Raw genomic sequence first — 54,999 nt, 5'->3', positions numbered from 1 at the left:
AACACGACTTACTCAAGCGGTACTTGGAAGCGTGGGCGCCGATTCTGCTGTCGCGGAACGACGTGATCACCTATGCGGAGGGGTTCGCGGGGGCCGGCGTCTACAAGCAGGGCGAGCCCGGATCTCCCGTCGTCGCCTACGAGGTCTTCGCCCGCGCTCTGCGCCGTTTCCCGAAGCGCATGCGTCTGATCCTCATGGAGGAAGACCACCGACGGGTAGAAGAATTGCAACACCAGATGACCCTCGCTGAATCCAGGCATGCGGACGACATCACTGCACGTCTGTCGGTCGACATCGGGCATGGAGACTTCCACCCGACCCTCCTGAGGCAACTGCAGAGCACCGGCAGGCTGGGCAAGCCCCTCTTCGTCCTCCTGGACAGCTTCGGTGGACCGGACATTCCGTTCTCGCTCCTGTATGAACTCGGTCGCTACCGAAGCACCGAAGTCATGGTGACTTTCGAACCCTCCTTCCTCACCCGGTTCGCCGAGAGACACGACGGCCACCGGCAACTCGGCGACGAAGCCTTCGGCAGCCAGGAGTGGCAAGACGTATTCCGACAGCCCTCCTCGCACAAGTTCACGTTCCTGCGCGAGCAATACCGGGCCACGCTGCGCCAGGCCGGTTTCACGCACACGCTGTACTTCGAGATGGTCGACGAGGGCGGCAGGAAGCTCTACCTGATCTTCGGCACCCAGCACGAGCGAGGACTGGAGAAGATGAAGGACGCCATGTGGAAGGTGGACCCTTCCTACGGCGTCCGCTACCGCGACCCCAGGGACACCGAACAGCAGATGCTGGATCTCGTATTCGAACCGGATACGGCTCCGCTACGACGGATCCTGCACGACTTCATATCCGAGGCGCCCAAGGGGCGAACCGTCCCGGAGCTCCAGCGCTACACCCTCTTGGAGACCGTCTACCGGCCCGCCCAAGTGATCACGGCCGTCCGACAGCTACGTGAGTCGGGTGCCGTGACTACGGAACCTCGTGCCATCAACGCCAAGACCCGAGTGAACGCGGCGGCGAAGCCGCCCAGTACCGGTCCGTCGGGCGAGCAGGCTGCCCTCTGGTGAGCGGCCACCAGGGCACATGTGGGTGGTGGGGGCGGGGCTTGCGCCGGCGACCGGCGAGTGATGACGTCAGGGCTGGTCGTACCAAGCGAATGCGGTGATCCGCCAGCCGTCCGAGGTGCGGACGAACTGGATGGTCTTGGTCCCGCCGCCCTCGTACAACTCACCATCCAGGATCCCGGACTTGCGATACCCGCTGAACCGCGATGCGATGTCGCCCGCGATCTCGGTCCGCTCGGAGACCTCCCACTCGGAGAACTCGGCAAGCCGACCGTCGGTCAGCAGCCGCCGGCGGGGCTCGATGAACTCGTCCACGGTATAGACCGTGAACTCCGGACCGGACTTGACGATCACGCCGTTCGGAAGAACCAGCCGGCGGATCCGGGCCACATCGGCGGCCTTGCCGCCCCGGTTGTCGAAGGCACCGAAGAACTCGGCGGTCACCGCGTCGATCTCGGTCTTGGACACGGCGCGACAGTAACACCCAAAGGGCGCCCCGGGCCGCAGTCTCGTCCCGACGGCGACCGGGCAGCCACGGCCGCTCTTCTGCCGCGGCCGCCCGGTTCGAAGGTTTCCGAGAAGAGCGAAGGCCGCCGCACCCGGCCCGCTGCTGCCCGCGCCGTGCCCGGCCGGCGCGAGGCGCTTTTCAGAAGCCGATGGTCTCAGCGGTGAGGATGACGGTGGAGCGGTCGGGGAGCCCCTCGCGCTCGATGATCAGGATCTTGCCGATGAAGCTGCCCAGGCCCCTCAGTTCCTGCTGGCGGTTGTTCTCCAGCGGCAGGGAGTGGGTCCGGACCCGGCGGAGTGCGGTTTCCAGGTCCGGGACGACCTTCTGGGCGCCGACGACCCAGATGGCTTTGCGGGCGCCGCTGACGTAGGGGGCGAGCTGGCTGCCGCTGGCCGACGCGATGACGAGCCGGCCGTCCTCGGTGACCGCGTGGACGCTGCCGACGACGACGTCGGGCAGCGCGCCGAGCCGGATCTGCGCCTCCACGTCCCGGGGGGCGTCGCCGGCCTCGGCTCTCACCGACCGGTACTGGCCGGAATCGTTGATGTCCGCGGCGATGCCCGACAGGCGCAGTGTCTCGCTGGTCGCCGTGAAGATCGTCCGGTCGGGCGGCAGCAGCTCGGCCACCAGTTTGCGCGCCTCGTCGACGGTGTCGGCGATCAGCACCTGGAATCCGGCCTCGAGCAGTGCCCGGGCTGTCCGCTCCAGCTGCTGCGGCGAGGCGGCGACGGAGAAGGACTCGTCGGCGTGCATCTCTGACCTCCATGGTTATCAGTAGTAATCGACCTCATCATCAGGAACCATGGCGGTGGGGAGAAGAACGCACTTTTGTGTGCCGCAGTGAGGGCGAGGTAACCATGCAGGTCAGGCGGACGTGTGCGGAGGCGCGGCTGGAGGTCGGCCCCGAGATGGCCTCCCGGGTGCGGGACGTGCTGGCCCGGGTGGGCGACAAGTGGTCGATCGCCGTCGTGAACGAGCTGGGTCCGGGCCCACGGCGCTTCAGCGAGCTGCAGCGGTCCATTGCGGGCATCAGCCAGCGCATGCTCACCGTCACCCTCCGCGGTCTGGAGCGGGACGGCCTGCTCACCAGGACCGTCCATCCCGTCGTGCCCCCGCGGGTCGACTACGAGCTCACGCCTCTCGGCCTGACGCTCCTGGACAAGGTCTGGGGTCTGATGTCCTGGGCCCTCGAACACGCCGAGGACATCACCGCGGCCCAGCTCTCCTACGATCAGACCTGACCCCGGCCCCGGCGCCCCTCGGCCGGTTCCTCGTGGGTGCCGCCCGGACGGTGCCGGGACTGCTCCCTTCCTGTCGCCTCCTAACCTAAGCTGGAAGGGGGCCACGGCGTCAGCGGGTGAAGAGGAGTGGAGCGCCATGGCGGACGGCGAGCAGCAGCTGGCGGACGCGCAGCGGCGGCAGTGGCAGAGCACCTACACCACGCACCCCGGCATGTACGGCGAGGAACCGTCCGAGCCGGCCGTCCACGCCGCCTCGGTTTTCCGTGCGGCCGGGGCCGGGGACGTGCTGGAACTGGGCGCCGGTCACGGACGCGACTGCCTGTACTTCGCCCGCGAGGGCTTCACCGTCCGGGCCCTCGACTTCTCCGCCGCCGCCCTGGAGCAGCTGCACGAGGCCGCCCGCGCGAGCGGCGTCGACGAGCGGATCACGTCCGCCGTGCACGACGTCCGCGATCCGCTGCCCCTGCCGGACGACTCCGTGGACGCCGTCTTCGCGCACATGCTGCTGTGCATGGCCCTGTCCACCGACGAGCTCCACGCCCTGGTCCGCGAGGTCCGCCGTGTCCTGCGGCCGGGCGGAACGTTCGTCTACACCGTCCGGCACACCGGCGACGCCCACTACGGCACCGGCACCGCGCACGGCGACGGCATCTTCGAGCACGCCGGCTTCGCCGTGCACTTCTTCGACCGCGCTCTGGTCGACGCCCTCGCCGACGGCTGGGTACTGAACGAGGTCCACGCCTTCGAGGAGGGCGGCCTGCCCCGTCGCCTGTGGCGTGTCACCCAGACCCGGCCCCGCTGACCGGGCCGCCCCACGGCGACTGACCATACGGGGTGGGGGTATACAGGTCGTATGACAGCGAAGGACATCGCCCGGCTGGCGGCCAGGACGTCGTGCGGGCCGTGGTGCGGACTCGGCACGGCACAGGTGACGTTGGTCCGGCAGGTGCTGGGGATGTGTCTGCGTGTGCAGGTCACGCTGGGCAGGCATCCCGGAGCCGGCGCGGGGTGACTGCCGGGGGCCGGAGGCGGGAGAACGCGAGAGGGTGAGGGCGGGCCGCCGGGCCCGTCCTCACCCTCTGCCGAGGCGTTCTCAGTCCGCTGCCGTGAAGCCGCGCAGGCGCAGGGAGTTGCCGACGACGAAGACCGAGGAGAAGGCCATGGCCGCTCCGGCGATCATGGGGTTCAGCAGTCCCGCCGCGGCGAGCGGCAGGGCGGCGATGTTGTAGGCGAAGGCCCAGAACAGGTTCGACTTGATGGTGCCCAGCGTCTTGCGGGCCAGGCGGATGGCGTCGGCGGCGGCGCGCAGGTCGCCGCGTACGAGGGTGAGGTCACCGGCCTCGATGGCGGCATCGGTGCCGGTGCCCATCGCCAGCCCCAGGTCGGCCTGGGCGAGCGCGGCGGCGTCGTTGATCCCGTCGCCGACCATCGCCACCGCGCGGCCCTCGCCCTGGAGGCGCTTGACGACGTCGACCTTGTCCTCCGGCATGACCTCGGCGATGACGTGCTCGGGGAGAATGCCGACCTCCGCGGCCACCGCCTCGGCGACGGCCCGGTTGTCGCCGGTGAGCAGGATCGGGGTCAGGCCCAGCGCACGCAGCCGGCTGATCGCCTCGGCGCTGCTGTCCTTGACGGCGTCGGCGACTTCGAGGACCGCCCGGGCCTCACCGTCCCAGGCGACGCTGATCGCGGTGCGGCCCGCGGCCTCGGCCGCGGCCTTGGCGCGCGCCAGCCCGACGGGCAGTTCCATGGCCCATTCCCGCAGCAGCTTCTCACGGCCGACCAGGACGGCGTGGCCCTCGACGATGCCCTGCACGCCGAGCCCTGGGACGTTGGCGAAGTCCTCGGGGGCGGGCAGGGTGCCGACGCGTTCGGCCGCCCCTGCCGCCACCGCCCGGGCGATCGGGTGCTCGGAGGAGTGCTCGAGCGCGCCCGCGAGGCGCAGCACCTCGGCCTCGTCGGTGCCGTCGGCGGTGTGGACGGCGAGCAGGGTCATGCGGCCGGTGGTGACGGTGCCGGTCTTGTCGAGGACGATGGTGTCGACCTTGCGGGTGGACTCCAGCACCTCGGGGCCCTTGATGAGGATGCCGAGCTGGGCGCCGCGCCCGGTGCCGACCATCAGCGCGGTCGGCGTGGCCAGGCCCAGGGCGCAGGGGCAGGCGATGATCAGTACGGCGACGGCGGCGGTGAACGCGGCGGCCGGTCCGGCTCCGTTGCCGATCCAGAAGCCCAGGGTGGCCAGCGCCAGGGCGATCACGACGGGGACGAAGACCCCGGAGACGCGGTCGGCGAGCCGCTGGGCGGCGGCCTTGCCGTTCTGCGCGTCCTCGACCAGCTTCGCCATCCGGGCCAGCTGGGTGTCGGCGCCGACCCGGGTCGCCTCGACGACCAGACGGCCGCCCGCGTTCAGGGTGGCGCCGGTGACCGGGTCGCCCACACCGACCTCGACGGGCACCGACTCGCCGGTGAGCATGGAGGCGTCGACCGCGGAGGCGCCCTCGACGACCGTGCCGTCGGTGGCGATCTTCTCGCCGGGGCGGACCAGGAAGCGGTCGCCCACCGCCAGTTCCGCCGTGGGGATCGTGCGTTCGCTGCCGTCCGGGCCCAGCACGGTGACGTCCTTGGCGCCCAGTTCCAGCAGGGCCTTGAGCGCGGCGCCGGCCTTGCGCTTCGAGCGGGCCTCGAAGTAGCGCCCGGCGAGGATGAAGGCGGTCACCCCGGCGGCGGCCTCCAGGTAGATGTTCCCGGCGCCGTCGGTGCGGGCGATGGTCAGCTCGAAGGGGTGGGTCATGCCGGGGGTGCCGGCGGTGCCGAAGAACAGCGCCCACAGCGACCACAGGAACGCGGCCGACGTGCCGACCGAGATCAGGGTGTCCATGGTGGCCGCGCCGTGCCGTGCGTTGGTGAAGGCGGCCTTGTGGAAGGGCCAGGCCGCGTAGGTGACGACGGGGGCCGCCAGGGTCAGCGACAGCCACTGCCAGTACTCGAACTGCAGGGCGGGCACCATCGCCATCGCGATGACCGGGACGGCCAGCAGCACGGCCGTGACCAGCCGCTCCCGCAGGGGCCGCAGTCCGTCGGCGGGCTCCGCGTGCTCCGCGCCGGGCGTGCCGGGCGTGCCGGACGCGGCACGTACCGGCTCGGGTTCGCGGGCGGTGTACCCGGTCGCCTCGACCGTGGCGATCAGGTCCGGGACGGACACGTCGGCGGAGTAGTGGACCTTGGCCTTCTCCGTGGCGTAGTTGACGGTGGCGGTGACCCCGTCCATCCGATTGAGCTTCTTCTCGATCCGGGCGGCGCACGAGGCGCAGGTCATGCCGCCGATGGCGAGTTCCACCTCGGCTGTGTCGGGGACCGTGGTAGCCATCACTACTCCTCGGGCTGATCAGGGCAACGGGACAGTAACGGGACAGTGCGGAGAACGGGGGCCGGGCCCGGACAGGCCCGGCCGGTATGCGGGCGTCTCAGGACGCGCGGCCGGTCAGCTCGTAGCCGGCGTCGTCGACGACCTTGGCCAGCAGCTCGTCGTCGGGTTCGTCCGCCGTGGTGACGGTGACCTGGCCGGCTTCGAGGTCGACGTCGACCGCCAGCACGCCGTCCACGGCGCCGATCTCCCGGGTGAGCGTGGACTTGCAGTGCCCGCAGGTCATCCCGGAGACGTCGTAGACCGTGGCGATCCCCTCGGCGGCCGCGGCGGTACCGGTGGAGCAGCTGCCGTCAGTGGTGCAGCAGGACATGGGTTCCTCCCAGACAAGACGATCACATATACCCCTTGGGGGTATTGCCGACGTCAACCAGATATACCCCCTGGGGGTATGTTTGGCAAGCGCTGCCGACCCATTTGCATATACCCCCCAGGGGTATATAGTCGGGGCCAGTTCCAGCAGAAGCGGCGACGCCGAGGAGAGAGGGAACCTCATGAACACCGGCGTGAAGATCACTGTTTTCGCTGCCGCGCTCGCGGCCACCTTCGGCACTGCCTACGGCGCCGGCGCGGCGATCGACCCCGCGGCCCCGGACCGGGCCCCGACAGCCCACGCGGCACACGACCGCCCGACACCCGCCGGCCACGCCGGTCATGCCGGTCATGCCGGCCACAGCGGACACGCGGACACGACCCCGGCGGGTCTGCAGATCTCCGAGGCGGGATACACCCTGGAGCTCGCAACCCCTCGCGTGACCGCGGGCGCGAAGAGCGAACTCCGCTTCGTCATCCGCGACCAGGACGGACGGCAGCTGACCTCGTACCGACGCGAGCACGGCAAGGAACTCCACCTCATCGTGGCCTCACGCGACCTGGTCACCTACCGTCACCTGCACCCCACGCGGGCAGCCGACGGCACCTGGAGCACCCCCGTCGACCTGCCCGCCGCAGGCGCCTACCGCGTCTTCGCCGACTTCACCCCGGGCGTCGAAGGCGCCACCGGCCTCACCCTGGGCGCGGACCTCGCGGCCTCCGGCGCCTACAGGGCGGCAGCCCTGCCCCGGCCCGCCGCCACCACCACGATCGACGGCTACACCGTCACCCTGAACGGCGACCTGCGCCCCGGCGAAGCCGGTGAGCTGACCCTCGCCGTCAGCCGGAACGGCCGCCCGGTCACCGATCTGGAGCCCTACCTGGGCGCATACGGCCACCTGGTCGCGCTGCGCTCCGGCGACCTCGCCTACCTCCACGTCCACCCGAACGGCGAACCCGGTGACGGCACCACCAGGCCGGGCCCGGAGATCTCCTTCACCGCCACCGCGCCCAGCGCCGGGACGTACCGCCTCTTCCTCGACTTCAAGCACCACGGCACCGTCCGCACCGCGGCCTTCACCGTCCACGCCGGCGAGGACGCTGCCGCCGGACGGACCGCTGCCGCCGGCACGCCGAAGCCCGCGGCCGGCGAGGAGCACACCGGCGGCGGCCACCAGCACTGACCCCGCACGAAGGAGGGAAACGGCCGATGGCCGGGTACAGCATGCGAAAAGAAGACGTACTCAAACGACTCCGGAGGGTCGAGGGCCAGGTGCGGGGTCTGCAGAGAATGGTGGAGGAGGAGACCTACTGCATCGACGTCCTCACCCAGATCTCCGCCACCACGCGCGCCCTGCAGTCCTTCGCCCTGCAGATGCTCGACGAGCACATGGACACCTGCGTACGCACCGCCGTCGCGGACGGCAGTGACAGCGGCGACATCAAGCTGAAGGAGGCGAGCGACGCCATCGCCCGCCTCGTGCGCTCCTGACGAACGGCCGAACGGGCGGACGAACGGACGAACGGACGAACCGGACCGCAGCGCCGCCATCACGGGGCCGGTGCCGGCGTCCTGCGCCCGCACCGGCCCTTCCCCGGCTCAGGCCGCCTGCAGGGCGGGGTCGTCCTGGTCCTCCAGCAGGTCCATCAGGGCCGCCCGGGCGCGGGCCACGCGGGAGCGGACCGTGCCGACCGGGCAGTGGCTGACCTCGGCCGCCTCCGCGTACGGCAGGCCGACCAGCTGCGTGAGGACGAACGCCTCCCGGCGCTCGTCGGGCAGCGACGCCAGCAGGTCGAGCAGGGCGACGCCGTCGTCGAAGCCGGGCAGGTCCTGCGGTTGGACGTTCTCGACGGCCAGCTGCCAGTCCGGCACGTCGCACAGCCGGGGTCTCGCGGAGGCGTACCGGTAGCTGTCGATCACCGCCCGCCGGGCGATGGACAGCAGCCACGCCCGGGCCGACGAACGGCCCTCGAAACGGTGCAGGCTGCCCAGCGCGCGCAGGAACGTGTCCTGCGCGAGGTCGTCGACGGCCTGCGGGTCGCCGCACAGGTGGGCGACGTAGCGCCGCACGTCCCGGTGCAGCGCGCGCACGAAGCGCTCGACGGCGTCCGCGTCTCCGCCGCGGGCGGCCAGCGCCCAGGCGGTGATCGAGTCGTCGCGCGACGCCGTCGCGTCACCCGCTCCGCCGCCGTCGTCGCTCGCGCCGCGTTCGCCGCTGTTGTCTCTCGTGCCGCGCGGGGCGGGCAGGACAGGAGTGATCACGTGGTGTCCTTCTCGTCGTCCGTGATCCGGACCGGGGCGCGCGGGCAGCGCGGGGCGGTCCGGTGAAGTGGGGAGACGGCCGTACGGCGCCCGCAGCGGCGGGCGTACGGCCGGTGCCCGGGGCACGGCACAGGAGCCGCCCCGGGAAGCCGGCTGTCGTCAGGCGACAGCGGTCCCCACGGGCGGACCCCGGTGGGTGATCGCGTGGACGAGGAGAAGGCGCGGCGCCCGGTCGGGGGCGTGACGGCGCACGCGGGGGCGCGGGCGGTCGGGGACCGCGGGCAGTACGACCAGCAGCAGCCGCAGCGGCGCCGCGAGCCATCCGGCCACGGCGCGCAGGATGCGGAAGGCGGCCTTCTCACCGTACGCCAGCCACAGTCCGCACAGCAGCGCGGCCAGCAGGTGGGCGGCGAGCATGCCGAACGACGACGAGTCGCCGGCGGAGGGAGCCAGGTGAGCCCCGTGATCCATATGGCTCATATGGCCCATGTGGCTCATGCTCATGGAGCCCATGTCCATGGACCCCATGTCCGTGGACCCCATGTCCGTCGAGCCCATGTCCGTCGAGCCCATGTCCATGGCGGCAGCGCCGTCGGCGCCCGCGGAGGACGTGCGCCCGCTCGCCGGCTGGGTGAGCGAGAACGCGGTGTGCAGGCCCGCCTGAGCGGCGACCACGACCGCCACGATCAGCGGCAGCCCGCGCTCACGGCCCGCCAGGGCCCAGCCCGCGGCGCCGGTCACGGCCGTACCGGCGACGAGCGTCCAGACGGGCACGTGGTGGCCGGACATCATGACGTGGCCCAGGGAGGCGAGCAGCACGCACACGGCCGCGAACACCGCGGCCCGTATCGAGCGAGACCACCACCCTGCTGTCATGGCGTCTCTCATCCTCGCATCCGCACATCACCCATCATCAGTGGGTACGGGCGGGGTGCGGGTGACGCACTCAGCACGCCGGGTGTGATCCTGCCCACGAGCGCGTTCTGCCCGCTCACGCCTCGCCGCGGACGACGGCGACCTGGCAGGCCGCGTGGTGCAGCAGCGCCTGGCTGACGGAGCCCAGCAGCAGGCCCGTGAAGCCGCCGTGCCCGCGGGCGCCGACGACCACCAGTTGCGCCTCCTGGCTGGCCTCGATCAGGGTCGAGCGGACGCGGGCGCGCACCAGGCGCCGGTCGACGGCGACGTGGGGCCAGCGCTTCTCCCACGGCTCCAGCGTCTCGTCCAGCAGCCGCTGCTCCGCCTCACGGAGGTGTTCGAGGTCGACCATCACGTTGAGCGGGTCGCCGGGGCCCTGGTAGGCGCCGTCGGTCCAGGTGTTCCAGACGTGCACGGCCAGCAGGCCCACCCCGCGCAGCGACGCCTCGGCGAAGGCGAACTCGACGGCCCTCTCGCCCGCCGGCGAGCCGTCGACCGCGAGCAGCACGGGAGCGGCCGGGTCGGGCCTGCCGCGGACCACGAGCACCGGGCAGCGTGCGTGGGCCGCCAGGTGCACGGCCGTGGAGCCGAGCAGCAGCGTGCCGAACGCCCCCAGTCCACGGCTGCCGACGACGACCAGCGAGGCGGTGCGCGACTCGATCTCCAGCACCATCAGCGGCTCGCCGACGGTGACCTCGCGGGCGATCTCCAGGTGCGGCGCGACCTCGCGCGCCCGCTCTTCGGCGCGGGTCAGCGTGCCGTCGACCATCTCACGCACTCCCGCCGCGGCCGGGTTCCACGGCGGCACGCCGGGCGGCACCCGGCCCGAGGGCCAGCCGAAGGCGTGCACCAGCCGCAGCCCGGTCCCGCACCGCTCCGCCTCCCGCGCCGCCGCCTCGACCGCCTCCATGCTGGACGGCGAGCCGTCCACGCCCACCACGACCGGTTTCGTCATGTCGCACCTCCGGCGATCGGGTCCGTCGCCGGCGTCGTCGCCCGCGTCCGCTGCTCCCTCCCACCTTCCGCCAACGCGTCGCGCACCGCATGGGCCGGACGGCCCCTGCGGGCGGGCCGGCTCACTCGGCCGGGACGGTCACGTCGTCGTCCCCCAGGCATTCGGAGCGCTGCCGGATGGGCTCGACCGTGCGGCTCAGCTCGACCAGCACCGCGTCGATCCCGGTGACCCGTTCGGCGACGGAGATCTCCACCGCGGGGTCGCGCCCGTAGGCCCTGTCGTTTGGATCAGGTCGGCTGTGAGGTGCGGTGCCTCGCGGCCGACCCGAGCGGGGTCTGGTGCGTGTAGCCGCAAGGCGGAGGAGGGAGCCGACGCGATGGGGGTCCCCCCGCGCGAGCGCAGCCGAGCGTGGGGGAGTCGGGGACCGACGACAACGCGGCAGATGCGCGTGCCAGGGCCCGCGACGCCGGGATGATCCAAACGAGAGGGCCTAAGTGACCAGGACCTTGCGGCCGTCGCGGGAGGCGGACTGGTCCCACACCCAGTCCACTCCGTCGACGTCGACGCAGGGGTCGACGGTCGCCGCCGGCGGCCGTAGTCCGCAGCGCAGGGTCACCGCGCCGTCGCCCCAGACGGCGACCCCGGGCCGGCCCGTGCCGGACAGCCGCCGGCCGTCCAGGACCGCCGGGTAGTCCCCGGCGATGCGCGCGCACTCCGGCGCGTCGCCCCGCGCCGGAACACCGGGCCCAGACGGGTGCCCCGCGGACACGGCGAGCACGGTGAGAACGGTGCCGACGGCCAGACCGGCGCCGGCCAGGGCGACCGCCCTGGGCCTCCCCCGTAGTAGCAGCATGATCACGCCACTGCTCCTTCCCCCGCCGGGCAGTCTGCCACCGGCCACGCCCGCCTCGGCCGCTGGCCCCTCGACCGCTGGCCCCTTGGCGGCTGGCCCCTTGGCGGCTGGCCCCTGGCCCCCTCGCCCCGCACGAGATGACCCGGATGCACACGGACGCACGACCACCACGACGCGGTGCTGCACGCCGTCCGCGAGGGCGTGCTGATCGTCGGCGGCGAGGGCCGGCCGCTGCCGGCCGACGACGAGGCGCACCGGCTGCTCGCCCTCCACCAGGCGCTACGCCGGACCGCGCGCCGGACCGCGCGCCGGACACGCCGGGGCTCCACGCGCCGTCCGGCGCGGCGGGCGACCGGTCGGGCACGGCACGCACTGGGCCCCTCGAGATCCCCGCCGGACCCCACGCCCGGCCGCCCCGCGTCAGCCCGGCCGCCCCACGCCCAGCCGCCCCGCGTCAGCCCGGCCGCCCCACGCCCATCCGCCCCGCGTCAGCCCGCTCCCCCGGCCCACACGCCCGTCGTCGGTGCGCCGCCGACCGTGAAGCCGATCACCGAGCCGCCCCCGGCCCGCCGGTAGGCGAACGGGGCGCCGCCGTGGGCCAGGGCCACCTCCCGCACGATGGACAGGCCGAGGCCGGAGCCGGGCAGGGCGCGGGCGTCGGCGGCGCGGTAGAAGCGGTCGAAGATGCGCATCAGGTCGGCGTCGGCGACACCGGGGCCGCGGTCCAGGACCTCGATGCGGACGGGACCGGCGGGGGCCTCCCCGCCGAAGCGGGGCCCGGTGCGCGGGAGGGCCGGGCCGGTGACGTCGATCTCGATGGGCCCGGTGCACTCGGGGTCGAACTTGGCCGCGTTCTCGACGAGGTTGGAGATCGCCCGGGTCAGCATGCCCGGCCGCCCGTCCGTGCCGGTGCCGCCGGCCGCCCGTACGACGATCTCCCGTCCGGTGCGCCGCCGGGCGAGCCCCGCGACGTCCTCGGCGAGGTCGGCGAGGTCGACGCGCTGCGGCGGCTCGGTGTCGGACTGGCCGGCCGCGAGGTCGACCAGCTCGTTGACCAGGTCGGTCAGCTCGCGGGCCTCCTGGGACAGATCGGCCACCAGTTCCTCGCGGGTGGCGGGCGGGAGTTCGTCGATGCGGCGGAGCAGCGAGATGTTCGTCCGCAGCGACGTCAGCGGCGTCCGCAGCTCGTGCCCGGCGTCCTGGACCAGGCGCCGCTGGTCCTCCTCGGACTGGGCGAGCCGCCCCAGCATCCGGTCGAAGGCCCGGCCGAGGCGCCCGACCTCGTCGTACCCGGTGACGGGCACCTGGACGTCGAGCTGCCGGGTCCGCGCGACGTCCTCCGCGGCGGAGGTGAGCACGACGAGCCGGCGGGTGATGCGCCGGGCCAGCCACCAGCCGACCAGGCCCGCGGCCGTCACGATCGCGGCCATCAGGGTGAGCGTGCGCTGCTGCAGCGCCCGCAGCAGGTCCTCGGTGTCGCTGAACTCCTGCGCCACCTGCACCGCGCCCCGCCCCTGGCCGAGCGCGACGGTGGCGACGCGGTAGACATCCGCGCCGACGTCGACGTCCTGGTGCTCGGCCGTGGCCCCGGCGTCCGCCGCCGCGGCCACGGCGCGGTCCGCGGCGGTCACCGGCAGCCCCGGCCGGCCCGGGTCGACGACCGAGCCGTCCGGCCCGAGCACCTGCACGTCCGTGCGGGCGGGCCGCACCACGTCGTGGCCCGGCGCCGAGGAGGAGAAGTCCTCGGGCGTCATCCGGTGCTGCCGCACCTCGTCCCGCACGTCCTGCACGACCTGGTCGAACACGGACTCCTGGTCGACGCGCACCAGCCGGGCGGCGGCGCTGTACGACAGGACGCCGACGAGGACGGTGACGGCGGCGGTGACGGCCGCGAACGACACCGCGAACGTGGTCCGCAGCGACACCAGCCCGGGCCGCCTGATCGCGGGCAGCCGCCCGAGGCGGCCCACTCAGTCCTCCCGCAGCACGTAACCCACGCCGCGCACCGTGTGGATCAGCGCGGGCGCGCCCGGCTCGTCGAGCTTGCGGCGCAGGTAGCCGACGTACACGGCGAGGTTCTTGGAGCCGGGCCCGAAGTCGTAGCCCCAGATGCGGTCGTAGATGGTGGAGTGGTCGAGGACGATACCGGCGTTGCGCACCAGCAGTTCCAGCAGCTCGAACTCGGTGCGGGTGAGCTCCAGCTCGCGCTCGCCGCGCCAGGCGCGCCGCGCCTGCACGTCCATGCGCAGTCCGGCCGCCTCGATCTGCCGGTCGGGGACCGCCGGCTCCCTCGGCACGCCGGCCACCGGGCCGGCCGCCGCGGAGCCGGCCGCCACGGGCCCCGGATCAGGGCTGGTGCGGCGCAGCAGCGCCCGCAGTCGGGCGAAGACCTCCTCCACGTCGAACGGCTTGACGACGTAGTCGTCGGCGCCCGCGTCCAGGCCCGCGATGCGGTCGGCGGTCTCGACCAGGGCGGTCAGCATCAGGATCGGGGTGCGGTCGCCCTCGGCGCGCAGCACCCGGCACACCTGGAGCCCGTCGATGCCGGGCATCATCACGTCCAGGACGAGCACGTCCGGCGGGGCCTTGTGGGCCTGGGCCAGTGCCTCGACGCCGTCGGCGACCGCGGTGACCCGGTAGCCCTCCAGGGTCAGGGCGCGCTCCAGGGCATGGCGGATGGCGCGGTCGTCTTCGGCGAGCAGCACGGTGTGGGACACGGCTTCAGTGTGCCAAGGCCCGCGGCACCTCAGCGGGGGCGGGCCTGCCCGCGACCACCCTTTTTACCGGGCTCTCACCGTCGCGCCCGTGTCGTTCCCGCGCCGGGCGCGACGGGCGCGACAGGCGCGTCGGCCGCGCCGGTGGGCAACAGCGCCGCGAGCTGCTCCGCGAACGGCACCACCGCAAGGCCACCCCCGGCAGAGCGGGCGACCCGAGGACCGTCGCCGACCGGACCCGCGACCCGAGGACCGTCGCCGACCGGGCGGGCGGCCGGAAGACCGTCGTCGGCCGGGCGGGCGGCCGGCAGCCCGCGGGTCAGGGCCGTCAGCTCCCCCGCCGCCCGCTCGATCCGCCCGTCCAGGCCCTCCGCGCCCCAGTCCTCGGAGGCGGCGTACACGCCGGTCGGGACGACCACGGCGCGCAGGTGGGCGAAGAGGGGGCGCAGGGCGTGTTCGAGGACCAGGGAGTGGCGGGCGGAGCCGCCGGTCGCCGCGATCAGCACCCGCGTGCCCGCGAGCGCGTCCCGGTCGAGGACGTCGAAGAAGGACTTGAACAGCCCGCTGTACGACGCCGAGAACACCGGCGTGACGGCGATCAGCGCGTCGGCGTCCGTCACCGCCTCCAGCGCGGCGGCCAGGTTCCGGCCGGGAAACCCGTTGGTGAGGTGGTGCGCGATCTCCACGGCGAGCTCGCGCAGTTCGACGACCTGCACGTCGGCCGGGGCCTGCCGGTCCACCGCGGCGGCCAGCCGGTCGGCCAGCAGCCGGGTGGACGAGGGCACGCTCAGCCCCGCCGAGACGACGACGAGCCTCATGCGACGGACTCCTCCTTCTCCTGGACCTCGACCTGGGCCTGGGCCTTCCGGGCGGCGGCGAGCAGGGACGCGTGGGTCGGCGCCTCGGGCACGCCGGCCGGGCGCCCCTTGGCGAACTCCTCGCGCAGCACCGGCACGACGTCCTCACCGAGCATGTCGAGCTGCTCCAGCACGGTCTTCAGCGGCAGCCCGGCGTGGTCCATCAGGAACAGCTGGCGCTGGTAGTCGCCGGCGTAGTCGCGGAAGGCGAGCGTCTTCTCGATCACCTGCTGCGGGGAGCCGACGGTCAGCGGGGTCTGCTCGGCGAAGTCCTCCAGCGACGGCCCGTGCCCGTACACCGGCGCGTTGTCGAAGTACGGCCGGAACTCGCGGACCGCGTCCTGGGAGTTGCGGCGCATGAACACCTGTCCGCCGAGTCCGACGATCGCCTGCTCGGGCGTGCCGTGCCCGTAGTGGGCGTAGCGCTCCCGGTACAGCTCGATCATCTGCCTGGTGTGGTCGGCGGGCCAGAAGATGTTGTTGTGGAAGAAGCCGTCGCCGTAGAAGGCGGCCTGCTCGGCGATCTCCGGGGAGCGGATGGAGCCGTGCCAGACGAACGGCGGTACGCCGTCCAGTGGGCGGGGCGTGGAGGTGAAGCCCTGCAGCGGCGTGCGGAACTTCCCCTCCCAGTTCACGACGTCCTCGCGCCACAGCCGGCGCAGCAGGGCGTAGTTCTCGATGGCGAGGTTGATGCCCTGGCGGATGTCCTGCCCGAACCAGGGGTAGACGGGGCCGGTGTTGCCGCGGCCCATCATCAGGTCCACCCGCCCGTCGGCCAGGTGCTGGAGCATCGCGTAGTCCTCGGCGATCTTCACCGGGTCGTTGGTGGTGATCAGCGTGGTGGACGTGGACAGGATCAGACGTTCCGTCTTCGCCGCGATGTAGCCGAGCATGGTGGTCGGGGAGGACGGCACGAACGGCGGGTTGTGGTGCTCACCGGTCGCGAAGACGTCCAGGCCGACCTCCTCGGCCTTCAGGGCGATGGCGACCATGGCCTTGACGCGCTCACGCTCGGTCGGCGTACGGCCCGTGGTCGGGTCCGGGGTGACGTCGCCGACGCTGAAGATGCCGAACTGCATGGCCGCTCAACCTCCAAGTTGTTGACCATTCAACTATAGCGGCAAACGAAGGCCCCCGGCCCCGTATTCCCGTCCCCGCTCCCTGGGAGCACCGCCCCGCGCAGCCACCCGGCTGTCGGTGCGCCGTCCTACGATCCCGGTATGGCCGCACCACGCCGTGACACCCGAGGCATCGTCGACGCCGCGGAACTCTTCGCGCGCGTGCACTTCCGCCGCCGCGAGCCCGCCGAACCCCTGCGCCCCTACCTCGAGCACTACTGGCTGATCGACTACGACCTCACCCAGCCGTACGCCTCGCACGTGGTCCCGCACCCGTCGGTCAACATCGTCTTCCAGCGCCTGTCCGGCCAGGAGCCGTTCGCCGAGGTGTCCGGCATCGGGCTGGAGCTGTTCACGCAGAAGCTGGAGGGCAGCGGGCGGGTGTGCGGGATCCAGTTCCGGCCGGGCGGCTTCCGGCCGTTCTTCCCCGATCGCCCGGTGAGCGCGTGGACGGGCCGGCGCGTCCCGCTCCCGCAGGCCGACACCGCGGCCGTCCTGGACCCGGACGTCGAGGACGCCCGGGTCGCCGCCCTCGACGCCTTCCTGCTCGGCCTCGGCCCCCGCCCCGACCCCCAGGCCGACCTCGCGATGGCCCTGGCCGACCGCATCCGCACCGACCGCACCATCCGCCGCGTCGGCGACTTCGCCCACGCCGAGGGCATGTCCGTACGGCTCCTGCAGCGCCTGTTCGCCACGTACGTCGGCGTCGGCCCCAAGTGGGTCGTCCTGCGCTACCGCATCCACGAGGCCCTGGAACGCGCCGAGACCGACCGGGACGTGGACTGGGCCCGCCTGGCCGCCGACCTCGGCTACGCCGACCAGGCCCACCTGGTCCGGGACTTCACGGCGACGGTGGGCGTACCGCCGACGGCGTACGCGACGCAGCGCGTGCGCTGAGGGCCCCGCCCGCCCCGGCGCCCTGTACGCCCAGGACCCCGTACACCCGGCGCGCCCAGGACCCCGTACGCCCAGTGCGCCCGGGACCCTCGGGGCCCCCGGGACCCGGGCGTCAGGGGACCCGGCCCCCCGCGTCAGGGGATCAGCACCAGCCGCCCGCGCACCCCGCCCTCCGCGAGGCGGGCGTGGGCCTCGGCGGCGTCCTCCAGGGCGTACGTCTCGGCCACCCGCAGCTTCAGCACGCCCCGGTCCACCAGACCGGCCAGCTGCGCCAGAAGGGCTCCGTCGGCGCTCACCTCCACCGCGGCGGTCCGCACCCCGCGCACCGGAGCGGGGTGCGCCTGCGGGATGACGCCGACGTACGCGCCCCCGTCCCGCACCCACTCCAGAGCCGTCTCGCCCAGCACCGCCGCGTCCAGCACGGCGTCGAAGCCGCCCGGGTCCACCGCGCCGCTCACCACGTGCGCCGCCCCCAGGGACCGCATCAGTTCCGCGTCGGACTCCCTGGCCAGCGCGGTCACCGCCACCCCGCGGTGGGCGGCGAGCTGGACCGCGAACCCGCCGACCGCGCCCGCCGCGCCCGTCACCAGCAGCGACTGCCCGGGGGCCGGCCGCAGCAGGTCGAGAGCCTGCGCGGCGGTCAGCGCGTTCAGCGGGAGGGTCGCCGCGTGCACCGCGTCCACCGTGGCCGGCGCCTTCGCCACCGCGGCCGTGTCCACGACGACGTACTCGGCGTGCGCGGCCAGCGGCCTCACCATCCCGTAGTCCAGCGCCACGACCTCGTCGCCCGCCTCCCACGCGGTGGCCACCCCCGTCGCGTCCACCGTCCCGGCGACGTCCCAGCCGAGCCCGATCTGCTTGCCCGCGCCGCCGAAGGCGCCGGCCCGCACCCCCGCGTCCACCGGGTTCAGCGCGGCCGCGGCCACCTTGATCCGCACCTGCCGCGCGGCCGGCTCGGGCACCTCGGCGTCCACGATCCGCACGGCCTCGGGCCCGCCGAACTCGGTCACCACTGCAGCTCGCATGTCAACTCTCCCCTGATCGCCGCCACTTGGACGTGCTTCTCGCCCGCTGACAACAACCCTAGGAAGAGTTACTATCCATCAGGAAGTAGTTACCCGAAGGTGCCTACCTACCCGGGAGGGAAGCATGGCGACCACGACCGCGGCCCAGCGGCGCGAGCAGGCGCGTGTCGAGTACGACGCGTTCATCCGGGCCTGCCCCACCAACCAGCTCCTCGGCCGCCTCAGCGACAAGTGGGTCAGCCTCGTCGTCGCCGCCCTGTCCGCCGGCCCCATGCGCTACAGCGACCTCAGCCGCAAGATCGCGGGCGTCAGCCCCAAGATGCTGACGCAGACGCTGCGCACCCTGGAACGCGACGGCATCGTCTCGCGCGCCGTCACCCCGTCCGTCCCGGTCCGCGTCGACTACGCCCTCACCCCGCTCGGCGGCAGCCTGGCGCTGCTGCTGACCGCGGTGAAGGACTGGGCGGAAACCCACATCGAGGAGGTCCACGAGGCCCGCGAGCGCTACGACGCCGCGAACGGCCCCGACCACGGCCCCGGCAGCCGACCCGACCACGGCCCCGGCAGCCGACCCGACCACGGCCCCGGCGACCGGCCGGACCACTGACCCCGGCCGCAACCACGCGTGGCAGGCTTCGGGGCATGCCGGTCCTCCGCTCCGCCGCCCTGTTCGCCGTCGCCGCCGTCCTCGAGATCGGCGGCGCCTGGCTGGTCTGGCAGGGCCTGCGCGAACACCGCGGCTGGCCGTGGATCACCGGCGGCGTCCTCGCCCTCGGCGCGTACGGCTTCGTCGCCACCTTCCAGACCGACACCCACTTCGGCCGCGTCCTCGCCGCGTACGGCGGCATCTTCGTCGCCGGCTCGATCCTGTGGGGCGTGATCGCCGACGGCTACCGCCCCGACCGCTGGGACGTCACCGGCGCGCTGGTCTGCCTGGCCGGCATGGCGGTGATCATGTGGGCGCCGCGGAACCGATAGCCGGGCTCTATACCCTGTAGTCGGCAGCAATCGTTCGAAATGACGCGTCCCGAGGAGCAGCCCATGGCCACCGCCGCACCGTCCGCCGCGTCCCGCATCGCCGTCGTCACCGGCGCGAGCAGCGGGATCGGCGCCGCCACGGCCCGGCGGCTCGCCGCGGCCGGCTACCGGGTCGTGCTGACCGCCCGCCGCAAGGACCGCATCGAGGCACTCGCCGAGGAGATCGAGGCGGCCGGGCACTCGGCGACGGCGTATCCGCTGGACGTGACGGACCGTGCGGCGGTGGACGAGTTCGCCACCGCCTTCCGCACGATCGGCGTGCTGGTCAACAACGCGGGCGGCGCGCTCGGCGCCGACCCGGTAGCCACCGGCGACCCGGCCGACTGGCGCACGATGTTCGAGACGAACGTCCTCGGCACACTGAACCTCACCCAGGCGCTGCTGCCGAAGCTGATCGCCGGCGGCGACGGCACGGTCGTGGTCGTCTCCTCCACCGCGGGCCACGGCACGTACGAGGGCGGCGCGGGCTACGTCGCCGCCAAGCACGGCGAGCACGTCCTCGCCGAGACCCTGCGCCTGGAGATCGTCGGGCAGCCGGTCCGGGTCATCGAGATCGCGCCCGGCATGGTCAAGACGGACGAGTTCGCGCTGACCCGCTTCGGCGGCGACGAGGCGAAGGCCGCCAAGGTCTACGAGGGCGTCGCCGAACCCCTGACGGCGGACGACGTCGCCGACACCATCACGTGGGCGGTCACCCGCCCCAGCCACGTCAACGTGGATCTCCTGGTCCTGCGCCCGCGCGCCCAGGCGTCGAACACCAAAGTGCACCGGGAGCTGTGATGCCGACCGCGGACGACGCCGAGCAACGACGCCTCGCCCTGGAGAAGAAGCGCGAGCGCTACGTCTGGTACTACCTCGGCTACTTCCTCTTCGGCATCCACGTCGTCGCCTTCGTCATGATCTTCGCGGTGATGCACGCGAAGTAGGCACACGAAGCGGGCACGCCCGGCAGGCACGCCCAGCACGCGCGCCCGGCAGGCGCGCGAAGCAGGCCGGCAGGCCGGGGCCGGCGGAGGGACGCGGTCCCGCCGCCGACGGACCTCAGCCCTTGACGCAGACGACCTGCTTCAGCTTCGCCACGACCTCCACCAGGTCCCGCTGCTGCTCGATGACCTGCTCGATCGGCTTGTACGCGGCCGGGATCTCGTCCACGACGCCGGAGTCCTTGCGGCACTCCACGCCCCGCGTCTGCTCCTCCAGGTCCTTCGCCGAGAAGCGGCGCTTGGCCGCGTTGCGGCTCATGCGCCGGCCGGCGCCGTGGGACGCCGAGTTGAACGCCTTCTCGTTGCCGAGGCCCTTCACGATGTAGGACCCCGTGCCCATCGAGCCGGGGATGATCCCGTACTCGCCGGAGCCCGCGCGGATCGCGCCCTTGCGGGTCACCAGCAGGTCCATGCCGTCGTAGCGCTCCTCGGCCACGTAGTTGTGGTGGGCGCTGATCTCGGGCTCGAAGACCGGCTTCGCCTTCCGGAACTCCTTGCGGATCACGTCCTTCAGGAGCGCCATCATGATCGAGCGGTTGTACTTCGCGTACTCCTGCGCCCAGAACAGATCGTTGCGGTACGCCGCCATCTGCGGGGTGTCCGCGATGAAGACGGCGAGGTCGCGGTCGACCAGACCCTGGTTGTGCGGGAGCTGCTGGGCCACGCCGATGTGGTGATCGGCCAGTTCCTTGCCGATGTTGCGGGAGCCGGAGTGCAGCATCAGCCAGACAGAACCGGTGGTGTCCGTGCAGACCTCGACGAAGTGGTTGCCGCTGCCGAGCGTTCCCATCTGCTTTCCGGCACGTTCGTGACGGAACTTGACCGCCTCCGCCACCCCGCCGAACCGCTGCCAGAAGTCGTCCCAGCCGGCCGTGGCGAACCCGTGCAGGCGGCCCGGGTCGACCGGTTCGTCGTGCATGCCCCGCCCCACCGGGATGGCGGCCTCGATCTTCGAGCGCAGCCGCGACAGGTCGCCGGGCAGGTCGTTCGCCGTCAGGGACGTCTTGACCGCCGACATGCCGCACCCGATGTCGACGCCCACCGCCGCGGGGCAGACGGCGCCCCGCATGGCGATCACGGAGCCGACCGTCGCGCCCTTGCCGTAGTGCACGTCCGGCATGACCGCCAGGCCCTTGATCCACGGCAGGGTCGCGACGTTGCGCAGCTGCTGCAGCGCTCCGTCCTCGACCGTCGCCGGGTCGGTCCACATGCGGATGGGAACCTTGGCCCCGGGTATCTCCACATATGACATGACGTCCCCATTCCCCCGAAAATGAACAGAAGCCCGAAATCGCAAAACCGGCGCCAAGGTCGACGAAAGGGATGACGGACCGGCGTCCACGGCCATGCGTGCGATAGACATTGTGTTCTGGGAGCGCCCCCGTGCGGCAAGCGAATAACCAGCGGGGACACTGTGATCACCGGACACCACCCACCGTCGAGAGGGGCCTGACCGTGCTGCGGAAGGCGTACGTACCCGGCGTCGCCGCGCTCCTCGCGGCGCTGCTGACCGGCTGCACCGGCGGCTCGGGCGGCGGCACCCCGACGGACGACGCCAACCCCGGCGACGCGGGCACCGCGACGGCCGCGGCCCAGCCGGGCCGGTACCGCACGCTCCCGGAGCCGTGCGGCGCGGTCGGCCAGGGCACCCTCGACTCGCTGCTGCCCGGGATCAAGGAGATCACCGACGAGGACCAGCGGGAGAAGGCGTACGCGGGCGAGGCGACGCTGACGTACGACACCGACCGCAAGGTCGGCTGCCGCTGGAAGGTGCAGTCGGCGGCCGCGACCGACCATCTCCTCGTCGACCTCGAGCGGGTGGTGTCGTACGACAACTCCGTGAGCGACGACAGCCAGGCGCAGGACCTGTTCGCGGCCCTGCGGACGGCGGCCGACCTCCCCAAGCCGACGGGTTCCGCCACCGCCGACACGGCCGAGAGCACCTCCAAGGCCACGTCCGAAGCCACCTCCAAGGCCACGTCCAAGGGCGAGTCCACGGGCGCCTCCAAGGGCACGTCCGCCGGGAGCACCGGTCCCAGCGCCTCCCCCGGCACGAGCGCCTCCTCCTCCGTCACCCCGTCCGACCTCCAGCCCCGTGTGCTGGACGGCCTGGGCGACGAGGCGTTCCTGGACGACGAGCTCGACAGCTCCGGTTCGACGGCCCAGCGGCGCACGGTGACTGTGGCGTTCCGCACGTCGAACGTCATCGTCACCATCGAGTACGAGGAGCAGCCGGCGGCCGTCGGAGTCGTCCCGGACAGCAAGGAAATGCAGGACAAGGCCCGGAAACTGGCCGCCCAACTGGCCGACGCGCTGGCCGGTTAGCACCCTTCACCCACCCCCGCCCGCCCGCCCGCAAAGCGCGCGAAGCGGAAACGCACACCTGTCCCACCGCGTACCGTGGCCCCTCGGACCCGATCCGACCGCAGGAACCACGAGTGTCATGAGTGAAGGAACCATGCAGCGACCAGCACAGCGAGACCGGCGGAACGAGCGAGACCAGCGAGCGAGGGGCAGGGGCCGCACCCTGGTCTGCGCGACGGCGGTGCCGGTGATGCTGATCGTCGCCGGCTGCTCCTCGGACTCCGGCTCCGACGACGGCGGCGGCAAGAACCCGGGCGGCGCGACGGCGTCGGCGTCCGCGAGCGCGTCGCCGACGGTACGGGCGGCGGCGTACTCCAAGTTGCCGAAGTCGTGTGACGTGCTGTCGAAGAAGACGCTGACCTCGCTCGTGCCCAGGGGCGTGAAGTCGGGCAAGGAGGGCACGTCCGACGACACGGCGACGCGGGCGAGTTGCTCCTGGAACAGCCTGGACAACAACGGCGTGAAGGGTTCCCAGTTCCGCTGGCTCAACGTCTCGCTGCTGCGCTTCGACTCGGACGTCTCGCGCGGCGAGGGCGACAAGCAGGCGCACGCGTACTACGAGAAGCAGATCGAGGACGCCCAGTCGGTGGCGGGCGCGAAGAACACGAAGTCGCAGCCGGTCTCCGGGACGGGCGACGAGGCGACGTCGGTGCGCTACGACCTGAAGAAGAAGGAGGGGTCCTTCAAGCAGCAGACGGTCGTGACGCGGGTGGAGAACGTCGTCGTCACCGTCGACTACAACGGCGCGGGACTGGCCGGCGACAAGACCCCGAGCGCCGACACGCTGGCGAAGCTCGCGGAGAAGGCGGCCAAGGAGGCGGTGGCCGCGGTGGCGGCGGCCAACGGCGACGGCGGCACGGCCTCGGGCGGCGGCACGGATGCGGGCACGACGAGTCCCTCGCCCACGAAGTCGGCGTCGAAGCCGTCCGCGTCGCCGTCCAAGTCGGCCTCCGCGTCGGCGTCGAAGGCCGTGAAGGCGTCCTCGTCCGCTACAGCGTCGAAGAAGAGCTGACTGTCACACCCAGGTGCCCAGGCGCAGCTCAGCCCCGCTTTCCGACGGAGCCCGGTCCCCCTCGTGGGCCGGGCTCCCGGCGCACCGGCACCATGTCCGCCGTACACATGTGCCACTCTGTTGCGCGCAACAACACGCAAGGGGAGGGGAGTACGGGTGGCCGCGCCACTGCAGCTGACTCGGATGCACCGCGTTCTCATCGGTGTGGTCGTGACCGGCGCCGTGATCATCGCCGGCATCGGCTTCGCCGGTTCCTACGCCGCCGTCCGCGAGCTTGCGATCAAAAAGGGCTTCGGGAACTTCTCCTACGTGTTCCCGATCGGCATCGACGCGGGCATCTGCGTCCTGCTGTCCCTGGATCTCCTCCTGACCTGGATCCGCATCCCGTTCCCGCTGCTGCGCCAGACCGCGTGGCTGCTGACGGCGGCGACGATCGCCTTCAACGGCGCGGCCGCCTGGCCGGACCCGCTCGGCGTCGGCATGCACGCGGTGATCCCGGTGCTGTTCGTGGTCTCGGTGGAGGCGGCCCGGCACGCGATCGGCCGGATGGCCGACATCACCGCCGACAAGCACATGGAGGGCGTCCGCCTCACCCGCTGGCTGCTCTCGCCGGTCCCGACGTTCCTGCTGTGGCGCCGGATGAAGCTGTGGGAGCTGCGCTCCTACGAGCAGGTCATCAAGCTGGAGCAGGAGCGGCTGGTGTACCAGGCGCGGCTGCGGTCGCGGTTCGGCCGGGCGTGGCGCAGGAAGGCCCCGGTGGAGTCGCTGATGCCGCTGAGGCTGGCCCGGTACGGGGTGCCGCTGGCCGAGACGGCCCCGGCGGGGCTGGCGGCGGCGGGCATCGAACCGGCGTTGCTGCCGCCTGCTCCCGCGCCGGAGCCGGCATCGGTGCCGGCGCAGGCGCCGCAGGCCGTCGCGGCCGTCGGTGTCCGCTCGGTGGAGGCGGCGCCCGCGCCGCAGCCGGTGCCCGGCCCGGACGAGAGCCCCTGGCTGCACGCCCGGCACCCGCAGGAGATCGAGTACCACGGCGACTACGACCCCACGTACGACCCCGAGCAGTACGCCCAGTGGATCGCGGAGCAGCAGCAGGCCGAGCAGTACCAGGAGCAGTACGTCGAGGAGCCGTTCGCCGAGGAGCCGTCCCCGGAGGAGACCGGCAGCTTCCCCATCCCGGTGAGCCCGGGCCGCACCCGGGAGCTGGGCGAGGGCGGCGGCCCGCCGGAGCCCAGCGAGGACGCGTACTACCAGGTCTTCCGCGAGTCGATAAAGAGCGGCAACGGAGCGCCCACTCCCCGTGGGTTCATCGCGGACGTGGAGGCGACGTACGGCATCGCGCTGCCCGAGGCGGACGCCAAGCGCATGGTGAACCGCTTCTCCAACCGCCTCAACGCGGAACTGACGGACGAGCACATCGCCTGACCCATGGACGGGTGAGCGCACGGGACGGGTGAGCGCACGAGCGCACGGGAAAGGGGCCCTCGAAGCGAGGGCCCCTTTCCTGTCGCCATCCGGTGCCGTCCGGCCGCCGCCTACTCGCCGAGCAGGCGCCGCACCCGCTCCTGGCCGACCGCCAGCAGCAGCGTGGGCAGCCGCGGGCCGGTGTCCCGGCCCACCAGCAGGTGGTACAGCAGCGCGAAGAAGGACCGCTGGGCGGTCTTGATCTCTGGCGGCAGTTCCTTGGGCGTGGCGTCGGCGGCGAAGCCGGCCTGCACCTTGGGCACGCCGTAGACGAGGTGCGTCAGGCCGTCCAGCGACCAGTGCGACTCCAGGCCGTCGAGCAGCAGGCGCACGGACTGCTGGGAGGCCTCGTCGAGGGACTTCAGCAGTTCGGCGTCGGGCTCGTCGCGCACGATGGTCCGCTGGTCGGCGGGCACGTGCGTGTTGATCCAGGCCTCGGCCTTGTCGTAGCGCGGCCGTGCCTCGTCCAGGGAGGCGAGCGGGTTGTCCGGGTCGAGTTCGGACAGGATCCGCAGCGCCTGGTCCTGGTGGCCGGCGGTGATGTCGGCGACCGACGCCAGCGTCCGGTACGGCAGCGGCCTCGGCGTCCTCGGCAGGTCACCGCTCGCCGTGCCGACCGCGCGGGCGTGCGCGGCGAGGTCCCCCGGCAGCGCGGAGCCGTCGGCGACCTTCGCGTCGAGCTTGTCCCACTCGTCGTAGAGGCGCTGGATCTCCTGGTCGAAGGCGATCTTGAAGGACTGGTTGGGCCGGCGCCGGGCGTACAGCCAGCGCAGCAGCTGCGGCTCCATGATCTTCAGGGCGTCGGCCGGGGTCGGCACCCCGCCGCGCGACGACGACATCTTGGCCATGCCGCTGATGCCGACGAAGGCGTACATGGGCCCGATGGGCTGCTTGCCGCCGAAGATGCCGACGATCTGGCCGCCCACCTGGAAGCTGGAGCCCGGGGAGGAGTGGTCGACGCCGCTCGGCTCGAAGATGACGCCCTCGTACGCCCACCGCATGGGCCAGTCGACCTTCCAGACCAGCTTGCCGCGGTTGAACTCGTTGAGCCGGACGGTCTCGGAGAAGGCGCAGGCGGTGCAGCTGTACGTCAGCTCGGTGGTGTCGTCGTCGTAGGACGTGACCGTCGTCAGGTCCTTCTCGCAGTTGCCGCAGAACGGCTTGTACGGGAAGTACCCGGCGGAGCCGGAGGAGCCGTCGTCCTCGGACGCGGCGCCCGAGCCCTCCTCGGCCTGCAGCTCGGCCTCGTCGACGGGCTTCTGCGTCTTCTTCGCGGGGGCCTTCTTGGTCCGGTACTGGTCCAGGACGGCGTCGATCTCCTGCCGGTGCCGCATGGCGTGCAGGATCTGCTCGCGGTAGGCACCGGAGGTGTACTGCTCGGTCTGGCTGATGGCGTCGAACTCCACGCCCAGCTCGGCGAGCGAGTCGACCATGGCGGCCTTGAAGTGCTCGGCCCAGTTGGGGTGCGGCGAGCCCTTCGGCGCGGGCACGGACGTCAGCGGCTTGCCGATGTGCTCCGCCCAGGTCTCGTCGACGCCCGCGATACCGGCCGGCACCTTGCGGAACCGGTCGTAGTCGTCCCAGGAGATCAGGTGCCGGACCTGGCGGCCGCGGCGGCGGATCTCGTCGGCGACGAGGTGCGGGGTCATGACCTCCCGGAGGTTGCCCAGGTGGATGGGGCCGGAGGGGGAGAGGCCGGACGCGACGACGACCGGTTTGCCCGGGGCCCGACGCTCCGACTCCTCGATGACCTCATCCGCGAAACGGGAGACCCAGTCGGTGGTCTCGGTGCTCTGAGCCACGATCGGCACGTCCTTCTTTCTGAACGGGGTGACACCCCATTCTCACAGACCGGATCGCGCTCGGGAAAACCGCTTTACCCCCCATGGGATACTGAGTGTGTCTATCCATCCCCACGAGGAGAACGGCACCCCTTCCTATGGCCTCGGTCACGTCCCTCAGCGATTCCGTCCAGCAGCGCCTCGCGTCCGCCCTCTCGGCCACCCTGCCGGAGGCCGCCGACGCCGACCCGCTGCTGCGACGTAGCGACCGGGCGGACTTCCAGGCGAACGGCATCCTGGCGCTCGCCAAGAAGGCCAAGGCCAACCCGCGGGAGCTGGCCGCGCAGGTGGTGTCGCGGGTGGAGACCGGCGGCCTGTTCAAGGAGGTCGAGGTCTCCGGGCCCGGCTTCCTCAACATCACGGTCACCGACGAGGCGATCACCCGGAACCTCGCCGCCCGGGCCGCCGACCCCGAGGGCCGTCTCGGCGTGCCGTACGCCGACGCTCCGGGCACCACGGTCATCGACTACGCCCAGCCGAACGTGGCGAAGGAGATGCACGTCGGCCACCTGCGTTCCGCGGTGATCGGCGACTCCGTCGTCAAGCTGCTGGAGTTCACCGGCGAGACGGTGATCCGCCGCCACCACATCGGCGACTGGGGCACCCAGTTCGGCATGCTCATCCAGTACCTGGACGAGCACCCGCACGAGCTGGACCACAAGGCGTCCGAGGTCACCGGTGAGGAGGCGATGTCGAACCTCGACCGCCTCTACAAGGCCGCGCGCAAGCTGTTCGACTCCGACGAGGAGTTCAAGACGCGCTCGCGGCGCCGGGTGGTGGACCTCCAGGCCGGCGACCCGCACACGCTCGCGGTGTGGCAGAAGTTCGTGGACGAGTCGAAGATCTACTTCTTCTCCGTCTTCGAGAAGCTGGACATGGACATCCGCGACGCGGACATCGTCGGCGAGTCGGGCTACAACGACATGCTCGCCGAGACGTGCCGGCTGCTGGAGGAGAAGGGCGTCGCGGTCCGCTCCGAAGGCGCGCTGTGCGTGTTCTTCGACGACATCAAGGGCCCGGACGGCAACCCGGTCCCGCTGATCGTGCAGAAGTCCGACGGCGGCTACGGCTACGCGGCCACGGACCTGTCGGCGATCCGCGACCGCGTCTTCAACCTGAAGGCGCACTCCCTGCTGTACGTCGTCGACGCCCGCCAGGGGCTGCACTTCCGGATGGTCTTCGAGACCGCCCGCCGGGCCGGCTGGCTGAACGACGACGTGCAGGCGGCGCAGCTCGCGTTCGGCACGGTCCTCGGCAAGGACGGCAAGCCGTTCAAGACCCGTGAGGGCGAGACGGTGCGGCTGGTCGACCTGCTCGACGAGGCGATCGAGCGGGCCAGCGCCGTGGTGCGGGAGAAGGCGCAGGACCTGTCGGAGGAGGAGATCGCCGAGCGCGGCGCCCAGGTGGGCATCGGCGCGGTGAAGTACGCGGACCTGTCGACGTCGGCGAGCCGCGACTACAAGTTCGACCTGGACCAGATGGTGTCGCTGAACGGCGACACGTCCGTGTACCTCCAGTACGCGTTCGCCCGGATCCGGTCGATCCTCCGCAAGGCCGGCGAGGCGCGCCCGGCCGCGCACCCGGAGCTGGAGCTGACCGCCCCGGAGCGGGCGCTGGGCCTGCACCTGGACCAGTTCGCGGAGACGGTCGCGGAGGCCGCGAGGGAGTACGCCCCGCACAAGCTGACGGCGTACCTGTACCAGCTCGCGTCCCTGTACACCTCGTTCTACGACAAGTGCCCGGTCCTGAAGGCCGAGACGCCCGAGCAGGTCGAGAACCGCCTCTTCCTGTGCGAGGTCACGGCCCGCACCCTGCACGAGGGCATGGCCCTGCTGGGCATCAGGACGCCCGAGCGCCTCTGACGCACGGCCCGGCGCTCCGCTCCGCACCCCCTGTACGACCGGGGTGCGGCAAGCGGAGCGTCGATGTCAGTGGCTGCCCCTACAGTCACTGGCATGGCTACCCTTCCCAACCCGCTGCCCAGGCTGGCGACCGATCCGAGCGGGCGTGCGCTCGGGCTGGAACTCCCGCCCGGGAGACTGATCGACGCCACGAACGAGGGCGCGTGGCACGAGCCGCTGCTGTGGCACGCCGGGCGCTCGGCGTCCTCCGGCAACTGGGCGCGGCTCGCCGGGCCCGCCTCCCGGCTGGGGCTGCTGCCGGTGCTCGTGGACGTGGGCGACCAGGTGGGCGGCCCGGACCAGTGGGAGTTGCGGCCCGGGAAGATGTCCTACCCCGGTGATCACGACGCCGACGAGGTGCTGGCCGGGTTCTGGGAGGACTACGTGGCGGACGCGTCCGGCGTCGAGGAGGACGGCCCGGACCTGGAGCCGACCGTCGAGGACCTCGAGGAGACGCTCGCCCCCTTCGGCCCGGACTGGCCCGGCCTCGCCCCCGAGCGGGCCCTGTCCGCCGACCCCGACGTCCGGGCGGCCGAGATCGCCGACCGCCTCCTGGAGGACGGCTCCTGGTTCGAGGATCCCCGCCTCGCGCTGGTCCCCGCCCGCCGCTCCGCCGACATACCGGCGGCCCTCGGCTGGCCCGGCCCGCTGAACCACGAGGACGACACGGCCGTACTCTGTGCGGTCCTGCGCTCCTGGGAGGACCGCTTCGGCGTCCGCGTCGTCGCGCTCACCTACGACCAGCTGGTCCTGTCGGTCGCGGCGCCGCCCACCACCCGGGCCGAGGCCGAGGCGGTGGCCGCCGAGCACTTCGCGTTCTGCCCGGACAACATCGTCCAGGGACACCACGAGACGGTGCGCGCGTACGCCGAGCACGCGGTCCAGGACCAGCGGATGTGGTCGTTCTGGTGGGACTGAGGCTCTGGACTCAGCCCGGACTCAGCTCCGCCGGCTCGGCCCCGGACTCAGCCCCCGGACTCAGCCCCCGGCCGGGCTCAGCCGAGGGTTTTGCCGCCGAAGGCCCTGCCCAGCCTGCGCAGCCCCTCCGTGATCTCCTCCGGCGTGTGCGTGACGAAGCACAGGCGCATCGTCGAGGTGTCCGGCGTGCCCGCGTGGAAGGGCGCGCCGGGCACGTACGCCACGTCGTGTCGCACCACGTCCGGCAGCAGGGCCGTGGTGTCGTACCCCTCCGGCAGCCGGGCCCACAGGAACATGCCGCCGGCGGGCCGGTTCCACGTGGAACCGTCGGGAAGGGCGTCGGCCAGCCCGGCGAGCATCGCGTCGCGGCGCTCGCGGTAGGCCCCGGCCACCCGGACGACGTGCCCGTCCAGGTCCCGGTCGGCCAGGTACCGGGCCGCGGCGAGCTGGTTGACGGTCGGGGTGTGCAGGTCCGCGGCCTGCTTGGCGATCGCGCAGGCCCGGCGCAGCGCGGCGGGCGCCCGCAGCCAGCCCAGCCGCAGGCCGGGCGCCATGACCTTGGAGAAGGAGCCGAGCAGCACGGTCCGGTCGCGGGCGTCGTCGAAGGAGGCGATCCAGGGCACCCGCTCGCCCTCGAAGCGGAGTTCGCCGTAGGGGTCGTCCTCGACGATCCACAGCCCCCGGCGGGCGGCCACCGCGGCGACGGCGGCCCGGCGCCCGGCGGGCATGGTGCGGCCGGTCGGGTTCTGGAAGGTGGGCACGGTGTAGAGGAGCTTCGGCCGCTCGCTCACCACCAGCGCCTCCAGCGCCTCGGGGTCGACGCCGTCGGCGTCCGTCGGCACGGCCACGACGCGCGCGCCCGCGAGGCCGAAGGCCTGGAGGGCCGCCAGATAGCACGGGTCCTCGACGAGGACGGTGTCGCCGGGTTCGAGCAGGGCGGTGGCGAGGAGGGAGAGCGCCTGCTGGGAGCCGGTGGTGACCAGGATGTCGTCGGCGTCGGTGGCGAGGCCGCGGGCACCGGTACGGGCGGCGAGCGCGGCCCGCAGTGCGGGCTCGCCCTCCGTCGTGGAGTACTGCAGCGCCCGTTCGGGCACCTCGGCGAGGACGGCCCGGAAGGCGTCCGCGACGCCGTCGGCGTCGAACAGTTCAGGGGCCGGCAGCCCGCCCGCGAAGTTGACGACCTCGGGGCGGGCGGTGACGGCGAGGATGTCCCGTACCGGCGAGCCGCCGACCGTACGGACCCGTGCCGCGAGCGGCGGCACGGGAGCGGAGACAGGGGCGGGAGCGGGAGCGGAGGCTGGAACGGGCTCGGTGACGGTCATGACACGGCTCCTTCGGCTGCGGCGACGTCGTCTCCCGCCGCAGCCTAGGGAAGTACGTGCAACCTACAAGCGGCTTTCCGGGATACGGACGGCCGTACGCCGCTGCCCGCCCGGGTGGTCACCGCTTGTTGCCGACGGCGGCGTAGACGTTGATGTCGGCGTCCGTGACGTCGTTGATGTCGGCGTACCGGACCCTCTCGATGGCGTCGAGGGTCTCCAGGTGGGCGGCACCCGGCTGTTCGGGCACCGGGGCGTCGCCGTCGGGGCGCCAGCGGTGGACCGGGACCACGCCGGGCTCGGCGGGCACCAGGGAGTTGTCGGTGAGGAAGCGCTCGACCTCCGCCCTGGTACGCAGGACGAAGGTGAAGCCCCGCTCGGTGTAGGTGCGTTGGACGGCTCGGATGTTCTCGGGGTTGAGGTCCTCGGTGAGGTGGCTGAGGACCAGGCGGCTGCCGGACGGCAGCGCGTCGATGAGGCCGCGCACGATCGGGTACGCCTCCTCGTCCTCGACGAAGTGCAGGATGGCGACCAGGCAGAGCGCGACCGGCTCGTCGACGTCCAGGATCTTGGCGGCCTGTTCGAGGATCTGCGCGGGGTTCTTGAAGTCGGCGTCGATGTAGTCGGTGCGCCCCTCGGGCCCGGAGGTGAGCAGGGCGCGCGCGTGCGCCAGCACCACCGGGTCGTTGTCGACGTAGACCACGCGGGAGTCGGGGATGATCCGCTGGGTGATCTGGTGGACGTTCTCCGCGGTGGGCAGGCCGGTGCCGATGTCGAGGAACTGGCGGATGCCGTCCTCCCTGGCCAGCGTGGTGACGGCGCGGCGCATGAAGTCGCGGTTGTGCCGCACGTCGAGGTAGCCGCGCGGGTTGGCGGCGAGCGCGGCGGCGGCCGCGGCCCGGTCGACGGGGTAGTTGTCCTTGCCGCCCAGGAAGACGTCGTAGACGCGGGCGGGGTGCGCCTTGGTGGTGTCGATCCTCCTTCTCAGCTCGGCGGGGTCTTGGCTGAGCGCGTCACCGGGCACGGAAGTCTCCCTGACAGATCGAGGCAGCTTTTCGACAGAAGACGACAGGCCGTCAACAACCTAACTTCGGAAACGACTTGCCGGTGCCCGAAATCTTCCTACGACGTGCTCAGGAAACGTCCGTCGTCCCCTCCGCGACCCACTGCGAGCCGCCGAGCGGGAACTCGTAGCCCGGACGGCCGTTGTTGCCGCTGGTGTGGAACGGGCGGCCGTGGTCGTCCAGAACCAGCGTCCCGTGCCGCGAGCCGCTGGACCAGTCCAGTTCCAGGTACCAGCGCACGTCGTACGCCGAGGCGTCGGCCTTGGCGTAGAAGACCTCCGGGTCGGACTCGCTCACCTTGAACGGGAAGTCCCGGTGCCCCGCCTCGGGCACCACGGCGGGCCGCGCGGCGTCGAGCGCCACCGTGAAGGACCGGGTCGGCACGTCGCCGCCGCAGCCGACGCCGGGATAGCCCATCGCGTAGTCGTTCCAGGCGAGCGGCGACCGCTTGCCGGCCATGCGGACGGTCATCCGCTCCAGCACCACCGTCTGCCGGCCGGTGCCCTGCACGGTGAGCGTCACGTACTGCTCGCCGGAGGAGACGGCCCCCACCGCGACCACCCACGCGGTGGCGTCGTCACCGGTGGGCGGCGGCACCTTCGCCGTGGGTTGTGCGGCGGGGGCGCCGCCGCGACGCCCGCGCTGCCGGCCAAGGGCGTGTACTACGACAGCACCCTGTCGGTGACGTACTGGCAGCAGAGCATGGACGACGCCCTGGCCTACTGACCCTGCTGACCTACTGAGCGCGCAGCTTCTGGGCCACCTCGGTGGCCCAGTAGGTGAGGATGTTCTGCGCGCCCGCCCGCCGGATGCCGGTCAGCGTCTCCAGGATGGCCCGGTCGCGGTCGATCCAGCCCTTCTCGGCGGCGGCCTCGATCATCGAGTACTCGCCGGAGATCTGGTACGCGGCGACCGGCACGTCCACGGCGTCGGCGACGCGCGCCAGGACGTCGAGGTAGGGGCCGGCCGGCTTGACCATCACCATGTCGGCGCCCTCCTCCAGGTCGAGGGCCAGCTCCCGCATCGACTCGCGCAGGTTGGCCGGGTCCTGCTGGTAGGTCTTCCGGTCGCCCTGGAGGGAGGAGGCGACGGCCTCGCGGAAGGGCCCGTAGAAGGCGGAGGCGTACTTCGCGGTGTAGGCGAGGATCGCGACGTCCTCCCGCCCGATCTGGTCCAGGGCGTCGCGGATGACGCCGATCTGGCCGTCCATCATCCCGCTGGGCCCCACGACGTGGGCGCCTGCGTCGGCCTGGACCTGGGCCATCTCGGCGTACCGCTCCAGGGTCGCGTCGTTGTCGACGCGCCCTTCCGCGTCCAGCACCCCGCAGTGCCCGTGGTCGGTGGTCTCGTCGAGGCACAGGTCGGACATGACGAGCAGGTCGTCGCCGACCTCGGCCCGCACGTCCCGGATGGCGACCTGGAGAATGCCCTCCGGGTCGGTCCCCGGCGTGCCGACGGCGTCCTTCTTCTCCTCCTCCGGCACGCCGAACAGCATGATCCCGGAGATCCCGGCCGCCACCGCCTCCGCGGCGGCCTTCTTCAGACTGTCCCGCGTGTGCTGTACGACGCCGGGCATCGAGCCGATCGGCACGGGCTCGCTGACGCCCTCCCGCACGAACGCCGGGAGGATGAAGTCGGCGGGGTGCAGCCGCGTCTCGGCGACCATGCGCCGCATGGCCGGGGTGGTGCGCAGCCGACGGGGACGCGTACCGGGAAAGGAACCGTACTTCGTCATACGCCCTACGCTACGCCCGCCCCGGCAACACCTTTGCCGACGGTGTGTCGGGGCCGCCTGGTCCGACGGGGGCCGGCCACGCCCGGCTCAGGCAGGCCGCCGGGAATCTCCGGATTCTTCCGTGGCCCCGCCGGCCACGCCCTCTTCCGGACTCCAGTCGGTCTCCGCGATCTCCGTCAGCAGTGCCTTCCGCTGCCGAGGCGACAAGGAGTCCCCGTCGACGCCCCGAGATGCGGTCCTGGGGCCGAGCCGCCACACAGTGAGTGACTGATCGTTTCAGAATGATCGAGAGAGCCGCCGCAGGCAGATGATCGAGCAGGCGAGTTCGAGGAGCCCCTGGTGAAGGTCCGCCCGGCGCTCGCTCAGGTCGCCGAGCACTTCAGCCCCCGGCCCACCGTCCTGGCCCCAGTTCCACCGAAAGTCGCCGGGCACAGTCCGTCGGTGGCGTGGCGGGTGCGGCCGTAGTGATGCCAGAGGTCTGCGCATCCTGTGTTCACCGGCGCGATACTGCCGCGTCCGGCCGGACCTCGGGCCGCTTCACCGAAACCTCACCCGATCGCCTCGGGCCCGAGACCCACCTCCGCCCAGACGGTCTTCGACGGCACCGGTCCGCATCGCACGCCCCAGCGGTCCGCCAACTCCCCGACGAGCAGCAGGCCGTACCCCGACTCCGCGGGTGGGTCGACGGTCGCCCGCGGGCTGACGGGCAGTCGGTCACCTCGCGTGTCCGTGACCTCGATGCGCAGGACGGCGGACCGGTGGACGGAGAGGGTGAGCCGGAAGCTCCGCCCCGGAACCCGGCCGTGCACCGCCGCGTTCGTCGCGAGTTCGGCCACGATCAGCCGGGCCGGGGCCAACGGCACGTCCCATGCGCGCAGTTGCTCGGTGGCGAGCAGCCGGGCGAGACGTGCGCCGCGGCGCGTGGCGGACAGCGGCACGAAGAACTGGCGGAGCGGGACGCACGGTACGGTGATTTCTTGATTCACATCACCCGGCGTGTCCAGTCGACCGTTCTCTGTGAATACGGAAGGCCCGTGCGGCCGACGGCTGTCCGTACGGCGTCCGGTCCCGTCCGGGGCGCCCGGGGAGACCGGGCGCGGCCGGCCGGGGTTGATCCCGGCAAGGCCCCCCGACCCGTCAGGGCGACGGCAGCGGTAGACAGGGCAGCCGCGGATGCCGCAGGTGCTGCCCGCCTTCGTCGACGCACAGGGTGAAGGTCTCCGGTCCCGGCCGTCCAGCCTCGTCGTAGGCATCGAGAACCCGCTCGACGCGTTCCCACAGCCGCACCGGCCCTCCCTCCCGCACTTTCCCGCCACCGTCGCCGTCCGTGGTCAGCGCGGCGGCCGACCCGCTGACCACGTCGACCAGGTGCACGACGTCACCGACGGCGACCATCTGCACGTCGGGTACGGCGCTCTGCACGAGGAAGCGCAGGTGGAAGGCCTCTTCGGTGGCGGCGGTGATCCGCTCGGGATCGTGTCGAGCGGTCCGTGGCCTCTCCGGCAGCTCGGCCGCCCAGTGGGCGGGGTTGCCGAAGGCCGGCGCCGCGTGCGTGCGCGCCGACATGAAGGAGACCGTGCCGCCCAGCAGACGGCCCTCGGCGGTGCCGTCCTCGGCGACCGTGAGCAGCACCCTGGCATACCCGTACAGCCAGCCCGAGAGGGTCAGCAGGATCTTTCCGCCCGGCCGGGTCTGGGCGACCAGGGCCGGGGGCACGGCCCGGAAGGAGCAGGCCGCCACGATCCGGTCGAACGGGGCCTCGGGCCAGTACCCGTACAGTCCGTCCGCGACCGCGAGCGTCGGCGTGTAACCGCAGGCGTGCAGCGCGCCCGCGGCCTGTTCGAGCCGGCGCGCGTCCACCTCGATGCTCGTGACGCCGCCGGAACCGAGGCGTTCGCAGGCGAGCGCGGTCGAATAGCCCGTCCCCGTACCGATCTCCAGCACGGTGTGCCCTTCCCTGACTTCGACATCGGCCCACATCCGCAGCACGAGCGACGGCAGGGTGGAGGACGAGGTCGGGGCCCCGCCGTGCCGCTCGGCCGGGTCCTTCCAGTCGGGTTCGTCTCCGTCGAACTGCGTGATCAGCGTGGTGTCCGAGTACGCGGCCGCCAGCCAGCGCCCGTGATCGAGCGCGGCGGTGACGGGCTGCCATACGGTCAGCCCCCGCCCGTCCGGCTCGCCGCCGGGCAGGTAGAAGCCGGGCACGAACCGGTGCCGGGGCACCGCCTGCACTGCCGCACGCCAGGCCGGATCGTCCAGCAACCCGCGCGCGGCGAGGTCCTCCGCCATCGCCCCGCGCAGTCGCACGGCGTCGGTCTCGGGGGCGACGGGCATCGTCACCGGCCACCCTGACGTGTGGTGTTCCCCTGATTCACATCACTCAGTGTGTTCACGCATGCGTAGCGTGTGAAGGTGGACGGCTCGTACGGCGGACGGCTGTACGCGAGGTGTCCGGATTCCGTCCGGGCTGTCCGGGGCGACCGGGCGCGGGCGGCCGGAGTTGGTCCGGGGAAGGGCGCGCGACGGGAGGGCGACGGACGTGAACGAGTGGGAAGCGGGGCCGGAGGACGACGAGGCCGGGGCCGTGATGCGCACGGTCGTACGGCAGTTGAAGCTGTGGCGGGAGATCGCCGGCCTCACCCAGGCGGAGTTCGGGGCGGCCATCGGGTACGGGGAAGAGCTGGTGTCCTCGGTGGAGCGAGGGCGGCGGATTCCCCGGCCGGAGTACCTGGACGCGGCGGACGAGGTGCTGGCGGCAGGCGGCCGTATCGCCGCGATGAAGGAGGACGTGGCGGAGGTTCGGTACCCGAAGAAGGTGCGGGACGTAAGGCGCCTGGAGGTTGAGGCGGTACAGATCTGCTCCTACAACAACTCCGTTGTCGACGGCCTGCTCCAGACCGGAGACTACGCACGGGCGGTGTTCAGCTCCCGCCGACCGCCCTTTGCGGGAGAGGAGTTGGAACAGCAGTTGGCCGCACGGCTGGCTCGCCAGGAGATCATCGGCAGCACAACGGCCAAGCCATTGTTCAGCTTTGTGCTGTGCGAGGCGACCCTGCGGCGGCCGATCGGAGCCAGGATGGTCATGCGCGAACAGCTCGAACGGCTACTGGACGTGGCCCGGTTGCCCAACGTCGACCTGCAGATCCTTCCGCTCAGCAGTGAGGAGAACTCGGGGATCGACGGCTCGTTCAGACTGCTGAAACTCAAGGACGGCGCAACCGTTGGGCTCAGCGAAGCACCGCTCACCAGTCGCGTGTTCTGCGGCCCCAAAGAGACCACCGTCCTCGACATGCGTTATGGGATCATCCGGGCACAAGCTCTCACGCCACGGAAGTCCCTGAATCTCATCGAGAAAGTGCGGGGAGAGACATGAGCCTCAAGCCCAGCTCCGAGCTGGAGTGGATAAAGAGCAGCTACAGCACAGCGGACGGGCCGAGCTGCGTCGAAGTGGCCACCCCGGACGAGAGCCACATCCTCGTCCGCGACTCCAAGAACCCCACCGGCCCCCGCCTCACTCTGGCGCCCGCCACCTGGGCGTCCTTCCTGCCGTACGCCTCCGGGCGCTGACGGAGTAGACGCACGCGGAGAAGCGCGAGGCGGAGCGTTTCTGCAGAAACGCTCCGCCTCACTGGACTCCCGTCGGACCCCTCTCCGGACCGGCGACCGGCGACCGGATCAGGTCGTAGACCGGCGCCTCCGCGCCCCCGGTCGCCGCTCGCTCGGCCGGGTGACCGGGTCGCCGGCCTCCAGGGCCGCCGCGCGGCGGCGCCTGCCGAAGTCGGCCAGGGCCTCCGCCAGCTTGTGCACGGACGGCTCCGGGGCCATGACGTCGACCCGCAGGCCGTGCTCCTCGGCGGTCTTCGCCGTCGCCGGACCGATGCACGCGATCACCGTGACGTTGTGCGGCTTGCCGGCGATGCCCACCAGGTTCCGCACGGTCGAGGACGACGTGAAGAGAACGGCGTCGAAGCCACCCCCCTTGATCGCCTCCCGCGTCTCGGCCGGCGGCGGCGACGCCCGCACCGTCCGGTAGGCGGTGACGTCGTCGACCTCCCAGCCCAGCTCGATGAGCCCGGCGACGAGGGTCTCGGTGGCGATGTCGGCGCGCGGCAGGAAGACGCGGTCGATCGGGTCGAAGACGGGGTCGTACGGCGGCCAGTCCTCCAGCAGGCCCGCGGCCGACTGCTCGCCGCTCGGCACCAGGTCCGGCTTCACGCCGAAGGCGATCAGCGCCTTCGCGGTCTGCTCGCCCACCGCCGCGACCTTGATGCCCGCGAAGGCACGCGCGTCGAGGCCGTACTCCTCGAACTTCTCCCGCACGGCCCTGACCGCGTTGACCGACGTGAACGCGATCCACTCGTAGCGGCCCGTCACCAGGCCCTTGACGGCACGCTCCATCTGCTGGGGCGTGCGCGGCGGCTCGACGGCGATGGTCGGGACCTCGTGCGGCACGGCCCCGTAGGAGCGCAGCTGGTCGGAGAGCGACGCCGCCTGCTCCTTGGTCCGCGGCACGAGCACCCGCCAGCCGAACAGCGGCTTGGACTCGAACCACGACAGCTGGTCGCGCTGGGCGGCGGAGGAACGCTCACCGACCACGGCTATCACCGGCCGGCCGCCCTCGGGCGAGGGCAGCACCTTGGCCTGCTTCAGCGTCTGCGCGATCGTGCCGAGGGTGGCGGTCCAGGTGCGCTGGCGCGTGGTCGTGCCGGCCACCGTGACCGTCAGGGGGGTGTCGGGCTTGCGGCCAGCGGACACCAGTTCGCCCGCGGCGGCGGCGACGGAGTCGAGGGTGGTGGAGACGACCACCGTCCCGTCCGAGGCGCCCACCTCCGTCCAGCACCGGTCCGACGCCGTGCGGGCGTCCACGAACCGCACGTCCGCGCCCTGCGCGTCCCGCAGCGGGACACCGGCGTACGCGGGCACGCCGACGGCCGTGGCGACACCCGGCACGACCTCGAAGGGAACACCGGCGGCGGCGCAGGCGAGCATTTCGGCGGCGGCGTACGTATCGAGTCCCGGGTCCCCGGACACCGCACGCACGACCCGCCTGCCGCCCCGCGCGGCCTCCATGACAAGATGTGCGGCATCCCTTACCACGGGGACACCAGCGGTTGTTGACGTGCCGTCAACGACCGCCAGCTGAGGTGCGCCCGTGCCCGGCACCGGATCCGACGAGGGGTCCGGGTCGGTGTGCACTTCGGCGACGCCTTGCCTGGCGTGCTTGCGCACCACGTCGAGCACGTCGTGCTCGGCGACCAGAACGTCCGCGTTCGCCAGCGCCTCGACGGCGCGCAGAGTCAACAGTCCCGGATCTCCGGGTCCGGCACCCAGGAAGGTGACGTGCCCGTGTACGAGGCCGGTGGGAAGGGTGGTGGGGCTCACTGTGCTCGCTCCCCCATCAGACCGGCCGCGCCCTGGGCAAGCATCTCGGCGGCGAGTGCGCGGCCGAGCTCCGTTGCCCGGTCGTGCGTCTGGGGCACGGGACCGGTGGTGGACAGCTGCACCGTGCTCGCGCCGTCGGTCGTGCCGACGACGCCGCGCAGGCGCATTTCCTTATCGTTCTGCCCGTCGGCCAGGAAGTCGGCCAGCGCGCCCACCGGGGCGCTGCAGCCGGCCTCCAGGGCGGCGAGCAGTGCACGCTCGGCCGTCACGGCGGCCCGCGTGAACGGGTCGTCGAGCTCGCCGAGCGCGGCGATCAGCTCCGCGCGGTGCGCGGCGCATTCGACCGCCAGGGCCCCCTGGCCGGGGGCCGGCAGAATCGTGTCGACCGACAGGAAGTCGGTCACCTCGTCGAGGCGGCCGAGCCGGTTCAGCCCGGCGGCGGCCAGTACGACGGCATCGAGCTCGCCGTCGTGCACGTATCCGATCCGCGTGTCGACGTTGCCCCGGATCGGACGTATCTCGATGTCCAGCCCGTGGCTGCGCGCGTACGCGTTCAGCTGGGCCATCCGGCGCGGGGAGCCGGTGCCGATCCGCGCCCCGCGGGGCAGGTCGGTGAACTTCAGCGCGTCCCGGGCGACGATGACGTCCCTCGGGTCCTCGCGCACGGGTATCGCGGCCAGGACCAGGTCCTCGGGCTGCGCGGTCGGCAGGTCCTTCAGCGAATGAACCGCGAAGTCGACCTCGCCGCGCAGCAGCGCCTCCCGCAGGGTGGCCACGAACACGCCCGTGCCGCCGATCTGCGCGAGGTGCTCGCGGGAGGTGTCGCCGTAGGTGGTGATCTCGACGAGTTCCACGGGCCGTCCGGTCACCTGGCTCACGGCGTCCGCCACCTGCCCGGACTGGGCCATGGCGAGCTTGCTTCGCCGGGTCCCGAGCCTCAGTGCCTTGTCTTTCATGCCGGCCCTCGGTTCTTGCTGTTCTTTTCGGAGGTGTCGGAGCCGTCGGCGCGGGAGACGGCGGCCACCGTCTCCTGGTCGAGGTCGAAGAGGGTGCGCAGCGCGTCCGCGTACCCGGCGCCGCCGGGCTCGGCCGCGAGCTGCTTGACCCGTACGGTCGGCGCGTGCAGCAGCTTGTCGACAACGCGCTTGACCGTCTGGGTGATCTCGGCGCGGTGCTTGGCGTCGAGACCGGGCAGCCGTCCCTCGAGCCGGGCGATCTCGCCCGCGACGACGTCGGCGGCCATGGTGCGCAGGGCGACCACGGTGGGCGTGATGTGCGCGGCCCGCTGCGCCGCGCCGAAGGCGGCGACCTCGTCGGCGACGATACGGCGGACCTGGTCGACGTCGGCGGCCATCGGCGCGTCGGCCGAGGCGTCGGCGAGCGACTCGATGTCCACCAGGCGCACCCCGCTCAGCCGGTGCACGGCCGCGTCGATGTCCCGGGGCATCGCCAGGTCCAGCAGGAACAGCACCGGCTCCGGCCGCTGCGGCTCGGGAACCGGCTCGGGTCTGCGGCGCTCGGGGATCCGGCCGACGGCGGCGGCGGTCGCGGCGAGCGCGGTGATCAGCTCGGCGTCGGCCTCGAGGCTGCGGCGCGCCGTCTCCCGCCGGTCGGCGCTGCCGCCCGCGACCCAGGCGCCGTGCTGCTCCAGGGTCGCCGCGTCCATGCCGGCCACGGCGGCCTCGCCCATGACGGAGAAGCGGGTCTGCGCGGCGGACAGCTCGAGCGGCCGGCCTTCCTCGGTGTCGAGGAGGGTGGCCGGCGTGGGCGGCAGGTCGCGCGGGGCGTCGTCGCGTACGTCGGCCCGGCCGTCCGTGGGACCTGCCGGGCCGCTCTCGGGCGCCCGGGCCCCGGTCGCCGCGGCGACCGCCGCCGCCGTCAGCACGAGCCCGGTGGCACCGGTACAGGAGACGGCGACGTCGGCACGTGTCAGCTCGTCCGGCACGGACTCCATCGGCACCGCGCGGGCCGCCACGCCCGTGTCGGCGCCCTCGGTGAGGATCTGCGCGAGGCGCTCGGCGCGGTCGAGGGTGCGGTTGGCGACCACGACCTCGGCGACCCCGGCCCGCGCGAGCGTCGCCGCGGCCAGCGACGACATCGAACCGGCGCCTATGACGAGGGCTCTCTTGCCGCGCGCCCAGAGCTGCACCTCGCCGCCCGCGGCCAGCTGCTCCAGGCCGAAGGTGACCAGCGACTGGCCGGCGCGGTCGATGCCGGTCTCGGAGTGGGCGCGCTTGCCGACCCTGAGGGCCTGCTGGAACAGGTCGTTCAGCAGCTTCCCGGCGGTGTGCAGGTCCTGCGCCCTGGCCAGGGAGTCCTTGATCTGCCCGAGGATCTGCCCCTCGCCGACGACCATCGAGTCCAGCCCGCAGGCCACCGAGAACAGGTGGTGGACGGCGCGGTCCTCGTAGTGGACGTACAGGTAGGGCGTGAGCTCCTCCAGCCCGACGCCGCTGTGCCGGGCCAGCAGCGTGGACAGCTCGGCGACACCGGCGTGGAACTTGTCCACGTCGGCGTACAGCTCGATGCGGTTGCAGGTGGCCAGCACGGCGGCCTCGGTGGCCGGCTCGGCGGCGACGGTGTCGTGCAGCAGCTTGATCTGGGCGTCCGAGGCCAGCGCGGCGCGCTCCAGGACGCTGACCGGGGCACTGCGGTGACTCAGTCCGACGACGAGGAGACTCATGCCGGCATCACGGCGGGGACGTCCCCGTCGGGCCCCTGGTCGGCGGACTCGGTGCGGGCGGCGACCGTGACGCCGCCGTCGCCGGACGCGGCTTCCTCGCCGGCCTTGCGCTGCTCGTGGAAGGCGAGGATCTGCAGCTCGATGGAGAGGTCGACCTTGCGCACGTCGACGCCGTCGGGGACGTTCAGCACCGTCGGCGCGAAGTTCAGGATGCTGGTCACCCCGGCCGCCACCAGCCGGTCGCAGACCTGCTGGGCGGCGCCGGCGGGGGTCGCGATCACGCCGATGCTGACGCCGTTGTCCTGGATGATCGTCTCCAGGTGGTCGGTGTGCTGCACCGGGATCCCGGCGACCGGCTTCCCGGCCATCGCGGGATCGGCGTCGATGAGGGCGGCGACCCGGAAACCGCGGGAGGCGAACCCGCCGTAGTTGGCCAGCGCGGCGCCGAGGTTTCCGATGCCGACGATGACAACCGGCCAGTCCTGGGTCAGACCGAGTTCACGGGAGATCTGGTAGACGAGATACTCCACGTCGTACCCCACGCCCCGGGTCCCGTAGGAGCCGAGATAGGAGAAGTCCTTGCGCAGCTTGGCGGAGTTGACGCCCGCCGCGGCCGCGAGCTCCTCGGAGGAGACCGTGGGCACCGAGCGCTCCGACAGTGCGGTGAGCGCCCGGAGGTACAGCGGAAGGCGGGCGACGGTGGCCTCGGGAATCCCTCGGCTACGGGTCGCCGGTCGGTGTGTTCGGCCAGTTGCCACGGTGCTCCTGCGGGTAGAGCGGGGCTGTAGGCGGTCACACGTCCCCAGACCGCCCCGTCGAATGCAGGCTATGTCTTTGTGAACGCGTGCACAAAGATTGTGTCCGATTTGCCCGGCCAACGTGACCGGGGTCACGCGCACTGTTCCTGGGGGCAAAACCGACTCACTCCTCGCGAAATCCCGCCCCCGAGACCAGACCACCATCGATCCTAAGCGACACCCGCCGGACACCTGTACTAGTCGGTCAGTTCTTTGCGGAGGCGATTTTCGTCCACCCGCCAGAAGGTGTGCTGCCTGCCGTCGACGAGCACCACGGGCACCTGCTCCCAGTACTCGTCGTACAGCTTGCGGTCCTGGGTGATGTCCTTCTCCTCGAAGGGGACGCCGAGATCGCCGCAGACCTTCTCGACGACGAGCCGCGCGTCGTCGCACAGGTGGCAGCCGGGCTTGCCGATGAGGGTGACCAGCCGCTCCGCGGGAGCGGCCTTGCGCCGGAAGATGGGAGTCATGCCGGCCATTGTCGCGCCTGTCTTAACGACACGGCCGCGGAGAGTTCACAGCGTTCGAACCTCATGACCGGGGAAGCGGCGCACGAAATGGCTATGCTCACGGTCATGGCCGCTCTCGGATGGCTCACTCACCGTAGGCGCTCCGCCACGGCGCGGAGCGTGTTGGCAGGCGAGGCCTCGGCGGAGGCAGCGCGCAAGCACTCGCAGGAGGTACCGGCACCCGAGGAACCCGCGTTCCCGGTGCTCGGCGACGACAAGGCCGCCGCCTTCTTCGACCTGGACAACACCGTCATGCAGGGCGCCGCGCTGTTCCACTTCGGCCGCGGCCTGTACAAGCGGAAGTTCTTCGAGACGCGGGACCTGGCGAGGTTCGCCTGGCAGCAGGCCTGGTTCCGGCTGGCCGGGGTCGAGGACCCCGAGCACATGCAGGAGGCCCGCGACTCGGCGCTGTCCATCGTCAAGGGCCACCGCGTCGCCGAACTGAAGTCGATCGGCGAGGAGATCTACGACGAGTACATGGCCGAGCGCATCTGGCCGGGCACCCGCGCCCTCGCGCAGGCCCACCTGGACGCCGGCCAGAAGGTGTGGCTGGTCACCGCGGCCCCGGTCGAGATCGCCCAGGTCATCGCCCGCCGGCTCGGCCTGACCGGCGCCCTCGGCACGGTCGCCGAATCGGTCGACGGCGTGTACACCGGCAAACTCGTCGGCGAACCGCTGCACGGCCCCGCCAAGGCGGAGGCGGTGCGCGCGCTGGCCGCCGCGGAAGGCCTGGACCTCTCCCGCTGCGCCGCCTACAGCGACTCCCACAACGACATCCCGATGCTCTCCCTGGTCGGCCACCCCTACGCCATCAACCCGGACAGCAAATTGCGCAAGCACGCCCGCGAACTGGACTGGCGGCTGCGCGACTACCGCACCGGCCGCAAGGCGGCGAAGGTCGGCATCCCGGCGGCGGCGGGCGTGGGCGCGGTGGCCGGCGGCACGGCGGCGGCGCTCGCCCTGCACCGACGCCGCCGCTTCAGCTGACCGGGCCCGCGACCGGGCCCACGCCACGCGTCCGGCAAGCGCCGACGCCAGGCGCATGACAGGCGCCCGGGACAGGCGCCGAGGACCGATGCCGAGGACAGGCGTACGACCGGCTCCGGGGCGGGCCCACGACCTGCCCACGACCTGCGCCGACCGGACCACGGCAGGCCCGCGACCGGCGCCGGGACAGCCCCGTGACAGCCCTGGCAGCACCCGCTCCGCCCGGCCGCGTTGGCTGCACACGGCCACAACACGCCCCGTACCGCGACGAACATGGACGGATTCGATCAGCAAACGGTCACGCTGCGGCACCCGATAGAGCGTCAAACGGTTACGGAAGCGACGTAATCGATGATTTGAGCAACTGGGTGTAGCAGCGCCTGCACGAAGCGTTATTCTCCTCAGACGCAATCCGGTACCCCTCCGTCGCTACGACGGGTGAACGGTTCCGCACTGCACGTGATGGAAGCTCTGCCTCTGGGAGTCCCGTGTACCCACACGTCGGGGTTGACGCCTCGGGCCTGGCTACGCTGCGCGCAACGGTCCAAGACCTGTTGCGCGGCTTCGTCCCCACCGCGTACGCCGTCCCCGCCCTCGCCGTAGCCGGCGCCCCCGTCGGCCCGTGCTACGCGCTCGCCGACGGCAGCGCCGCCGTCGGCGGACGAGGACGCACGACCGGCGCCACCGCCCGCCGCCCGGCCGCGGACAGCGACAGCGCCCGGATGATGGACCTCGTCGAACGCGCCCAGGCCGGCGAGGCCGAAGCCTTCGGCCGGCTCTACGACCAGTACAACGACACCGTCTACCGCTACATCTACTACCGGGTGGGCGGCCGGGCGACCGCCGAGGACCTCACCAGCGAGACCTTTCTGCGCGCCCTGCGCCGCATCGGCACCTTCACCTGGCAGGGCCGCGACTTCGGCGCCTGGCTCGTCACCATCGCCCGCAACCTCGTCGCCGACCACTTCAAGTCCAGCCGCTTCCGCCTGGAGGTCACCACCGGCGAGATGCTCGACGCCAACGAGGTCGAGCGCTCCCCGGAGGACTCCGTCCTGGAGTCCCTCTCCAACGCCGCCCTCCTCGACGCGGTGCGCCGGCTCAACCCCCAGCAGCAGGAGTGCGTGACGCTCCGCTTCCTGCAGGGTCTCTCCGTCGCCGAGACCGCCCGCGTGATGGGCAAGAACGAGGGGGCCATCAAGACCCTGCAGTACCGCGCCGTGCGCACCCTCGCCCGGCTGCTGCCGGACGACGCCCGCTGAGCCGCCACCCTCAGCGACGTCCAACTCACGCCCAGTGGAAGCCCGTTGACTCCCCGATGCGTTCATCCGCAGTCCGTAACCCAAGCGCCGCGCCACTCGTTGTGCGGGATGCAGGCTCCCTGTGGTGACTCCCTGACCGCCTCCGATCATGCGATCGTGTGGATGCGGCCAGTGCGGGCAGCCCTCAGGACCCCCTGGGGAGTCGACCGTCATGACGAGAGGAGGTGCCGCCAGTGATCGCGAACGTATCGGCGCACCGGCGGGCGAGCGCCTTCGCCCAGGCCCTGGAGGAGCAGTCCGAACGGGACACGGCGGCCGAGCAGTCCGAAGGATCGCCCCCGGCCCCGCCCGGCGCCGAGCGGACCGGGCAGGGCGAGCTGCTCGCCATCGCCGCGGGCCTCGGCGCGCTGCCCAAACCGGAGCTCGACCCCGAGGTCAAGGTCGTCCAGCGTGCCCAGCTCGTGGCCGCGTTCGAGGCCATGCTGCGGGAGGGCGCCGGCGAGGAGGCGACGGACCCTTCACTGCCCGGGCAGCGTGCCCACCGGACCCGGGGCGCTCACCGGGCGAGTCCGCTGGGGAAACTGCGACCGCGTTCGCGGCTCACCAAGGGGCTCGCCGCGGGCGGGCTGAGTGTCGGGGTGGCCGCGGGCGCCTTCGGCGGAGTCTCCGCTGCCAGCTCCGACGCCCTGCCCGGTGACTCGCTCTACGGCCTCAAGCGCGGCATCGAGGACTTCAAGGTCAACTACCTGACCGAGGGCGCCGACGAGCAGGGCAAGGCCTACCTCGACCTGGCCTCCACCCGGCTGAACGAGGCACGCCGCCTGATGGACCGCGGCCGCGCCGGCCCCCTCGACCACGAGTCCGTCGGCGAGATCCGCCGCGCCCTGTCCGGCATGCAGCACGACGCCTCGGAAGGGCACCGACTGCTGCACGAGGCCTACCAGCGCGACCCCGGCTCCCTGGGCCCCATCCAGGCCCTCTCCGCGTTCTCCCGCTCGCACCGCGAAGCCTGGGGCGCCCTGCGCGACAAGCTGCCCGTGCAGCTCGGCGACGTCAGCGAGCAGGTGTCGTCGGTGTTCGACGCCATAGACGAAGAGGTCGCCCCGCTGGAGTCCCTGCTCCCCGACCCCTCGGCCGGGGACGGCCGCACGGGCGATCGGCTGGGCGCGGGGCCGTCGGCCGCCGACTCGACCGGTTCCGGCCGGTCCGCGCAGCCGAGCACCGGCAGCCGCTCCCCCGGCGGCAGCCGCTCCAGCAGCCCCAGCGGATCGTCCACGTCCGGCACCGACGACGGCCTGCTCGGCGGCAACACCGGCGGCCTGCTCGATCCGCCCCAGGAGAGCGGCAGCGCCTCCCCGTCCGCCGGCACGTCGCCCACCAGCGGCCCCGACGTGACCATCCCGCCGCTGCTCCCGGGCCTGCTGCCCGGCCTGGGCATCGACAGCGAGGACCCGAACTGACGCAGGCGCACGGCGCGTACGACGGCGGGGGCGCCCCTCTCAGGAGGAGCGCCCCCGCCGTCGTACGTCCGGGAACGGGCCTGCGTACGTCCGGGAACGGCCCTAGAAGAACACCGACCGGCGCTGCACCAGCAGCTTGTACAGGGTGTGCTGGATCTGCTCGCGGACCTGGTCGGTCAGGTTGAACATCAGCATCGGGTCCTCGGCCGCCTCCGGCGGATAGCCGTCCGTGGGGATCGGCTCGCCGAACTGGATGGTCCACTTCGTCGGCAGCGGGATCGCGCCCAGCGGGCCCAGCCACGGGAAGGTCGGCGTCAGCGGGAAGTACGGGAAGCCCAGCAGCCGCGCGAGGGTCTTCGCGTTGCCGATCATCGGGTAGATCTCCTCCGCGCCCACGACCGAGCACGGGACGATCGGGACGCCCGCGCGCAGCGCGGTGGACACGAAACCGCCCCGGCCGAAGCGTTGGAGCTTGTAACGGTCGCCGAAGGGCTTGCCGAGCCCCTTGAAGCCCTCCGGCATCACCCCGACCAGCTCGCCCTGGTCCAGCAGCCGTGCCGCGTCCTCCGCGCAGGCCAGGGTGTGGCCCAGCTTGCGCGCCAGCTCGTTCACCACCGGCAGCACGAAGACCAGGTCGGCGGCGAGCAGGCGCAGATGGCGGCCGGCGGGATGGTTGTCGTGCACGGCGACCTGCATCATCAGGCCGTCCAGCGGCAGCGTGCCGGAGTGGTTGGCGACGATCAGCGCGCCGCCATCGGCCGGGATGTTCTCGACGCCCTTCACCTCGACCCGGAAGTACTTCTCGTACACCGGCCGCAGCAGCGACATCAGGACCTGGTCGGTCAGCTCCTCGTCGTAGCCGAAGTCGTCGACCTCGTAGTCGCCCGTCAGGCGGCGGCGCAGGAAGGACAGGCCGCTCGCGATGCGGCGCTCCAGACCGCTCTCGTCCCGGGGCTGCTCCGGCGGCTGCTGCGCACCGCTCACGGGGGCGTCCTCCTGCCCGGCCGCCCCGCCGGGCAGGGGCTGCACCTCGCGCACCGGCGCGGGCTGCTCCGTGGTCTTGCGCCGGCTCCCCGCGCCGCGGCGCCGCGACGGCCGCTGAACGGCGCTCGCGCGGGACCGGTCGTCGTCGAACGGAATGACCTTGGCGTCCGCCATCGTTGATGCGCTCCTCAGTTGGCGCTCTGCGTCGGGAGGGGGCCGCTGCCCGGCACGGCCAGCGCGGCGACCCGGTCGACGGCCTTCGCGACGGCTTCCGGCGGCAGGAGGCCGGGGCCGCGGCTCTTGGCGAAGTCCGCGAACGTCTGTGCCGTCGTGTACTTCGGCCTGAAACCCAGCGTCTCACGCATCTGGTCCGTCGCCACGACCCGACCGTGCGTCAGCAGGCGGATCTGCTCCGGCGAGAAGTCCGTCATGCCCAGCGTACGCACCAGGGAGCCCGTCCAGGTGACCGCGGGGAGCAGCAGGGGCACGGTGGGCCGTCCGAGCCTCCTGGAGCACTGGGAGAGCAGCAGGACGCCGTCACCGGCGATGTTGAAGGTGCCGCTGTTGAGCGTGCCCCGCTCCGGCTCGTGCGAGCCGATCCGCAGCACCTCGATCACGTCGTCCTCGTGGACGAACTGCAGCCGCGGGTCGTAGCCGAACACGGTCGGCAGGACCGGCAGCGAGAAGTACGACGCGAGCGGCGTGTCCGCCGTCGGCCCCAGGATGTTGGCGAACCGCAGCACGCACACCGCCACATCGGGGCGGCGGCGCGCGAACCCGCGCACATAGCCCTCGACCTCGACGATGTCCTTGGCGAAGCCGCCGCTGGGCAGCGACTTCGGCGGGGTGGTCTCGGTGAAGACGGCCGGGTCGCGGGGCGCGGACCCGTAGACGTTCGTGCTGGACTTCACCACCAGCCGCTTCACCGCGGGCGACTTCTGGCACGCGCCGAGCAGCTGCATCGTGCCGATGACGTTGGTCTCCTTCAGGGACGCGCGGCTGCCGCTGCCCAGCGGCGTGCCGGTCACGTCCAGGTGCACGACCGTGTCGGCGCCCGTCTCGGCGAGCACCCGCGCGACGGTGGGCTGCCGGATGTCGGTCTGGATGAACTCGGCGCCGCCCAGGTGGTGCTCGGGGGGCACCACGTCCACGCCGACGACCCTGTCCACGCGGGGGTCGCGCTGGATCCGTCGTACGAACCGGCCCCCCAGCGTGCGGGCCACTCCGGTCACGAGCACGACCTTGCCCACGATTCAGCGCCTTCCTTCCAGCCCTCGTCCCCCGGCGGGTTCCCCCGTGCGGCCAACTTAGCGGGTCGTTGTTGCGCTGTGATGACCGCGCGGTGCGTGACGTCACCGCGTCCACAGCCGGACGAACAGACCGAGCCATGTGAAACACGCGGGAATGCGCGTGGCCCCCCACCGGCTTCGGTGGGGGGCCACGATCACGCTCCTGCTGCGTCGCTCACTTCTTGTTGCGACGCTGGACGCGCGTGCGCTTGAGCAGCTTGCGGTGCTTCTTCTTGGCCATCCGCTTGCGCCGCTTCTTGATAACAGAGCCCACGACTACCCTCGCTCACTTCTCATCACTCGGTGTTTGGGCGCCATGGGCCCACACGACCTACGAGGGGCTAGCCTACCCGCCCGAGCGCTGAGGTCGTAATCGAGGTGTCGGGGGGACCCGGAAGTGCCCTGAGGATCCCCTCGGACCAGTGTCGTCAGGCGGTTTCCACCCCCACGTAGCTCTCGCGAAGGTATTCGTGAACCGCTTGCTCCGGGACACGGAACGAACGTCCCACCCGGATCGCGGGCAGATGACCGCTGTGCACCAGCCGGTACACGGTCATCTTCGACACTCGCATCACCGAGGCGACTTCCGCCACGGTAAGGAACTGAACCTCGTTCAGAGGCCTCTCGCCAGCTGCAGCCATGACACACCTGAACCTTCCGCACTCGACGGCCACCGGCTTCCCCTTCCGGTGACTCTTCGTCGCTGCGTGCTCACTCCCCAATGTAGGGGCGGGTGATGCGAGTGGGGAAGAGGTGCACCCATCGGCGGCCTACTGTGACAGACACGCTCGATTGAGTACGTAGCGGGTGAGCGGCCGGTAGTAACCGGACCGCACGCCGTCATCAAGTGGAACGACGACGGACACGGACCCCTCCGCCTCCCCGACGAACAGCGCGGGGTCGTCGGTGTCCGCCGGCCCCATGGCCTCGAACCCCAGCTGACCTGCCCCGCAGACCCATCCGTGGTCTCCCACGACCAGCTCCGGCAGGGGGCCGCCGGCCTCGGCCGCCGCCGCCAGCACGGTACGAACCGGCAACGGGGAATGCGTGTGCGCGCCGGTCGCACGACCGGGGCGGGACGCGTCGTGTTCTCGGACGAGCGCGACTCCTCGTACGTAGTCGACGTTGTACGAGCGTAGGCCGAACCGGGTCGTTATGTCGACACAGCGACCCTGCGCCGGTGTGAGGACGGTACATCCCGCCGCCGACATGGCGTCCGCGAGAGCGGCGTAGAAACCGAGCAGACGGTGCGGGTGTCCGGTGCCGAACAGCACCGGTGCGGCGCGCCGGGCGGCCGCCGCGAGCCGGTCCGCGAAGGCGTCCAGCGCGGCCAGGGTCCGGTCCGGGTCGATCACATCCTGGCCCGAGACGTGCCGTGGATCGGCCGAGACCCCGCACCTGTCCGCCATCAGCCCGATCACGTCCCGCTCCCGCCAGGCCCCTTCGGGATCGATCCCGATCAGCACGCGCGGGTCGCGGGCGGCGAACAGCCGGTAACTGCGCAGGCTCGCCTCGCGCGAGGTGGCCACCGTCCCGGCGAGACGGGCGGCCAGGAGATGGTCGCGCAGGGCTCCGGCAGTCAGCACGTCAGCGATGGTGACGCAGCACGGCGCCGACGGCGACCCGAACGGCCCGACACCGCACGGTCGGCGTAACGACGTGACGGAGTGCGGCGTGCCGCGTGACCGATTTCTATGGGTGACGGGGTACGGCTACGGCAGCAGCCCTCGCAGCGGGAACACCGCCCGCCGCGTCGCCAGCACCGCCTGGTCGAGCCGGTCCGCCGGGTCGTACCCCATCTCCCACTCGCCCCACGACACCGGCCAGCGCCCGTCCGTCATCCGCAGCGGCGCCGACTGCCGGGTGCGCGCGTACACCTCCTGCCGCCACGCCTCCGGGATCATGGCCTCCGGCTCCACCGGACGCCCGGCCGCGATCCCCACCAGATGCGTCCACGACCGCGGCACCACCTCGACCACCGCGTAACCGCCCCCGCCCAGCGCGACCCAGCGCCCGTCGGAGTAGGCGTGCGCCAGCTCGTGGCAGGCCACTTGGACGGCCCGCTGCGCGTCCAGCGACACGGCCAGGTGCGCCAGCGGGTCCTCGAAGTGCGTGTCGGTGCCGTGCTGCGTCACCAGCACCTGCGGCCGGAAGTCGGCGATCAGCTCCGGCACCACGGCGTGGAACGCGCGCAGCCAGCCCGCGTCGCCGGTCCCGGCCGGCAGCGCGAGGTTCACGGCCGACCCCTCCGCGGCGCTCGCGCCGGTCTCCTCCGGCCACCCGGTCTGCGGGAACAGGGTCCGCGGATGCTCGTGCAGCGAGATCGTCAGGACCCGCGGATCCTCCCAGAACGCCGCCTGCACCCCATCGCCGTGATGCACGTCCACGTCGACGTAGGCGACCCGCTCGGCCCCCAGCTCCAGCAGCCGCGCGATGGCCAGCGAGGCGTCGTTGTAGATGCAGAACCCCGAGGCGCCCCCGGGCATCGCGTGGTGCAGCCCGCCGGTGAAGTTCACGGCGTGCAGCGCGTCGCCGTTCCACACGGCCTCCGCGGCACCCACCGACTGCCCCGCGATCAGCGCCGACACCTCGTGCATCCCGGCGAACGCCGGATCGTCCTCCGTGCCGAGCCCGTACGACCCGTCGGCCCCCTCGGGACGCGCCGAGGCCGCCTTCACGGCGTCGATGTAGTCCTCCCGGTGGACGAGCCGCAGCGTCGACTCCCCGGCCGGCTTGGCCGTGACGACCTCCACCTCCCGGTGCAGCCCGAGGGCTTCGACGAGGCTCCAGGTCAGGGCCAGCCGGACCGGATCCATCGGGTGGTCCGGACCGAAGTCATACCCCGTTACTGCCTCGTCCCACATCAGCTGTGCGCGGCCGCTCATACCGGCCACCGTATCGGTCTTCGCGCGGTGCGAACGAGCGGGCGTAGACCAGCGTCAGCAGCACCAGCACCATCGGCACCAGCATCGCCCCGCGATAGCTCCACGCGTCGCCCAGCCCTCCCACCAGAGGCGAGCCGACGAGGAAGCCGACGTAGTTGAAGATGTTGAGCCGCGCGACGGCCGCGTCCGAAACACCCGGGAACAGCCGTCCGGCCGCCGCGAAGGTCTGCGGCACCAGCACGCACAGCCCCAGGCCCACCAGTGTGAACCCGAGCATCCCGGCCCACGCCCCCGGCGCGCCGGCCACCACGGCGAACCCGAGCGCCGCCACCAGCGCGCCCAGCCGCACCACGGCCACGGCCCCGAACCGCCGCACCCCGAGGTCGCCGAGGGACCGGGCCAGCAGGGTCGTGACCATGTAGACGTTGTACGGGACGGTCGCCAGCTGCTCGGAGCTCCCCAGCACGTCCTGAAGGTACTTCGCGCTCCAGTTGGAGACCGTCGAGTCCCCGATGTACGCGAAGCTCATCACCAGGCACAGCGGCAACAGCAGCTTGAAGACCAGCTTTTGGCGCTGCTCCTGGCCCTGCTTCTCGTCCTCGCCCTCCCCCGCCTCGGGTACGGGCGCGGCGGCGTCCCCGTCGACGTACCAGCGGCTGCCGGCCAGCGCGGCCGGCAGCAGCACCGCCACGACCGGCAGGTACGACACCCACAGCGCGAGGTGCCAGTGCGCCCCGGCCCAGGCCAGCGAGGCCCCCACGATCCCGCCCAGGCTGTAGGCGGCGTGGAAGCTGAGCATGATGCTGCGCCGGTAGGCCCGCTGCAGGCTCACCCCGAGCATGTTCATCGAGGCGTCCAGCGCGCCCACGGCGAGCCCGAACACGGCGAGCGCGACGGCCAGTTCGGCCATCCGCCCGCCCGCCCCGACGCCGACCAGGGCGAGCAGCACCACCGGCTGGGACCAGCGCAGCAGCACGCTCGGCCGGACCCGCTTCACCAGCTGCTCGGTCGTCACGCTGCCGACACCGGCCAGGACGGGCACCGCGGCCAGGAAGGCCGGCAGCAGCGCGTCGGAGACGCCGTACCGGTCCTGGATGGCCGGAATCCGGGTCACCAGCAGAGCAAAGGCGGCGCCCTGCGCGAAGAAGCTGAACGCCAGCGAGGCCCTGCCGCGCCGCAGCACATCTGTCATGGCCGCGAGCGTAGGGCCCCGGGGTACCGGTGGGTAGATCGAGCCAAAGATGAATTCCCCTCATCTTTGCCTGGGGTGCCGGACTCAGGCGGCGAAGGCGGCCTCGGGCACCGCCCGCCTGACCTTCGGCTCGGCGCTCGCCGGCCCGCCGCACTCCGTCTCGGCGCACTCCGTCTCGGCGGCGAGGAGGCACTCCATCGGCCGGGCGGCCAGGCGACCGCTGACCACGAAGGTGACCGCCATGACCCCCGCCATGATCACCGATCCCAGCCACACCATGGTGTCCACGGGGACGGTGTACGCCCCGACGACCCGCGCGACGCACTCACCGAGCAGCGCCGCACCCCACACCAGGGAGAACAGCCGCTCCTTGCGCCGGAAGACCGCCGACCCCGCGGCCGCACCCGAGGCCAGCCGCTGCCAGGCGGCCTCCCGCGCCGCGTCCCCCTTCACCACGAAGGGCTTCATGGCGGCCGTCATCATCGGCCGGCCGAGCGCCACGGACACCAGGATCCCGATCCCGATCACGCTGCTGACCCCGCTGTCCTTGGCGAGCATCAGCCGCGGGTCGCCGGAGACGAAGCTGAGCACCAGCGAGACGACGTTCACCACGAGGGTCAGCGCGGCGAGCGAGTTGGTCCTGCCCGCCCTGACCGCGCTCCATCCGGTCCGCACGGCCGGCACCAGGCTGCTCCAGGCGAGAGCCGCGAACGTGCTCGCCCCGAACGCCTCCTTGAGCAGGTAGTACGACCCGATCGGCACCGCCACGTCCACCAGCAGCGGCCTGAAGGCGTCCGTCCGGCTCGCCTTGCCCGCCGCCTGGCCCGTCTCGCCCGCCTTGCCTGTGCGGCCCGTGTCGCTCGTGTCGCTCGTCTTCGTCGTCATGCCCTCAGCTTCGCGGCTGCGGGGGGTTCACCAGTAGAAACGATCGTCCGGACCTCGGCATGACAGATGTCAGACGAGGAGGTCTGGCAACTCCCCCATGTCGGAGAACAGTTTCCCGGCGCCCACGAGCTTCTCCGCCGGTGTCATGGCGGTGAACCCGAGGACGTCCATCCCCGCCGCCACGGCCGCCCGCACGCCCAGCGGGCTGTCCTCGACGACCACGCACCGCTCCGGCGCCACGCCCATGCGCTCGGCCGCGTACAGGAACAGGTCCGGTGCCGGCTTGCCCCGCCCCACGTCCTGCGAGCTGAAGATCCGCCCCTCCTCGAACCACCGGTCCAGTCCGGTCGTCCGGTGGCCCACCCGGATCCGCTCATGGCTCCCGGACGACGCCACGCAGAACGGCACCCCGTCCGCCGACAGCCGCTCCAGCACGCCGGCGACGCCGGCCACGGGCTTCAACTCGCGCTCGAACGCGGCGAACACCCGCGCATGGAAGACGTCGTCGAAGTCGTCCGGCAGCCGCCGCCCGGTCCGCTCCAGCACCAGCTCATGGATCCGGTGCATCGCGGACCCCATGTAGTCCCGGATCGATTCCTCGTACGACGTCGGATGGCCGAGTTCGGTGAGATGGGCGGCGAGGAGCCGGTTGGATATGGGCTCGCTGTCGACGAGGACGCCGTCGTTGTCGAATATCACCAGGTCATAGCGCATGCTGCCGACCCTAGACCCTGGCCTTCCCGGCTCGGGGGGCCGGAACGCAGAAAACCCCGTACCGGAACCGGTACGGGGTTTTCTTGAAGAATTGTTCGGCGGCGTCCTACTCTCCCACAGGGTCCCCCCTGCAGTACCATCGGCGCTGTAAGGCTTAGCTTCCGGGTTCGGAATGTAACCGGGCG

The 54,999-nt window shown here is 72.1% G+C and carries 55 protein-coding genes, 1 rRNA gene and 2 pseudogenes (1 of these 58 only partly in view); 21 read left to right on the top strand and 37 right to left on the bottom strand.

The window, feature by feature from the left end; translation table 11 throughout:
- Positions 1–1,076, top strand: partial view of a three-Cys-motif partner protein TcmP gene (locus ACH4ZX_RS18485; RefSeq protein WP_398273346.1) — the 3' portion only. Its footprint begins 52 nt before the window's first position; 1,076 of the gene's 1,128 nt are visible here — the last part of the coding sequence; its start codon lies beyond the left edge, outside the window; the stop codon is at positions 1,074–1,076.
- Between the two features lie 66 nt (positions 1,077–1,142).
- Here the strand turns inward: ACH4ZX_RS18485 and ACH4ZX_RS18480 are convergent, their stop codons facing one another.
- Both ACH4ZX_RS18480 and ACH4ZX_RS18475 read right to left on the bottom strand, forming a co-directional pair.
- Positions 1,143–1,541 (bottom strand): DUF4440 domain-containing protein, encoded by a 399-nt coding sequence (locus ACH4ZX_RS18480; RefSeq protein ID WP_398273343.1) that lies wholly within the window; start codon positions 1,539–1,541, stop codon positions 1,143–1,145.
- 178 nt (positions 1,542–1,719) lie between these two features.
- Positions 1,720–2,334 carry an LUD domain-containing protein gene (locus tag ACH4ZX_RS18475; RefSeq protein WP_398273340.1) on the bottom strand — a complete coding sequence of 205 codons (615 nt, stop codon included), beginning with the start codon at positions 2,332–2,334 and terminating at the stop codon, positions 1,720–1,722.
- 104 nt (positions 2,335–2,438) lie between these two features.
- On the opposite strand from ACH4ZX_RS18475, the gene ACH4ZX_RS18470 reads away from it, so the two are divergent.
- From ACH4ZX_RS18470 to ACH4ZX_RS18460, 3 genes are all read left to right on the top strand, one after another.
- Positions 2,439–2,822: a winged helix-turn-helix transcriptional regulator gene (locus ACH4ZX_RS18470; RefSeq protein ID WP_398273337.1), complete on the top strand. Its 384-nt coding sequence runs from the start codon at positions 2,439–2,441 to the stop codon at positions 2,820–2,822.
- 136 nt (positions 2,823–2,958) lie between these two features.
- Complete coding sequence (locus ACH4ZX_RS18465; protein ID WP_398273334.1) at positions 2,959–3,624, top strand: class I SAM-dependent methyltransferase; 666 nt, start codon at positions 2,959–2,961, stop codon at positions 3,622–3,624.
- 51 nt (positions 3,625–3,675) lie between these two features.
- A complete protein-coding gene (locus ACH4ZX_RS18460) occupies positions 3,676–3,834 on the top strand; it encodes a hypothetical protein (RefSeq protein ID WP_398273331.1) in 159 nt (52 codons plus the stop codon).
- 81 nt (positions 3,835–3,915) lie between these two features.
- Here the strand turns inward: ACH4ZX_RS18460 and ACH4ZX_RS18455 are convergent, their stop codons facing one another.
- Together ACH4ZX_RS18455 and ACH4ZX_RS18450 are read right to left on the bottom strand one after the other, a co-directional pair.
- A complete protein-coding gene (locus ACH4ZX_RS18455; RefSeq protein ID WP_398273328.1) occupies positions 3,916–6,189 on the bottom strand; it encodes a heavy metal translocating P-type ATPase in 2,274 nt (757 codons plus the stop codon).
- A 97-nt stretch (positions 6,190–6,286) separates the two neighbouring features.
- Positions 6,287–6,559 (bottom strand): heavy-metal-associated domain-containing protein, encoded by a 273-nt coding sequence (locus ACH4ZX_RS18450; RefSeq protein WP_398273325.1) that lies wholly within the window; start codon positions 6,557–6,559, stop codon positions 6,287–6,289.
- Between the two features lie 181 nt (positions 6,560–6,740).
- Between ACH4ZX_RS18450 and ACH4ZX_RS18445 the strand changes: the two genes are divergently transcribed.
- Both ACH4ZX_RS18445 and ACH4ZX_RS18440 read left to right on the top strand, forming a co-directional pair.
- Positions 6,741–7,742, top strand: coding sequence for a hypothetical protein (locus tag ACH4ZX_RS18445; protein WP_398273322.1), 1,002 nt, complete (start codon positions 6,741–6,743; stop codon positions 7,740–7,742).
- A gap of 26 nt (positions 7,743–7,768) precedes the next feature.
- The gene (locus ACH4ZX_RS18440; RefSeq protein ID WP_398273319.1) at positions 7,769–8,050 is read left to right on the top strand and encodes a metal-sensitive transcriptional regulator; all 282 of its coding nucleotides are present in this window, start codon (positions 7,769–7,771) and stop codon (positions 8,048–8,050) included.
- Between the two features lie 108 nt (positions 8,051–8,158).
- On the opposite strand, the gene ACH4ZX_RS18435 is transcribed toward ACH4ZX_RS18440, so the two are convergent.
- The 9 genes from ACH4ZX_RS18435 to ACH4ZX_RS18395 all read right to left on the bottom strand — a co-directional run bounded on the left by ACH4ZX_RS18435 (position 8,159) and on the right by ACH4ZX_RS18395 (position 16,194).
- Positions 8,159–8,821 (bottom strand): sigma-70 family RNA polymerase sigma factor, encoded by a 663-nt coding sequence (locus ACH4ZX_RS18435; protein WP_398273316.1) that lies wholly within the window; start codon positions 8,819–8,821, stop codon positions 8,159–8,161.
- A gap of 159 nt (positions 8,822–8,980) precedes the next feature.
- Positions 8,981–9,697 (bottom strand): hypothetical protein, encoded by a 717-nt coding sequence (locus ACH4ZX_RS18430; protein ID WP_398273313.1) that lies wholly within the window; start codon positions 9,695–9,697, stop codon positions 8,981–8,983.
- 115 nt (positions 9,698–9,812) lie between these two features.
- Positions 9,813–10,691, bottom strand: a complete 879-nt coding sequence (locus ACH4ZX_RS18425) for a universal stress protein (RefSeq protein WP_398273310.1) — start codon at positions 10,689–10,691, stop codon at positions 9,813–9,815.
- Positions 10,692–10,812: 121 nt separating this feature from the next.
- Positions 10,813–10,944 carry a hypothetical protein gene (locus tag ACH4ZX_RS18420; protein ID WP_398273309.1) on the bottom strand — a complete coding sequence of 44 codons (132 nt, stop codon included), beginning with the start codon at positions 10,942–10,944 and terminating at the stop codon, positions 10,813–10,815.
- A gap of 237 nt (positions 10,945–11,181) precedes the next feature.
- Positions 11,182–11,544: a DUF3515 family protein gene (locus ACH4ZX_RS18415; RefSeq protein WP_398273653.1), complete on the bottom strand. Its 363-nt coding sequence runs from the start codon at positions 11,542–11,544 to the stop codon at positions 11,182–11,184.
- Between the two features lie 488 nt (positions 11,545–12,032).
- Positions 12,033–13,514 (bottom strand): ATP-binding protein, encoded by a 1,482-nt coding sequence (locus tag ACH4ZX_RS18410; protein ID WP_398273307.1) that lies wholly within the window; start codon positions 13,512–13,514, stop codon positions 12,033–12,035.
- Entirely contained in the window at positions 13,515–14,249 is a 735-nt protein-coding gene (locus tag ACH4ZX_RS18405) for a response regulator transcription factor (RefSeq protein ID WP_398273650.1), read from the bottom strand.
- Positions 14,250–14,335: 86 nt separating this feature from the next.
- Entirely contained in the window at positions 14,336–15,076 is a 741-nt protein-coding gene (locus tag ACH4ZX_RS18400) for a CE1759 family FMN reductase (RefSeq protein WP_398273305.1), read from the bottom strand.
- Positions 15,073–16,194 carry an LLM class flavin-dependent oxidoreductase gene (locus ACH4ZX_RS18395; protein WP_398273303.1) on the bottom strand — a complete coding sequence of 374 codons (1,122 nt, stop codon included), beginning with the start codon at positions 16,192–16,194 and terminating at the stop codon, positions 15,073–15,075. The genes ACH4ZX_RS18400 and ACH4ZX_RS18395 overlap by 4 nt, the downstream gene beginning before the upstream one ends.
- A 141-nt stretch (positions 16,195–16,335) precedes the next feature.
- On the opposite strand from ACH4ZX_RS18395, the gene ACH4ZX_RS18390 reads away from it, so the two are divergent.
- Complete coding sequence (locus ACH4ZX_RS18390; RefSeq protein ID WP_398273302.1) at positions 16,336–17,130, top strand: DUF6597 domain-containing transcriptional factor; 795 nt, start codon at positions 16,336–16,338, stop codon at positions 17,128–17,130.
- 134 nt (positions 17,131–17,264) lie between these two features.
- Here the strand turns inward: ACH4ZX_RS18390 and ACH4ZX_RS18385 are convergent, their stop codons facing one another.
- A complete protein-coding gene (locus tag ACH4ZX_RS18385; protein ID WP_398273300.1) occupies positions 17,265–18,155 on the bottom strand; it encodes an NADP-dependent oxidoreductase in 891 nt (296 codons plus the stop codon).
- Positions 18,156–18,279: 124 nt separating this feature from the next.
- On the opposite strand from ACH4ZX_RS18385, the pseudogene ACH4ZX_RS18380 reads away from it, so the two are divergent.
- The 4 genes and pseudogenes from ACH4ZX_RS18380 to ACH4ZX_RS18365 form a co-directional block, all read left to right on the top strand.
- Positions 18,280–18,669: pseudogene (locus tag ACH4ZX_RS18380) on the top strand (winged helix-turn-helix transcriptional regulator); the annotation flags it as partial.
- A 128-nt stretch (positions 18,670–18,797) separates the two neighbouring features.
- Positions 18,798–19,133: a YnfA family protein gene (locus ACH4ZX_RS18375; RefSeq protein WP_398273298.1), complete on the top strand. Its 336-nt coding sequence runs from the start codon at positions 18,798–18,800 to the stop codon at positions 19,131–19,133.
- A gap of 63 nt (positions 19,134–19,196) precedes the next feature.
- Entirely contained in the window at positions 19,197–19,973 is a 777-nt protein-coding gene (locus ACH4ZX_RS18370) for an SDR family NAD(P)-dependent oxidoreductase (RefSeq protein ID WP_398273296.1), read from the top strand.
- On the top strand, positions 19,973–20,119 hold the full coding sequence (locus ACH4ZX_RS18365) for a hypothetical protein (RefSeq protein ID WP_324786536.1): 147 nt from the start codon (positions 19,973–19,975) through the stop codon (positions 20,117–20,119). Before ACH4ZX_RS18370 ends, ACH4ZX_RS18365 begins: the two co-directional genes overlap by 1 nt.
- 115 nt (positions 20,120–20,234) lie before the next feature.
- Here ACH4ZX_RS18365 and ACH4ZX_RS18360 read toward each other — a convergent pair whose 3' ends face one another.
- Entirely contained in the window at positions 20,235–21,428 is a 1,194-nt protein-coding gene (locus tag ACH4ZX_RS18360; RefSeq protein ID WP_398273294.1) for an RtcB family protein, read from the bottom strand.
- Between the two features lie 203 nt (positions 21,429–21,631).
- Here ACH4ZX_RS18360 and ACH4ZX_RS18355 point away from each other — a divergent pair, with 203 nt between their 5' ends.
- The 3 genes from ACH4ZX_RS18355 (at position 21,632) to ACH4ZX_RS18345 (ending at position 24,971) form a co-directional block, all read left to right on the top strand.
- Entirely contained in the window at positions 21,632–22,501 is an 870-nt protein-coding gene (locus ACH4ZX_RS18355; protein ID WP_398273293.1) for a DUF3558 domain-containing protein, read from the top strand.
- A 133-nt stretch (positions 22,502–22,634) separates the two neighbouring features.
- Positions 22,635–23,552, top strand: coding sequence for a DUF3558 family protein (locus ACH4ZX_RS18350; RefSeq protein ID WP_398273291.1), 918 nt, complete (start codon positions 22,635–22,637; stop codon positions 23,550–23,552).
- A 156-nt stretch (positions 23,553–23,708) separates the two neighbouring features.
- The gene (locus tag ACH4ZX_RS18345) at positions 23,709–24,971 is read left to right on the top strand and encodes a DUF2637 domain-containing protein (RefSeq protein ID WP_398273289.1); all 1,263 of its coding nucleotides are present in this window, start codon (positions 23,709–23,711) and stop codon (positions 24,969–24,971) included.
- A 110-nt stretch (positions 24,972–25,081) separates the two neighbouring features.
- Here the strand turns inward: ACH4ZX_RS18345 and lysS are convergent, their stop codons facing one another.
- On the bottom strand, positions 25,082–26,821 hold the full coding sequence (gene lysS / locus ACH4ZX_RS18340) for a lysine--tRNA ligase (RefSeq protein ID WP_398273287.1): 1,740 nt from the start codon (positions 26,819–26,821) through the stop codon (positions 25,082–25,084).
- Positions 26,822–26,949: 128 nt separating this feature from the next.
- Between lysS and argS the strand changes: the two genes are divergently transcribed.
- Positions 26,950–28,713, top strand: coding sequence for an arginine--tRNA ligase (argS, locus tag ACH4ZX_RS18335; RefSeq protein WP_398273285.1), 1,764 nt, complete (start codon positions 26,950–26,952; stop codon positions 28,711–28,713).
- A 93-nt stretch (positions 28,714–28,806) separates the two neighbouring features.
- A complete protein-coding gene (locus ACH4ZX_RS18330) occupies positions 28,807–29,670 on the top strand; it encodes a DUF4253 domain-containing protein (protein WP_398273283.1) in 864 nt (287 codons plus the stop codon).
- A gap of 77 nt (positions 29,671–29,747) precedes the next feature.
- On the opposite strand, the gene ACH4ZX_RS18325 is transcribed toward ACH4ZX_RS18330, so the two are convergent.
- From ACH4ZX_RS18325 to tgmC, 6 genes and pseudogenes are all read right to left on the bottom strand, one after another.
- The gene (locus tag ACH4ZX_RS18325; protein WP_398273281.1) at positions 29,748–30,992 is read right to left on the bottom strand and encodes a PLP-dependent aminotransferase family protein; all 1,245 of its coding nucleotides are present in this window, start codon (positions 30,990–30,992) and stop codon (positions 29,748–29,750) included.
- Between the two features lie 118 nt (positions 30,993–31,110).
- Positions 31,111–32,013, bottom strand: coding sequence for an SAM-dependent methyltransferase (locus ACH4ZX_RS18320; RefSeq protein ID WP_398273279.1), 903 nt, complete (start codon positions 32,011–32,013; stop codon positions 31,111–31,113).
- 109 nt (positions 32,014–32,122) lie between these two features.
- Positions 32,123–32,653, bottom strand: a pseudogene (locus ACH4ZX_RS18315) (transcriptional regulator); the annotation flags it as partial.
- A 136-nt stretch (positions 32,654–32,789) separates the two neighbouring features.
- Entirely contained in the window at positions 32,790–33,788 is a 999-nt protein-coding gene (gene hemB, locus ACH4ZX_RS18310; RefSeq protein ID WP_398273277.1) for a porphobilinogen synthase, read from the bottom strand.
- Positions 33,789–34,336: 548 nt separating this feature from the next.
- The gene (locus ACH4ZX_RS18305; RefSeq protein WP_398273275.1) at positions 34,337–34,774 is read right to left on the bottom strand and encodes an ATP-binding protein; all 438 of its coding nucleotides are present in this window, start codon (positions 34,772–34,774) and stop codon (positions 34,337–34,339) included.
- Between the two features lie 151 nt (positions 34,775–34,925).
- Positions 34,926–36,122 carry an ATP-grasp peptide maturase system methyltransferase gene (tgmC, locus tag ACH4ZX_RS18300; RefSeq protein WP_398273647.1) on the bottom strand — a complete coding sequence of 399 codons (1,197 nt, stop codon included), beginning with the start codon at positions 36,120–36,122 and terminating at the stop codon, positions 34,926–34,928.
- 205 nt (positions 36,123–36,327) lie between these two features.
- On the opposite strand from tgmC, the gene ACH4ZX_RS18295 reads away from it, so the two are divergent.
- A complete protein-coding gene (locus ACH4ZX_RS18295; protein ID WP_398273273.1) occupies positions 36,328–37,161 on the top strand; it encodes a helix-turn-helix transcriptional regulator in 834 nt (277 codons plus the stop codon).
- Complete coding sequence (locus ACH4ZX_RS18290; protein ID WP_398273272.1) at positions 37,158–37,355, top strand: DUF397 domain-containing protein; 198 nt, start codon at positions 37,158–37,160, stop codon at positions 37,353–37,355. The genes ACH4ZX_RS18295 and ACH4ZX_RS18290 overlap by 4 nt, the downstream gene beginning before the upstream one ends.
- Positions 37,356–37,463: 108 nt before the next feature.
- Here the strand turns inward: ACH4ZX_RS18290 and ACH4ZX_RS18285 are convergent, their stop codons facing one another.
- The 5 genes from ACH4ZX_RS18285 to ACH4ZX_RS18265 form a co-directional block, all read right to left on the bottom strand.
- On the bottom strand, positions 37,464–39,170 hold the full coding sequence (locus ACH4ZX_RS18285) for a uroporphyrinogen-III synthase (RefSeq protein ID WP_398273270.1): 1,707 nt from the start codon (positions 39,168–39,170) through the stop codon (positions 37,464–37,466).
- Entirely contained in the window at positions 39,167–40,126 is a 960-nt protein-coding gene (hemC, locus tag ACH4ZX_RS18280; RefSeq protein WP_398273268.1) for a hydroxymethylbilane synthase, read from the bottom strand. Before hemC ends, ACH4ZX_RS18285 begins: the two co-directional genes overlap by 4 nt.
- Positions 40,123–41,853, bottom strand: coding sequence for a glutamyl-tRNA reductase (locus tag ACH4ZX_RS18275; RefSeq protein ID WP_398273266.1), 1,731 nt, complete (start codon positions 41,851–41,853; stop codon positions 40,123–40,125). The genes hemC and ACH4ZX_RS18275 overlap by 4 nt, the downstream gene beginning before the upstream one ends.
- On the bottom strand, positions 41,850–42,611 hold the full coding sequence (locus ACH4ZX_RS18270; RefSeq protein WP_351899800.1) for a redox-sensing transcriptional repressor Rex: 762 nt from the start codon (positions 42,609–42,611) through the stop codon (positions 41,850–41,852). Before ACH4ZX_RS18270 ends, ACH4ZX_RS18275 begins: the two co-directional genes overlap by 4 nt.
- Before the next feature lie 236 nt (positions 42,612–42,847).
- Positions 42,848–43,129: a glutaredoxin family protein gene (locus tag ACH4ZX_RS18265; RefSeq protein WP_351899798.1), complete on the bottom strand. Its 282-nt coding sequence runs from the start codon at positions 43,127–43,129 to the stop codon at positions 42,848–42,850.
- A gap of 96 nt (positions 43,130–43,225) precedes the next feature.
- Between ACH4ZX_RS18265 and ACH4ZX_RS18260 the strand changes: the two genes are divergently transcribed.
- From ACH4ZX_RS18260 to ACH4ZX_RS18250, 3 genes are all read left to right on the top strand, one after another.
- Complete coding sequence (locus tag ACH4ZX_RS18260; RefSeq protein ID WP_324786490.1) at positions 43,226–44,146, top strand: HAD-IB family hydrolase; 921 nt, start codon at positions 43,226–43,228, stop codon at positions 44,144–44,146.
- 488 nt (positions 44,147–44,634) lie between these two features.
- Positions 44,635–45,405 (top strand): ECF subfamily RNA polymerase sigma factor, BldN family, encoded by a 771-nt coding sequence (locus tag ACH4ZX_RS18255; protein WP_360758656.1) that lies wholly within the window; start codon positions 44,635–44,637, stop codon positions 45,403–45,405.
- Between the two features lie 233 nt (positions 45,406–45,638).
- Complete coding sequence (locus ACH4ZX_RS18250; RefSeq protein ID WP_398273263.1) at positions 45,639–46,865, top strand: DUF5667 domain-containing protein; 1,227 nt, start codon at positions 45,639–45,641, stop codon at positions 46,863–46,865.
- A 102-nt stretch (positions 46,866–46,967) separates the two neighbouring features.
- On the opposite strand, the gene ACH4ZX_RS18245 is transcribed toward ACH4ZX_RS18250, so the two are convergent.
- From ACH4ZX_RS18245 to rrf, 10 genes are all read right to left on the bottom strand, one after another.
- On the bottom strand, positions 46,968–48,023 hold the full coding sequence (locus ACH4ZX_RS18245; RefSeq protein ID WP_398273261.1) for a lysophospholipid acyltransferase family protein: 1,056 nt from the start codon (positions 48,021–48,023) through the stop codon (positions 46,968–46,970).
- 14 nt (positions 48,024–48,037) lie between these two features.
- Positions 48,038–49,099, bottom strand: coding sequence for an NAD-dependent epimerase/dehydratase family protein (locus tag ACH4ZX_RS18240; protein WP_398273259.1), 1,062 nt, complete (start codon positions 49,097–49,099; stop codon positions 48,038–48,040).
- Positions 49,100–49,313: 214 nt separating this feature from the next.
- Positions 49,314–49,412: a 30S ribosomal protein bS22 gene (locus ACH4ZX_RS18235; RefSeq protein WP_003948845.1), complete on the bottom strand. Its 99-nt coding sequence runs from the start codon at positions 49,410–49,412 to the stop codon at positions 49,314–49,316.
- Between the two features lie 154 nt (positions 49,413–49,566).
- Positions 49,567–49,779 (bottom strand): helix-turn-helix domain-containing protein, encoded by a 213-nt coding sequence (locus ACH4ZX_RS18230; protein WP_004984898.1) that lies wholly within the window; start codon positions 49,777–49,779, stop codon positions 49,567–49,569.
- Between the two features lie 129 nt (positions 49,780–49,908).
- On the bottom strand, positions 49,909–50,724 hold the full coding sequence (locus ACH4ZX_RS18225; protein ID WP_398273257.1) for a phosphatase: 816 nt from the start codon (positions 50,722–50,724) through the stop codon (positions 49,909–49,911).
- A 126-nt stretch (positions 50,725–50,850) separates the two neighbouring features.
- Positions 50,851–52,023: an acetoin utilization protein AcuC gene (locus ACH4ZX_RS18220; RefSeq protein ID WP_398273255.1), complete on the bottom strand. Its 1,173-nt coding sequence runs from the start codon at positions 52,021–52,023 to the stop codon at positions 50,851–50,853.
- Positions 51,974–53,215 (bottom strand): MFS transporter, encoded by a 1,242-nt coding sequence (locus ACH4ZX_RS18215; protein ID WP_398273253.1) that lies wholly within the window; start codon positions 53,213–53,215, stop codon positions 51,974–51,976. Before ACH4ZX_RS18215 ends, ACH4ZX_RS18220 begins: the two co-directional genes overlap by 50 nt.
- An 84-nt stretch (positions 53,216–53,299) precedes the next feature.
- Positions 53,300–54,100, bottom strand: a complete 801-nt coding sequence (locus tag ACH4ZX_RS18210) for a VC0807 family protein (protein WP_398273251.1) — start codon at positions 54,098–54,100, stop codon at positions 53,300–53,302.
- Between the two features lie 69 nt (positions 54,101–54,169).
- Positions 54,170–54,814 (bottom strand): HAD family hydrolase, encoded by a 645-nt coding sequence (locus tag ACH4ZX_RS18205; RefSeq protein WP_398273249.1) that lies wholly within the window; start codon positions 54,812–54,814, stop codon positions 54,170–54,172.
- 93 nt (positions 54,815–54,907) lie between these two features.
- Positions 54,908–54,999 (bottom strand): 5S ribosomal RNA (rrf, locus tag ACH4ZX_RS18200); the annotation flags it as partial.

This window comes from Streptomyces sp. NPDC020490, from assembly GCF_044335305.1.
Lineage (GTDB): Bacteria > Actinomycetota > Actinomycetes > Streptomycetales > Streptomycetaceae > Streptomyces.
The sequence above is the reverse complement of the archived record's forward strand: the minus strand, read 5'-3'. Positions and strand labels throughout refer to the sequence as shown.

What these genes read in the sequence shown, in the direction of transcription:
- ACH4ZX_RS18475 (WP_398273340.1), bottom strand. Translation starts at nt 2,334, where the DNA reads ATGCACGCCGACGAGTCCTTCTCCGTCGCCGCCTCGCCGCAGCAGCTG.
- ACH4ZX_RS18470 (WP_398273337.1), top strand. Translation starts at nt 2,439, where the DNA reads ATGCAGGTCAGGCGGACGTGTGCGGAGGCGCGGCTGGAGGTCGGCCCC.
- ACH4ZX_RS18465 (WP_398273334.1), top strand. Translation starts at nt 2,959, where the DNA reads ATGGCGGACGGCGAGCAGCAGCTGGCGGACGCGCAGCGGCGGCAGTGG.
- ACH4ZX_RS18460 (WP_398273331.1), top strand. Translation starts at nt 3,676, where the DNA reads ATGACAGCGAAGGACATCGCCCGGCTGGCGGCCAGGACGTCGTGCGGG.
- ACH4ZX_RS18455 (WP_398273328.1), bottom strand. Translation starts at nt 6,189, where the DNA reads ATGGCTACCACGGTCCCCGACACAGCCGAGGTGGAACTCGCCATCGGC.
- ACH4ZX_RS18450 (WP_398273325.1), bottom strand. Translation starts at nt 6,559, where the DNA reads ATGTCCTGCTGCACCACTGACGGCAGCTGCTCCACCGGTACCGCCGCG.
- ACH4ZX_RS18445 (WP_398273322.1), top strand. Translation starts at nt 6,741, where the DNA reads ATGAACACCGGCGTGAAGATCACTGTTTTCGCTGCCGCGCTCGCGGCC.
- ACH4ZX_RS18440 (WP_398273319.1), top strand. Translation starts at nt 7,769, where the DNA reads ATGGCCGGGTACAGCATGCGAAAAGAAGACGTACTCAAACGACTCCGG.
- ACH4ZX_RS18430 (WP_398273313.1), bottom strand. Translation starts at nt 9,697, where the DNA reads ATGACAGCAGGGTGGTGGTCTCGCTCGATACGGGCCGCGGTGTTCGCG.
- ACH4ZX_RS18425 (WP_398273310.1), bottom strand. Translation starts at nt 10,691, where the DNA reads ATGACGAAACCGGTCGTGGTGGGCGTGGACGGCTCGCCGTCCAGCATG.
- ACH4ZX_RS18415 (WP_398273653.1), bottom strand. Translation starts at nt 11,544, where the DNA reads ATGCTGCTACTACGGGGGAGGCCCAGGGCGGTCGCCCTGGCCGGCGCC.
- ACH4ZX_RS18400 (WP_398273305.1), bottom strand. Translation starts at nt 15,076, where the DNA reads ATGAGGCTCGTCGTCGTCTCGGCGGGGCTGAGCGTGCCCTCGTCCACC.
- ACH4ZX_RS18395 (WP_398273303.1), bottom strand. Translation starts at nt 16,194, where the DNA reads ATGCAGTTCGGCATCTTCAGCGTCGGCGACGTCACCCCGGACCCGACC.
- ACH4ZX_RS18390 (WP_398273302.1), top strand. Translation starts at nt 16,336, where the DNA reads ATGGCCGCACCACGCCGTGACACCCGAGGCATCGTCGACGCCGCGGAA.
- ACH4ZX_RS18385 (WP_398273300.1), bottom strand. Translation starts at nt 18,155, where the DNA reads ATGCGAGCTGCAGTGGTGACCGAGTTCGGCGGGCCCGAGGCCGTGCGG.
- ACH4ZX_RS18375 (WP_398273298.1), top strand. Translation starts at nt 18,798, where the DNA reads ATGCCGGTCCTCCGCTCCGCCGCCCTGTTCGCCGTCGCCGCCGTCCTC.
- ACH4ZX_RS18370 (WP_398273296.1), top strand. Translation starts at nt 19,197, where the DNA reads ATGGCCACCGCCGCACCGTCCGCCGCGTCCCGCATCGCCGTCGTCACC.
- ACH4ZX_RS18365 (WP_324786536.1), top strand. Translation starts at nt 19,973, where the DNA reads ATGCCGACCGCGGACGACGCCGAGCAACGACGCCTCGCCCTGGAGAAG.
- ACH4ZX_RS18360 (WP_398273294.1), bottom strand. Translation starts at nt 21,428, where the DNA reads ATGTCATATGTGGAGATACCCGGGGCCAAGGTTCCCATCCGCATGTGG.
- ACH4ZX_RS18350 (WP_398273291.1), top strand. Translation starts at nt 22,635, where the DNA reads ATGCAGCGACCAGCACAGCGAGACCGGCGGAACGAGCGAGACCAGCGA.
- argS (WP_398273285.1), top strand. Translation starts at nt 26,950, where the DNA reads ATGGCCTCGGTCACGTCCCTCAGCGATTCCGTCCAGCAGCGCCTCGCG.
- ACH4ZX_RS18330 (WP_398273283.1), top strand. Translation starts at nt 28,807, where the DNA reads ATGGCTACCCTTCCCAACCCGCTGCCCAGGCTGGCGACCGATCCGAGC.
- ACH4ZX_RS18325 (WP_398273281.1), bottom strand. Translation starts at nt 30,992, where the DNA reads ATGACCGTCACCGAGCCCGTTCCAGCCTCCGCTCCCGCTCCCGCCCCT.
- hemB (WP_398273277.1), bottom strand. Translation starts at nt 33,788, where the DNA reads ATGACGAAGTACGGTTCCTTTCCCGGTACGCGTCCCCGTCGGCTGCGC.
- tgmC (WP_398273647.1), bottom strand. Translation starts at nt 36,122, where the DNA reads ATGCCCGTCGCCCCCGAGACCGACGCCGTGCGACTGCGCGGGGCGATG.
- ACH4ZX_RS18290 (WP_398273272.1), top strand. Translation starts at nt 37,158, where the DNA reads ATGAGCCTCAAGCCCAGCTCCGAGCTGGAGTGGATAAAGAGCAGCTAC.
- hemC (WP_398273268.1), bottom strand. Translation starts at nt 40,126, where the DNA reads ATGAAAGACAAGGCACTGAGGCTCGGGACCCGGCGAAGCAAGCTCGCC.
- ACH4ZX_RS18275 (WP_398273266.1), bottom strand. Translation starts at nt 41,853, where the DNA reads ATGAGTCTCCTCGTCGTCGGACTGAGTCACCGCAGTGCCCCGGTCAGC.
- ACH4ZX_RS18265 (WP_351899798.1), bottom strand. Translation starts at nt 43,129, where the DNA reads ATGGCCGGCATGACTCCCATCTTCCGGCGCAAGGCCGCTCCCGCGGAG.
- ACH4ZX_RS18260 (WP_324786490.1), top strand. Translation starts at nt 43,226, where the DNA reads ATGGCCGCTCTCGGATGGCTCACTCACCGTAGGCGCTCCGCCACGGCG.
- ACH4ZX_RS18245 (WP_398273261.1), bottom strand. Translation starts at nt 48,023, where the DNA reads ATGGCGGACGCCAAGGTCATTCCGTTCGACGACGACCGGTCCCGCGCG.
- ACH4ZX_RS18230 (WP_004984898.1), bottom strand. Translation starts at nt 49,779, where the DNA reads ATGGCTGCAGCTGGCGAGAGGCCTCTGAACGAGGTTCAGTTCCTTACC.
- ACH4ZX_RS18220 (WP_398273255.1), bottom strand. Translation starts at nt 52,023, where the DNA reads ATGAGCGGCCGCGCACAGCTGATGTGGGACGAGGCAGTAACGGGGTAT.
- ACH4ZX_RS18215 (WP_398273253.1), bottom strand. Translation starts at nt 53,215, where the DNA reads ATGACAGATGTGCTGCGGCGCGGCAGGGCCTCGCTGGCGTTCAGCTTC.
- ACH4ZX_RS18210 (WP_398273251.1), bottom strand. Translation starts at nt 54,100, where the DNA reads ATGACGACGAAGACGAGCGACACGAGCGACACGGGCCGCACAGGCAAG.
- ACH4ZX_RS18205 (WP_398273249.1), bottom strand. Translation starts at nt 54,814, where the DNA reads ATGCGCTATGACCTGGTGATATTCGACAACGACGGCGTCCTCGTCGAC.